General features: G+C 64.4%; 54 protein-coding genes, 1 tRNA gene and 2 pseudogenes (2 of these 57 only partly in view). 24 read left to right on the top strand and 33 right to left on the bottom strand.

Annotated features, from left to right (window positions below; translation table 11 throughout):
* Nucleotides 1–726: the 5' portion of an acyl-CoA dehydrogenase family protein gene (locus AC1DVS_RS25240; RefSeq protein ID WP_478027251.1), read on the bottom strand. 342 nt of this gene lie to the left of the window's left edge; 726 of the gene's 1068 nt are visible here — the first part of the coding sequence; the start codon lies at nucleotides 724–726; its stop codon lies off the left edge, out of view.
* Between the two features lie 137 nt (nucleotides 727–863).
* Entirely contained in the window at nucleotides 864–2081 is a 1218-nt protein-coding gene (locus tag AC1DVS_RS25235) for an acyl-CoA dehydrogenase family protein (protein WP_478027250.1), read from the bottom strand.
* A gap of 148 nt (nucleotides 2082–2229) precedes the next feature.
* Here AC1DVS_RS25235 and AC1DVS_RS25230 point away from each other — a divergent pair, with 148 nt between their 5' ends.
* Nucleotides 2230–3438 (top strand): MFS transporter, encoded by a 1209-nt coding sequence (locus AC1DVS_RS25230; protein ID WP_478027249.1) that lies wholly within the window; start codon nucleotides 2230–2232, stop codon nucleotides 3436–3438.
* Between the two features lie 2 nt (nucleotides 3439–3440).
* Here AC1DVS_RS25230 and AC1DVS_RS25225 read toward each other — a convergent pair whose 3' ends face one another.
* Nucleotides 3441–4235, bottom strand: a complete 795-nt coding sequence (locus AC1DVS_RS25225; protein ID WP_478027248.1) for an SDR family NAD(P)-dependent oxidoreductase — start codon at nucleotides 4233–4235, stop codon at nucleotides 3441–3443.
* Nucleotides 4232–4846 carry a glutathione S-transferase family protein gene (locus AC1DVS_RS25220; RefSeq protein WP_478027247.1) on the bottom strand — a complete coding sequence of 205 codons (615 nt, stop codon included), beginning with the start codon at nucleotides 4844–4846 and terminating at the stop codon, nucleotides 4232–4234. The genes AC1DVS_RS25225 and AC1DVS_RS25220 overlap by 4 nt, the downstream gene beginning before the upstream one ends.
* 68 nt (nucleotides 4847–4914) lie before the next feature.
* Between AC1DVS_RS25220 and AC1DVS_RS25215 the strand changes: the two genes are divergently transcribed.
* The 6 genes from AC1DVS_RS25215 (at nucleotide 4915) to AC1DVS_RS25190 (ending at nucleotide 10914) form a co-directional block, all read left to right on the top strand.
* Nucleotides 4915–6447 carry a class I adenylate-forming enzyme family protein gene (locus AC1DVS_RS25215; RefSeq protein WP_478027246.1) on the top strand — a complete coding sequence of 511 codons (1533 nt, stop codon included), beginning with the start codon at nucleotides 4915–4917 and terminating at the stop codon, nucleotides 6445–6447.
* Entirely contained in the window at nucleotides 6444–7220 is a 777-nt protein-coding gene (locus AC1DVS_RS25210) for a thioesterase family protein (RefSeq protein ID WP_478027245.1), read from the top strand. The genes AC1DVS_RS25215 and AC1DVS_RS25210 overlap by 4 nt, the downstream gene beginning before the upstream one ends.
* A 277-nt stretch (nucleotides 7221–7497) precedes the next feature.
* Entirely contained in the window at nucleotides 7498–7920 is a 423-nt protein-coding gene (locus tag AC1DVS_RS25205; protein ID WP_478027244.1) for an EF-hand domain-containing protein, read from the top strand.
* Between the two features lie 64 nt (nucleotides 7921–7984).
* Nucleotides 7985–8728 carry a hypothetical protein gene (locus AC1DVS_RS25200; RefSeq protein WP_478027243.1) on the top strand — a complete coding sequence of 248 codons (744 nt, stop codon included), beginning with the start codon at nucleotides 7985–7987 and terminating at the stop codon, nucleotides 8726–8728.
* 103 nt (nucleotides 8729–8831) lie between these two features.
* Complete coding sequence (locus AC1DVS_RS25195) at nucleotides 8832–9551, top strand: response regulator (RefSeq protein WP_478027242.1); 720 nt, start codon at nucleotides 8832–8834, stop codon at nucleotides 9549–9551.
* 55 nt (nucleotides 9552–9606) lie between these two features.
* A complete protein-coding gene (locus AC1DVS_RS25190; RefSeq protein ID WP_478027267.1) occupies nucleotides 9607–10914 on the top strand; it encodes a sensor histidine kinase in 1308 nt (435 codons plus the stop codon).
* On the opposite strand, the gene AC1DVS_RS25185 is transcribed toward AC1DVS_RS25190, so the two are convergent.
* Nucleotides 10895–11548, bottom strand: a complete 654-nt coding sequence (locus AC1DVS_RS25185) for a DUF2306 domain-containing protein (RefSeq protein WP_478027241.1) — start codon at nucleotides 11546–11548, stop codon at nucleotides 10895–10897. The two genes, AC1DVS_RS25190 and AC1DVS_RS25185, sit on opposite strands and share 20 nt — an antisense overlap.
* 49 nt (nucleotides 11549–11597) lie before the next feature.
* Between AC1DVS_RS25185 and AC1DVS_RS25180 the strand changes: the two genes are divergently transcribed.
* A complete protein-coding gene (locus tag AC1DVS_RS25180) occupies nucleotides 11598–12092 on the top strand; it encodes a hypothetical protein (protein ID WP_478027240.1) in 495 nt (164 codons plus the stop codon).
* Nucleotides 12093–12147: 55 nt separating this feature from the next.
* Here the strand turns inward: AC1DVS_RS25180 and AC1DVS_RS25175 are convergent, their stop codons facing one another.
* Complete coding sequence (locus tag AC1DVS_RS25175) at nucleotides 12148–12648, bottom strand: protein-tyrosine phosphatase family protein (protein WP_478027239.1); 501 nt, start codon at nucleotides 12646–12648, stop codon at nucleotides 12148–12150.
* 483 nt (nucleotides 12649–13131) lie between these two features.
* On the opposite strand from AC1DVS_RS25175, the gene AC1DVS_RS25170 reads away from it, so the two are divergent.
* The gene (locus AC1DVS_RS25170; protein WP_478027238.1) at nucleotides 13132–15003 is read left to right on the top strand and encodes an ABC-F family ATP-binding cassette domain-containing protein; all 1872 of its coding nucleotides are present in this window, start codon (nucleotides 13132–13134) and stop codon (nucleotides 15001–15003) included.
* 70 nt (nucleotides 15004–15073) lie between these two features.
* Here AC1DVS_RS25170 and AC1DVS_RS25165 read toward each other — a convergent pair whose 3' ends face one another.
* The 15 genes from AC1DVS_RS25165 to rarD all read right to left on the bottom strand — a co-directional run bounded on the left by AC1DVS_RS25165 (nucleotide 15074) and on the right by rarD (nucleotide 28086).
* Nucleotides 15074–15298, bottom strand: coding sequence for a hypothetical protein (locus AC1DVS_RS25165; RefSeq protein ID WP_478027237.1), 225 nt, complete (start codon nucleotides 15296–15298; stop codon nucleotides 15074–15076).
* 580 nt (nucleotides 15299–15878) lie between these two features.
* Entirely contained in the window at nucleotides 15879–16346 is a 468-nt protein-coding gene (locus AC1DVS_RS25160) for a hypothetical protein (protein ID WP_478027236.1), read from the bottom strand.
* 75 nt (nucleotides 16347–16421) lie between these two features.
* Nucleotides 16422–16802: a hypothetical protein gene (locus AC1DVS_RS25155; RefSeq protein ID WP_478027235.1), complete on the bottom strand. Its 381-nt coding sequence runs from the start codon at nucleotides 16800–16802 to the stop codon at nucleotides 16422–16424.
* Between the two features lie 125 nt (nucleotides 16803–16927).
* Nucleotides 16928–18175: a cytochrome P450 gene (locus AC1DVS_RS25150; RefSeq protein WP_478027234.1), complete on the bottom strand. Its 1248-nt coding sequence runs from the start codon at nucleotides 18173–18175 to the stop codon at nucleotides 16928–16930.
* Nucleotides 18176–18201: 26 nt separating this feature from the next.
* Nucleotides 18202–19836 (bottom strand): Dyp-type peroxidase, encoded by a 1635-nt coding sequence (locus AC1DVS_RS25145; protein WP_478027233.1) that lies wholly within the window; start codon nucleotides 19834–19836, stop codon nucleotides 18202–18204.
* Between the two features lie 32 nt (nucleotides 19837–19868).
* Nucleotides 19869–20918 carry a hypothetical protein gene (locus AC1DVS_RS25140; protein WP_478027232.1) on the bottom strand — a complete coding sequence of 350 codons (1050 nt, stop codon included), beginning with the start codon at nucleotides 20916–20918 and terminating at the stop codon, nucleotides 19869–19871.
* A gap of 1 nt (nucleotide 20919) precedes the next feature.
* Nucleotides 20920–21591, bottom strand: coding sequence for a hypothetical protein (locus AC1DVS_RS25135; RefSeq protein ID WP_478027231.1), 672 nt, complete (start codon nucleotides 21589–21591; stop codon nucleotides 20920–20922).
* A gap of 109 nt (nucleotides 21592–21700) precedes the next feature.
* Nucleotides 21701–21785, bottom strand: a tRNA-Leu gene (locus tag AC1DVS_RS25130).
* Between the two features lie 82 nt (nucleotides 21786–21867).
* Nucleotides 21868–22392 carry a DUF805 domain-containing protein gene (locus tag AC1DVS_RS25125; RefSeq protein ID WP_478027230.1) on the bottom strand — a complete coding sequence of 175 codons (525 nt, stop codon included), beginning with the start codon at nucleotides 22390–22392 and terminating at the stop codon, nucleotides 21868–21870.
* A 32-nt stretch (nucleotides 22393–22424) separates the two neighbouring features.
* Nucleotides 22425–22814 carry a helix-turn-helix domain-containing protein gene (locus tag AC1DVS_RS25120; protein ID WP_478027229.1) on the bottom strand — a complete coding sequence of 130 codons (390 nt, stop codon included), beginning with the start codon at nucleotides 22812–22814 and terminating at the stop codon, nucleotides 22425–22427.
* Between the two features lie 169 nt (nucleotides 22815–22983).
* A complete protein-coding gene (locus AC1DVS_RS25115; RefSeq protein ID WP_478027228.1) occupies nucleotides 22984–23130 on the bottom strand; it encodes a hypothetical protein in 147 nt (48 codons plus the stop codon).
* Nucleotides 23131–23181: 51 nt separating this feature from the next.
* Nucleotides 23182–24510, bottom strand: coding sequence for a S8 family peptidase (locus AC1DVS_RS25110; protein ID WP_478027227.1), 1329 nt, complete (start codon nucleotides 24508–24510; stop codon nucleotides 23182–23184).
* 118 nt (nucleotides 24511–24628) lie between these two features.
* A complete protein-coding gene (locus AC1DVS_RS25105) occupies nucleotides 24629–25042 on the bottom strand; it encodes a cupredoxin domain-containing protein (RefSeq protein WP_478027226.1) in 414 nt (137 codons plus the stop codon).
* Nucleotides 25043–25189: 147 nt separating this feature from the next.
* Complete coding sequence (locus AC1DVS_RS25100) at nucleotides 25190–27007, bottom strand: hypothetical protein (RefSeq protein WP_478027225.1); 1818 nt, start codon at nucleotides 27005–27007, stop codon at nucleotides 25190–25192.
* Nucleotides 27008–27168: 161 nt separating this feature from the next.
* On the bottom strand, nucleotides 27169–28086 hold the full coding sequence (gene rarD, locus AC1DVS_RS25095; protein ID WP_478027224.1) for an EamA family transporter RarD: 918 nt from the start codon (nucleotides 28084–28086) through the stop codon (nucleotides 27169–27171).
* A gap of 200 nt (nucleotides 28087–28286) precedes the next feature.
* Here rarD and AC1DVS_RS25090 point away from each other — a divergent pair, with 200 nt between their 5' ends.
* Complete coding sequence (locus tag AC1DVS_RS25090; RefSeq protein ID WP_478027223.1) at nucleotides 28287–29891, top strand: alpha-N-arabinofuranosidase; 1605 nt, start codon at nucleotides 28287–28289, stop codon at nucleotides 29889–29891.
* Nucleotides 29892–29959: 68 nt separating this feature from the next.
* Here AC1DVS_RS25090 and AC1DVS_RS25085 read toward each other — a convergent pair whose 3' ends face one another.
* From AC1DVS_RS25085 to AC1DVS_RS25050, 8 genes and pseudogenes are all read right to left on the bottom strand, one after another.
* Nucleotides 29960–30385, bottom strand: a complete 426-nt coding sequence (locus AC1DVS_RS25085) for a DUF805 domain-containing protein (RefSeq protein ID WP_478027222.1) — start codon at nucleotides 30383–30385, stop codon at nucleotides 29960–29962.
* Between the two features lie 235 nt (nucleotides 30386–30620).
* Nucleotides 30621–30791: pseudogene (locus AC1DVS_RS25080) on the bottom strand (alpha/beta hydrolase); the annotation flags it as partial.
* 77 nt (nucleotides 30792–30868) lie between these two features.
* Nucleotides 30869–31465: a DUF805 domain-containing protein gene (locus AC1DVS_RS25075; RefSeq protein ID WP_478027221.1), complete on the bottom strand. Its 597-nt coding sequence runs from the start codon at nucleotides 31463–31465 to the stop codon at nucleotides 30869–30871.
* Nucleotides 31466–31544: 79 nt separating this feature from the next.
* A complete protein-coding gene (locus AC1DVS_RS25070; protein WP_478027266.1) occupies nucleotides 31545–32495 on the bottom strand; it encodes an alpha/beta hydrolase in 951 nt (316 codons plus the stop codon).
* Nucleotides 32496–32714: 219 nt separating this feature from the next.
* Complete coding sequence (locus tag AC1DVS_RS25065; protein WP_478027265.1) at nucleotides 32715–34073, bottom strand: serine hydrolase domain-containing protein; 1359 nt, start codon at nucleotides 34071–34073, stop codon at nucleotides 32715–32717.
* 347 nt (nucleotides 34074–34420) lie between these two features.
* Entirely contained in the window at nucleotides 34421–34897 is a 477-nt protein-coding gene (locus AC1DVS_RS25060) for an Imm30 family immunity protein (RefSeq protein WP_478027220.1), read from the bottom strand.
* Between the two features lie 13 nt (nucleotides 34898–34910).
* Complete coding sequence (locus AC1DVS_RS25055) at nucleotides 34911–36485, bottom strand: tannase/feruloyl esterase family alpha/beta hydrolase (protein ID WP_478027219.1); 1575 nt, start codon at nucleotides 36483–36485, stop codon at nucleotides 34911–34913.
* A 521-nt stretch (nucleotides 36486–37006) separates the two neighbouring features.
* The gene (locus AC1DVS_RS25050) at nucleotides 37007–38515 is read right to left on the bottom strand and encodes a YifB family Mg chelatase-like AAA ATPase (protein ID WP_478027218.1); all 1509 of its coding nucleotides are present in this window, start codon (nucleotides 38513–38515) and stop codon (nucleotides 37007–37009) included.
* A 115-nt stretch (nucleotides 38516–38630) separates the two neighbouring features.
* Between AC1DVS_RS25050 and AC1DVS_RS25045 the strand changes: the two genes are divergently transcribed.
* The 11 genes and pseudogenes from AC1DVS_RS25045 to AC1DVS_RS24995 all read left to right on the top strand — a co-directional run bounded on the left by AC1DVS_RS25045 (nucleotide 38631) and on the right by AC1DVS_RS24995 (nucleotide 47128).
* The gene (locus AC1DVS_RS25045; protein ID WP_478027217.1) at nucleotides 38631–39038 is read left to right on the top strand and encodes a hypothetical protein; all 408 of its coding nucleotides are present in this window, start codon (nucleotides 38631–38633) and stop codon (nucleotides 39036–39038) included.
* An 87-nt stretch (nucleotides 39039–39125) separates the two neighbouring features.
* Nucleotides 39126–39260: a 50S ribosomal protein L34 gene (gene rpmH, locus AC1DVS_RS25040; protein ID WP_010162954.1), complete on the top strand. Its 135-nt coding sequence runs from the start codon at nucleotides 39126–39128 to the stop codon at nucleotides 39258–39260.
* Between the two features lie 14 nt (nucleotides 39261–39274).
* A pseudogene (rnpA, locus tag AC1DVS_RS25035) lies at nucleotides 39275–39583 on the top strand (ribonuclease P protein component); the annotation flags it as partial.
* A 139-nt stretch (nucleotides 39584–39722) separates the two neighbouring features.
* Nucleotides 39723–39935 carry a membrane protein insertion efficiency factor YidD gene (gene yidD, locus AC1DVS_RS25030; protein WP_478027216.1) on the top strand — a complete coding sequence of 71 codons (213 nt, stop codon included), beginning with the start codon at nucleotides 39723–39725 and terminating at the stop codon, nucleotides 39933–39935.
* A gap of 61 nt (nucleotides 39936–39996) precedes the next feature.
* Nucleotides 39997–41757 carry a membrane protein insertase YidC gene (gene yidC / locus AC1DVS_RS25025; protein ID WP_478027215.1) on the top strand — a complete coding sequence of 587 codons (1761 nt, stop codon included), beginning with the start codon at nucleotides 39997–39999 and terminating at the stop codon, nucleotides 41755–41757.
* Nucleotides 41758–41760: 3 nt separating this feature from the next.
* A complete protein-coding gene (gene yihA / locus AC1DVS_RS25020; protein ID WP_478027214.1) occupies nucleotides 41761–42402 on the top strand; it encodes a ribosome biogenesis GTP-binding protein YihA/YsxC in 642 nt (213 codons plus the stop codon).
* 2 nt (nucleotides 42403–42404) lie between these two features.
* Nucleotides 42405–42866, top strand: coding sequence for an N-acetyltransferase family protein (locus tag AC1DVS_RS25015; protein WP_478027213.1), 462 nt, complete (start codon nucleotides 42405–42407; stop codon nucleotides 42864–42866).
* Nucleotides 42867–42979: 113 nt separating this feature from the next.
* Nucleotides 42980–44194 carry an acyltransferase family protein gene (locus AC1DVS_RS25010; RefSeq protein WP_478027212.1) on the top strand — a complete coding sequence of 405 codons (1215 nt, stop codon included), beginning with the start codon at nucleotides 42980–42982 and terminating at the stop codon, nucleotides 44192–44194.
* A 33-nt stretch (nucleotides 44195–44227) separates the two neighbouring features.
* Nucleotides 44228–44893 carry a glutathione S-transferase family protein gene (locus AC1DVS_RS25005; protein WP_478027211.1) on the top strand — a complete coding sequence of 222 codons (666 nt, stop codon included), beginning with the start codon at nucleotides 44228–44230 and terminating at the stop codon, nucleotides 44891–44893.
* Between the two features lie 205 nt (nucleotides 44894–45098).
* A complete protein-coding gene (locus AC1DVS_RS25000) occupies nucleotides 45099–45410 on the top strand; it encodes a DUF485 domain-containing protein (RefSeq protein WP_478027210.1) in 312 nt (103 codons plus the stop codon).
* On the top strand, nucleotides 45407–47128 hold the full coding sequence (locus tag AC1DVS_RS24995) for a cation acetate symporter (RefSeq protein ID WP_478027209.1): 1722 nt from the start codon (nucleotides 45407–45409) through the stop codon (nucleotides 47126–47128). Before AC1DVS_RS25000 ends, AC1DVS_RS24995 begins: the two co-directional genes overlap by 4 nt.
* A gap of 27 nt (nucleotides 47129–47155) precedes the next feature.
* Here AC1DVS_RS24995 and AC1DVS_RS24990 read toward each other — a convergent pair whose 3' ends face one another.
* A complete protein-coding gene (locus AC1DVS_RS24990; RefSeq protein ID WP_478027208.1) occupies nucleotides 47156–47602 on the bottom strand; it encodes a cupin domain-containing protein in 447 nt (148 codons plus the stop codon).
* A gap of 142 nt (nucleotides 47603–47744) precedes the next feature.
* Entirely contained in the window at nucleotides 47745–48191 is a 447-nt protein-coding gene (locus AC1DVS_RS24985; RefSeq protein ID WP_478027207.1) for a cupin domain-containing protein, read from the bottom strand.
* A gap of 11 nt (nucleotides 48192–48202) precedes the next feature.
* Here AC1DVS_RS24985 and dapE point away from each other — a divergent pair, with 11 nt between their 5' ends.
* Nucleotides 48203–49354: a succinyl-diaminopimelate desuccinylase gene (gene dapE, locus AC1DVS_RS24980; RefSeq protein WP_478027206.1), complete on the top strand. Its 1152-nt coding sequence runs from the start codon at nucleotides 48203–48205 to the stop codon at nucleotides 49352–49354.
* Between the two features lie 257 nt (nucleotides 49355–49611).
* Nucleotides 49612–50757 (top strand): SET domain-containing protein, encoded by a 1146-nt coding sequence (locus AC1DVS_RS24975; protein ID WP_478027205.1) that lies wholly within the window; start codon nucleotides 49612–49614, stop codon nucleotides 50755–50757.
* A 4-nt stretch (nucleotides 50758–50761) separates the two neighbouring features.
* On the opposite strand, the gene AC1DVS_RS24970 is transcribed toward AC1DVS_RS24975, so the two are convergent.
* Complete coding sequence (locus tag AC1DVS_RS24970; RefSeq protein WP_478027204.1) at nucleotides 50762–54082, bottom strand: PAS domain-containing protein; 3321 nt, start codon at nucleotides 54080–54082, stop codon at nucleotides 50762–50764.
* 236 nt (nucleotides 54083–54318) lie between these two features.
* Here AC1DVS_RS24970 and AC1DVS_RS24965 point away from each other — a divergent pair, with 236 nt between their 5' ends.
* Nucleotides 54319–55485 (top strand): PrnB family protein, encoded by a 1167-nt coding sequence (locus AC1DVS_RS24965; protein ID WP_478027203.1) that lies wholly within the window; start codon nucleotides 54319–54321, stop codon nucleotides 55483–55485.
* A gap of 4 nt (nucleotides 55486–55489) precedes the next feature.
* Here AC1DVS_RS24965 and AC1DVS_RS24960 read toward each other — a convergent pair whose 3' ends face one another.
* A protein-coding gene (locus AC1DVS_RS24960) for a threonine synthase (protein ID WP_478027202.1) crosses the window boundary here: on the bottom strand, nucleotides 55490–56604 show its 3' portion. Its footprint extends 118 nt past the window's final position; 1115 of the gene's 1233 nt are visible here — the last part of the coding sequence; its start codon lies beyond the right edge, outside the window; its stop codon occupies nucleotides 55490–55492.

The raw sequence follows: 56604 nt of genomic DNA, 5'->3' as shown, positions 1-56604 counted from the left end.
GGTCTTGAGATAGTCGTTGGTGATCGCAAAAGCCTGCTCAGCCATGCCGAGCATTTCGGCGCAGAGCGCGGCGGTGGCGCGGTCGATCACTTTCGCGGTGAGGTCGGGTCCGCCGAGTTTCTCGGCACTGGCGCCGTCGAAACGGACCTGCGCGTGGCTGCGCGAATCCGCCATATGGCGTGGGGAACGCGAGACGCCGGCATCACCCGAGACGAGATAAAGCCCGTCCACCGCGGAAACGACAAACAGCACGGCGCTGTCGCCCTCGGCAACGAACTCCTTGGTGCCGCTCAATTTGCCGTCCGTGACGCTGGCCGCCACCTTGGCCGGATTGTGGACCGGCCCCTCATCGATCGCGAGCGTCGCCACGACCTCGCCGGCAGCGATCTTCGGCAGCCATTCGACCTTCGCCGCGTCCGATCCGCCCAGCACGATCGCGGTCGTCGCGGCGGCGGTCGCGGCGAGCGGTGAGGCTGCGAGATTGCGGCCGAGCTGCTCGAGCACCAGTCCGAGCGAGAGATAGCCGAACTCCGACCCCCCATAGATTTCCGGGATGACGATCCCGGCCCAGCCCATCTGGCCGATCTCGGCCCAGGCGGCTGGGTCATAGCCCTCGGCCGGCGCCGCATCGCGCATCTTGCGGAAGGCGCTGACGGGTGATTCATTGTCCGCCCATTCGCGCGCCATATCGCGCAGCATTGTCTGTTCGTCGTTGAGTACGGCCATTATTCAGTCCCTCAAAGTTCCCTTCGTCATGCCGGGCTTGTTCCGGCATCCACTCATCCGCCTGGCCTGCGCTGGAGCCTCCAGCATCCCGCCTCGCAACGGAGTGGACCCCGGAACAAGTCCGGGGTGACGACGTGTTATTGATGATCCAGCATTCCCAGGATGCGCTTGGCGATCACATTGTTCTGGATCTCGCTCGATCCGCCATAGATCGACACGGCTTTGCCCCAGAGCCAGGTCCGCGTCTGGGTCAGTTCGGCCTCGGTGAAGCCCTCTCCTTCCCAGCCGACGCCGTTCATCCCCATGATCTCGATCGAAAGCTCGGCCCGATCCTGGGTGATGCGCGCCCCGACATTCTTCATGATCGATGTCGCCGCCGACGGCCCCTGGTTCGACTTCGCCTCGAGTGCGGCACGGCGCAGGGTCAGGGCAAAGGCACGGCTGTCCATCTCGTGACGGACAATGCGCATCCGCAGATCGGCATCGTCCACCCGGCCCTGCTCGTCCTCGCCGCGATATTGCTTGGCGAGTGCACCCATCGAGGTGCCGCCGAACAACCGGCTGAGTGCTCCGCCGCCCGACAGATTCTGCCGCTCGTGCTGGAGCAGGCGCTTGCCGATCGTCCAGCCCTCGCCTTCGCGCCCGACTAGATTTTCCTTTGGAACCTTCACATCGGTGAAAAAGGTCTCGCAGAAGGGCGAGGCGCCCGAGATCATCTTGATCGGCTTAACCTCGACGCCGGGCGAGGTCATGTCGATCAGCAGAAAGCTGATGCCTTCATGCTTTTTCGATCTGTCGGTGCGGACCAGCGCAAAGCATTTGTCGGCCCATTGCCCACCCGAGGTCCAGGTCTTCTGGCCGTTAACCAGATAATGATCGCCCTTATCCTCAGCGAACATCTGGAGCGAGGCGAGATCCGATCCGGCCCCAGGCTCCGAATAGCCCTGGCACCAACGCACTTCGCCCCTGGCGATTGCCGGGATATGCTCCTTCTTCTGCGCCTCACTGCCATATTCCAGCAGGGTCGGGCCAAACATCATCACGCCCATACCGCCGATCGGGTTCCACGCCCCGATCCGCGCCATCTCCTCGCCGAGCACCCGTGCCTGCGCGCGATCGAGCCCGCCGCCGCCATATTGCGCGGGCCAGGTCGGCACCCCCCAGCCCTTTTCACCGAACGCCTTTTTCCAGGCCTCCTCATCGGCTGAAAGCGCAGTCGGCCCCTCGACCGTCGCCATCGGATTCTCCTTGCCCTTCAGCGATGGCGGGAAATTCTCGGCGAGCCAGGTGCGGGTGTCGCTACGGAATGCGTCGATGCTGTCGGCAGCGCGGTCGAGGTCGGCGGCGGTCGCCATATTTATCTCCAATCCGGATCGAATCTGAATTTTGGGTATGGCGAGGCGATGGCACAAATCGGTGTCCAAGCAAAGGGTGAGCAAGCAAAGGGGCGGGACAAGCGAGCCGCCAAACGATACAGGAAACACGCATCCCCGGGGGTCCGCCATGAAGTTCGAACATCGTGCCGTGCCGATTGCGCTCGCTGCCGTGCTGATCGACACGATCGGCTTCGGCATCATCATGCCGGTCTTTCCCAAGCTGATCACCACGCTCGGCCACATCGATCTCGAGCATGCGACGCGGGTCGCGGGCTGGCTGCTTGTGATCTTTTCCTTCACCCAGTTCATCGCCGGCCCGATCCTCGGCAATCTCAGCGACCGTTTCGGCCGCCGCCCGGTGCTGATCGCGTCGATGCTCTCCTTTGGCATCGACTATGGCCTGATGGCCTGGGCACCGACGCTCGCCTGGCTGTTCCTCGGCCGGGCGATCGCTGGCGCGGCGGGAGCAGTCTATGGCCCGGCCAGTTCGGTGCTGGCCGACGTGACGCCGCCCGAAAAGCGCAGCGGCGTGTTCGGCTATATCGGTGCGGCGTTCGGCATCGGCTTCGTCATTGGCCCCGCGCTGGGCGGCGCGATCGTTGGTCTCGGCCCGCGTGCACCCTTCATCGCGGCCGCGCTGCTTGCGCTCGCCAACGCCGCGGTGATGGCGTTCGCGATGCCCGAGACGCTTGCGCCGGAGAACCGCCGCCCCTTCCACCTGCGCGACGCCCATTTCATCGGCGCCTTCAAGCCGTTGTTCCAGGCCGGCAACGCAGCGCCGCTGCTGATTGCCGCCTTTCTCTGGCAGCTTGCTCACATGATTTATCCGGCGACCTGGGCTTTCTGGGCAACCGCGCGTTTCGGTTGGGGCCCTGCGGAAATCGCCTGGTCGCTGTCCTTTGTCGGGCTGGTAATGGCAGGGGTACAAGGCGGCCTCACCGGCCGGATCATCACCCGCATCGGCGAACGGCGCGCACTGGTGATTGGCCTTGGCAGCGGCGGCCTCGCCTTCTTCGCTTACGCCTTCATCACCCAGAGCTGGCAGGCTTATGCGCTGTTCCTGGTGAGCGCGATGTCGGGCCTGGTCTTCCCATCCGTCAACGGCCTCTGCTCGCGGATGGTCGATGCCTCGCGGCAAGGTGCATTGCAGGGCGGCATCGGCAGCATGAACAGCGTTGCTGCGATCCTCAGCCCATGGCTGCTGACCCAGACTCTCGCCGCCGGGGTCGATCGGGGCTTCCCCGGCGCGGCCTTTCTGCTGGCGGCGATCTTCGCCTTCACCGCCCTCGCTATCGTCGTGTGGAAGGTGCTCGACCGCGTCCCGCGCCCGATCTGAACCTATTGCTCCTTCCCCGGTCTCCTCGCGAAACCCACGTCAAGATGAGCGCCGGCATCGAGCACCATCGTCTCGCCGGTGATCACCCGGCTATCCGGATCGAGCAGCATGACGATCGGCCCGGCAACATCATCGGGACCTGCTGCCATCCCCATCGGCACGCCCGCCGCGATCCGGTCGTTGAGCTTGGCGAACCCCTCTGCTCCCAGCCTCTTCTCGAACCAGCCAGTGCCGACATAGCCGGGCGCGACCGCGTTCACCCGGATTGCCGGTGCGAGCGCCCGGGCGAGGCTTTTCGTCATCGTGATCAGCGCGCCCTTCGAGGCGGCATAGGCGACTGATGAGCCATGCCCCCAGACACCGGCGACCGAGGCGACATTGACGACCGCCCCGATGCCGCCCTCGCGCATCGCCGGCGCGCAGGCGCGGATCATCTGGAAGGGCGCGATGGTGTTGAGCCGGTAGATGTCGATGAAATCCTCGGCCTCCAGCGCATCGAGATCTTCGTGATTGGCGAACTTCGTGCGACCGGCATTGTTGACGAGGAAATCGATCCGCCCGAACGCCTCGATCGCAGCGGCGGCGAGTTTGCGGCATTCACCATCCTCGACGATATCGGCCTGCACCGCGATCGCGCCCTCGACCTCTCCGGCAAGCGCCTCCGCCTCATCGCGGCTGTTCGCATAGTTGATCACGCAGCGCACACCGCGCGCCGTCAGCCGCCGCACCACCGACGCGCCAATCCCGGTGCCGCCGCCGGTGACGATCGCGACCGCACCTTCCATCGTACCGCTCATGCCTTGGCGCTTGGCCGAGCGGAGACGCGCTCATGCCAGGCCCGCAGCCCGGTCATTTCCTCAGGGATCGGGATTCCCACGAATCCGGCAAAATCGACGATCGTCAGCAACACGATATCCGCCATCGAATAGGCTTTCCCGTCCAGGAACTCCCGGTCAGCCAGCGCCTGGTCGAACTCGCCCATCGCCGCAACGACCCGCGGCCGCTGGCTCTCGCCATATTCGGTATATTGCCGCTTCACGACTCGCGCGGTGAAGGGATGAGTGTGCACCCATACCATCCCGAGCGGCACCATCATCCGCAGCTCGGCACGGCGCTGCCACATATCGACCTCAGCAACCCCGCGTGGCCCCACTCCGAACATCGGCGGCTCCGGGTGCATCGCCTCGAACAATCGGCAGATCGACAGGCTCTCAGTGAGCACGCTGCCGTCATCGAGCACCAGCGTCGGAACCTGGCCGAGTGGGTTGACCGCCAGGAACCCCTCGCCTTTGTGCTCGCCCTTCACCATCGACAGGGTTTCGGTAGGAACGCTCAGGCCCTTCTCGGCCAGATAGATGCGCACGCGGCGCGGATTGGGCGCGGGATTATCCGCATTATAGAACAGCATTGGTTACGCCTCCCCTTTTTCGAAGATCGCGTATGGCATTTCTCGCGAGCCTGGCCTAGCGGGCGATGATGGACTCCGCCGATATGCTCGCGAGCGATTTCGCGACCCTTCCCGATCTGATCCGCGCACATGCGCGTGAACAGGGTGGCAAGGCCGCATTGATCGCCAAAGGCGGTGCAATCGATTATCAGCGGCTCGATCGGCTGATGGACCGCATCGCCGCCGCGCTCCAGCGCTACGGCGCCAGCCAGGGACAGGCAGTCGCGATCGTCGCAGCTTCATCGATCGAGTATGCGGCCGTCTTTCTCGGCGCGCTGCGGGCCGGCTGCGTCGCGGCGCCCCTCGCGCCATCGTCAACACCCGAAGCCCTTGCCGCGATGATCGCCGATTGCGGCGCGCCGATCCTATTCCTCGACGGCGATGCCGAAAAGGCTTTGGCCGGGCAGGAGATCAACGCGATTCGTATCAGGCTCGATACGGATGCGTTCGATGCCCTGCTCGATCGGGAAAATGAAAAGCCCGCCGCCGTCTCCATCGCCCCAGAGGACGGCTTCAACATCATCTATTCCTCGGGCACGACCGGCACGCCCAAGGGCATCGTCCAGAGCCACAGGATGCGCTGGGCCCATATCAACCGCAACGCCGCCGCCGGCTTTGGCGATGCGGTGACGATGATCGCGACTCCGCTCTATTCGAACACGACGCTGGTGAGCTTCCTGCCGACGCTCGGCTGGGGCGGCACGGCGGTGCTGATGAAGAAGTTCGACGCACGCGGCTTTCTCGAACTCGCCGAGTCCAGCCGCGCCACCCATGCGATGCTCGTCCCCGTCCAGTATCAGCGGATCATGGCGCTGCCCGATTTCGACAGCTTCGATCTCTCCAGCTTTCGTTTCAAGACCTGCACCAGCGCGCCTTTCTCCGCCGCGCTCAAGGCCGATATCGTCGCGCGCTGGCCGGGGCTGCTGGTCGAATATTATGGCATGACCGAGGGCGGCGGCACCTGCCTGCTCATCGCCAACCAGCATCACGACAAGCTCCACACTGTCGGTCAGCCGGTCGAGGGCCATGACATTCGCCTGATCGACGATGACGGCAATGAAGTCCCTCAGGGGGAGATGGGCGAAGTCGTCGGCCGCAGCCCGGCCATGATGACCGGCTATCACGGCCGCAGCGACGCGACGGCGGCGGCCGAATGGTTCGATGCCGAGGGGCGGCGCTATATCCGCCACGGCGATGTCGGCCGCTTCGATGCCGATGGCTTCCTCACTCTGCTCGATCGCAAGAAGGATCTGATCATCTCGGGTGGTTTCAACATCTACCCGACTGATCTCGAGGCAGTGCTGGCGCAGCATCCTGCCGTCGCCGATTGCAGCGTGATCGGCATGCCCTCGGAAGCCTGGGGCGAGACTCCGGTCGGCTTCTATGTGCCGCACACCGGAGTCGATGCGAGTGTCGCCGATATCCTCGCCTGGACCAACAAGCAGCTCGGCAAGACGCAGCGACTGGCAGCGCTCCACGCCATCGACGAACTACCGCGCAGTGCGATCGGCAAGGTGCTCAAGCGCGAACTCCGTGATCTGCTGATGGGGACCAAGCCATGACGCCGATCGCCGACATCCTCGCCGGCGCCACGCCGACTGGAAATGGTTTTCGCGCCGCGATCCCGGCAAGCTGGCTCCAGGGCCGCACCAGCTATGGCGGGCTCTCCAGCGCGCTCGCGCTCCATGCGGCGCAAGGCATCGAGCCGGATTTGCCGCCGCTCCGATCAGCGCAGATTGCGTTCATCGGCCCGCTCGCCGGCGAGGTCTTAGTCACCGCGACCAAGTTGCGCCGCGGCCGCAACGCAGCCTTCATTCAGGCCGATATCGTGTCGGATGCGGGGCTGGGCTTTCGCGCGACCTTCGTCTTCATGTCGGATCAGGTATCGCAGATCGATCTCGACGGGCGGCTGGACAGCCATCGCCGTTCGCCTGCGCCCGACACCAAAGTCTATACCGGACCCGACGAGTTCTTCACCGGCAACTTCAACTTCCTCGATCTGAAGGAAGAGGCGAAGGGCGAGGCCGAGTGGCTGCGCTGGGCGCGGTTGCGCGCCTTTGAAGGGCTCGATCCGATGGTCCACGTCCTCGGGGTCGCCGACGCCTTGCCTCCTGCCGCGTTCAAGCTACTCGACACGCGGCACGCGCCGATCAGCTCGCTCACCTGGATCGTCAACCTCCTTACCCCCACGCCGGCCACGACTGACGGCTGGTGGCTGCTCTCCGCGACATCCGATTATGCGAAAAACGGCTGTTCGAGCCAGTCGATGATGATCTGGAACGCCGACGGCCAGCCCATCGCGCAGGGCATGCAGAGCGTGGCGATCTTCGCGTGACCTTCATCCCCTCTCCTTTCAGGAGAGGGGCAAGCTGCGCAGCAGCGCGGGGAGAGGTTGAGGGCAAGACGCTCATGCCAGTCACCCTCACCCTTCCCGCCGCTTCGCGACGGGCCCCTTCCCTCTCCCGCTGGGAGAGGGAGAAAGCAGTGCTTCGAGCCAGAACCTGCGACAAATTGCGACACTTTTCCTCCACCCTGACATAGCCGCGAGACAGTTGCGGGCGAAAAGTCCTCATGCCGGGATGATCCACGGCCGACAGATATGAGGATTCAGCATGAGGAACTTGTTTCTCGCAGCGGCTTTTGCCGGTTCGATGACCGGCGCTGCGGCGCTTGCCGGCCAGGCGGCTCCGGCCGATCAGGGTGCCCCCGGTGCTCCGGCGGGCCGTGGTGCCGGCATGATGATGCGCGCGGACACCAATGGCGACGGCAAGGTCTCGCAGGCTGAATTCTCCACGCTGATGGACCAGCGCTTTACGCGCCTGGACAAGAATGGAGACGGCTTCGTCACCGCTGACGAGGTCGGCGACATGGCTGGCCGCAGACCCGGCGGCGGCGTGATGGCGGCTGATGCCGACCATGACGGCAAGGTCTCGCATGCCGAATACGCCGCGCTGGCCACCGCGCGGTTCGCAAGGTTCGACACGAACGGCGATGGCCAGATCACGTCCGACGAAATGAGCGCCCCGCGCAACTGACCTGGATACCGATTAGCCCGCCGCGATCGCCTGATGCGCGACGGACAAGACAGAGGATTGACCAATGAAGACACTGTTTTTAGCCGCAGCCCTTGCCGGCACGATGCTCGGTGGCGCGGCGATTGCCGGCCAGGACGCACCTCAGGGCCGTGGCGGCGGCATGATGATGCGCGCCGACACCAATGGCGACGGCAACATCTCTCGCGCCGAATTCACGGCCCAGGCCGAAGCGCGCTTCGCCCGGATGGACAAGAATGGCGATGGCTTCATCACCGCCGACGAAATGACCGGCAGGGGCGGTCGCGGCCCCGGCGGTGGGCTGATGTCCGCTGATACCGACCAGGATGGCAAGATCTCACGCGCCGAGTTCATGGCGCAATCCACCGAGCGCTTTGCCAAGCTCGACACGAACGGCGACGGCCAGATCTCGGGCGACGAGATGAAGGCGATGATGGAGCGCATGCGCGAAGGCGGTCGCATGGGCGGCCGCCGCGGCATGGGCGGCGAGGCTGGCGGTGCGATGATGCCGCCGCCGCCGCCAGGCGCGGAAGGCGGACCGATGGGCGGCCATCACGGTCACCATGGCGCCGGCAGGCTCGCGCGGCTCGACACCAATCAGGACGGCAAGATCAGCCGCGACGAGATGCGCGCTGACGCCGACAAGCATTTCGACAAGCTCGACACCAATGGTGACGGCTTTATCGACCAGGCCGAGATGGACGCTGCCCGTGCCAAAATGAAGGATCGCATGGGCAAGATGCGGATGGGCGGCGATGCGCCGCCTGCCCCGCCGCCTCCGGGTCAGTGACGGGATACCGGGCCGTATTCCTCCGGCCCGGCCGCCGGGCGGGTGTGCCCCCTTCGCCCGCCCGGCATTTTAAAAGCGAGCAGACATGCTAAACGCCGATCCCATGGGAGAAACGCCACATTTGCTGCTGGTCGATGACGAGCGCTCGATCCGCGAGCCGCTCGCGCAATATCTGACCAAACAGGGCTTCCGCGTAACGCAGACCGGCGATGCCGAGGCGGCACGAACTCGCCTTACTGCCTATGCGATCGATCTCGTCATCCTCGATATCATGATGCCGGGCGAGGATGGCCTGAGCCTGTGCCGCCATATCCGCGAGACAAGCGAAATCCCGGTCATCCTGCTCACCGCGCGCAGCGAGGAGACCGACCGGATCGTCGGGCTCGAAATGGGTGCCGACGATTATGTCGTGAAGCCCTTTTCGCCGCGCGAACTGGCGGCGCGGGTCAAGGTCATCCTGCGCCGCGCCGCGGCCGGCGGCGCGCGCCAGCACGCGCCCGACAGCGGCTCCTTCGCCTTTGCCGGCTGGGTGCTCAAATCGGGCGAGCGCGCCCTGGTCGATCGCGAAGGCGTCTCGGTGCCGCTCTCGACCGGCGAGTATAACCTCCTCCACGCGCTGGTGACGCGGCCGCGCCAAGTGCTGACCCGCGATCAGCTGCTCGACCTGACCCAGGGCCGTGAGGCAGCCGCCTTTGATCGCGCGATCGACAACCAGGTCAGCCGGCTGCGCCGCAAGATCGAAAACGATCCCAAGAGCCCCGAGCTGATCAAGACGGTATGGGGCGGCGGCTATACGCTCGCCGCCGAAGTCACGCGCCTGTGACGGAATCGGGGGTGTGAACCGCATCCGGCTCTGGCCGCGCAATTTTTCGGGGCAGATGGCACTGCTGATCGCGATCGCGCTGTTCGTGGCGCAGGCGATCAACTTCACCATGCTCCTCCAGGATCGCCGCGCCGCCCGCTATGAAACGGCGACTGGCCCCGCGGTGGCGCGGATCGTCGACGCGATCGAGCGCGCCAATGCCGGACATCCAATCGAACGCACTCGCGGGCGGCTGCACCAGGAGGATAGTTCTCCGGTCAACCCGGCCGGTGAGCACCGCCCTGATGTCCAGCAGGGCCTGCGCACTGAACTGGCCGAAGCCGGGCTGAAGGTCGGCCGGATCGAGACCGAGGTGCGCGAACTTCACCGCGGCGATCCCCGACTCAGGCGCTGGAACCCGGCCGCCGCCGACCGCGCGGTGCGGATGGGCGGCGAGCTCATCATCGCGGTCGAGCAGCCCGGCCATGGCTGGCTGGTGCTGAGCGCACCCTGGCCCCGCGCCGAGGCCTATCTGATCTGGCGGCTGCTCTCACAGACCCTGATCCTCTACGGCATCGTGCTGCTGCCGGTGCTGTGGATCGGACGGCGCCTGTCGCAGCCACTGCGCAGCCTCGCGGTTGCCGCGCGCAACTTCGTTCCGGGCGAGGTCGATGTGCCGGTCGAGGAACGCGGGCCGCATGATCTGCGCGACGTGATTGCAGCCTTCAACGCGCTGCGCCTGCGCGTGACGGCGATGCTCGACGAGAAGGACCGGATGCTCGGCGCGATCGGCCATGATCTGCGCACCCCGCTCGCCGCGCTGCGCGTCCGGATCGAGTCGGTCGAGGACGAGACCGACCGGGCGAAGATGGCCGACACGATCGAGGAGATGAACCGCACACTCGACGACATCCTCTCGCTCGCCCGGCTTGGCCGACCGAGCGAGCCGCTGACTGAAGTCGATCTTGCGGCGCTGGTGGACGCAGTGGTCGAGGATTTCCGTGACCTCGACAATGACGTGACGTTCGAGGAAACCGAGCGGCTGAAAATGCGGCTGCGCCCCTCGCTGATGCGCCGCGCGGTACGCAATTTGATCGAGAATGCCGTCAAATACGGCAAGTCCGCCGAAGTGCGGATCGTGGCCGACGCTCACGCGGTGTCAATCGTCGTCGCCGATCAGGGGCCCGGCATCCCGCCAGAACAGCTCGGCAACGTGTTCGAGGCCTTCACCCGGCTGGAGACTTCCCGCAACAAGGAGACCGGCGGCATCGGTCTCGGCCTGGCGCTGGCCCGCGCGATCGTGCGCAACGCCGGCGGCGACGTGACCCTCGCGAACCGCCCCGGCGGCGGCCTGGACGCAGTGATCACACTGCCGCGGACGTGATGGTGGTGGCGTGGCGCGGACCGAGCCCCGTGGCGCCGATCGTCAATCGCCGGCGCTGGCGGAACAGGATCAGCGCCGTCACGGCAAGCGGTAGCAGCCAGGCAATCCAGGCGTCCCACGCGTAGAACAGATCGAACGAACGGCCCGATCCGAATATGGCCCATAAAGCCAGGTAAATACGGAAAAAGACTGCTCCCGATGCGGTCGCGACCATCAGCAGCATGCAGGCCCGGTGCGCCGCGACCCGGCGCCGGCGGATATTGCGGATGCCGAATATCAGGAGAGCCAGCCATGTCACAGCCTGTGCGGAGAATCCCGCCGCCGACCAGATCGTAACAGGTGCCGCCCAGGCGACGGGAAACGCGGTCACGCCTGCGACCAGAACGTCGAGCGCCGCGACTCGCCCGGCCAGCCGGTGCCAGACAGGGCGACGGCGCAATGCGATAGCCAGCGGCAGGAGGATGAGCGCCAGCCCGCCGGAAATCATGTGGAGCGGGAAAATCAACGGCAGCAATTCGACCTTAACCGCGAGATTTTCAGGAAAATCATCATTGGCGAAGGCGGACAACAGCGCTTTTGCCGCAGTATATAGTACAAAAGCGGAAATCCCTGATAGGATCAGCACCCGCACCATTTGCCTGAACTGGCCGCCCGCACGCAGCGTTTCACTGGAGGAACTCACCATGGCAGCCTTATCCCAGTCGCTCCTTCGATTGTCGATACAGGGCCCACTCTGCCTCGCCCTGCTGGCCCTGACCGGCCCGGCACTGGCCGGTGGGGAGGCGGCATCGTCTCCTTATTATGGGCGCTGGACGGTATCGGAAGATCGACCGGTCTTCACAGTGCGCGGCCGCCTCTACAAGACCATCGATGTGGCACGGTGCGGCGACGATTTCTGCGGCGTGAGCGTCGGTGACAAGGGGGCCTGCGGAACTGTGCTGTTCCGCTTCCTCAGCGAACACGCGACCGGTACCGTCGAGCTTCATGGCCATGGAAAATGGGGCGACGCGCAGGAGAATCTCGTGATCTACAGCTCCGCGGATACCAAGAGCGCGAGAGTTTCCAGTCTCGAGCTTTACGTGGGCAAGGGCCATAATTTCATCGGAAGATCGGGCAGCATGCCGAAATTCCACGCGGCCTACCGCCGATTGGGCAGCGCCAGCTGTACCGCGCGCTAGAATTGCGGGGCCGAGCGCGGCGACGACCTCCGCGTTTCTCATATCTGCGATATCATCAGCCGCCAGCGACCGTCGCCTCGTAGTCCACCAGCCAGAGGCGCTGCGCGTCCGTATCCGGAACGGGCGTTCGGCGGGCTGTCTCGATCGCCGCCAGGGCATCATTGGCGGACAGCCCGTCCAGCACCAGCACTGAACCGGCGATGATCGACGAGCGGCCGATGCCAGCGCGGCAATGGATCGCCACCGCCTGACCCTTGGCGATGCGCCCAAGCAGCGTTTCCGCGAGTGTCTTCGCTTCCCGCATTGAGGCTGGAACGCCGCGATCCACGATCGGGAAGGACAGGAAATCGATGCCATGCTGCTCGCAGAGCGCGCGCTCGCGTTGCAAACCGAGGTCGCTCACCTCCTCGGTCTCGAGGAGGCTGACGACGGCGTCGACACCCGATGCCCGCCAATGTGCGACCTCGTCCTCGAGCCAGTCGGCCGCGCGCGGCCGGGCCATGAGCGCGAGCTTGCCGGGCGTCCGTTCGCTGATCCAGTAGAGTTCGGAATACATCGGACTTGATTTGGCTCCTGGCGCCCTGCTGCGACCCCGACGGACACTATCGTCCCAGGGTCGGGCGGGTATGCGAATGACAGACCGCTCCCTGTTATCGCGCCATTTCTCCCTGTTCCTCCCTGTTAATCGGGCAATAACAGGGAAGAAAAAACTTTTCGGGCCGTTTTTGCCCAATTTGTTGGACATATTCTCCTTTCTGATCAGTGGCTTGAATGCCATTCTCCCTGTTATTCGATAACAGGGAGACGTGTTGGAGATAACAGGGAGGCCTGTTGGAATTAACAGGGAGCGGCCTTCACCGAACAGGGTGGCTTGATTCAACAGCGGCGTGAAATCGGCTTTTATGCGGTTCTTCATCATCGCAGAGAACTGACATGACCGCAGATAAGTTTGAATCGAGGCAAGCGCCGCCTGACGGCAATCCGGAATCCCGATCATCGCCTCTTGGGATTTGCTGCACTGCATGATAAGCGCCCCCACATGCTGAATATCAACGGTATCACGGTGCGCCTCGGCGGGCGCACGATCCTCGACCGCGCGAGTGCGACGCTGCCGGCGCGCAGCCGTGTCGGACTGATCGGCCGCAATGGTGCCGGCAAGTCGACCCTGATGAAGGTGATGATCGGGCAGCTCGATCCCGATGACGGCGAGATCGAGATGCCGCGCAAGACGCGCATCGGTTATCTCAAGCAGGAAGCGCCGAGCGGCAACTCAACCCCGATCGAGACTGTGCTCGACGCCGATACCGAACGCGCGGCGCTGCTCGCCGAGGCTGAGACCTGCCATGATCCGGACCGGATCGGTGAGCTCCATGACCGGCTGATCGCGATCGACGCCTATACCGCCGAGGCCCGCGCCGCCCGCATCCTGGTCGGGCTCGGTTTCGACGAGGAAATGCAGGGCCGCCCCCTCGACAGCTATTCGGGCGGCTGGAAGATGCGCGTCGCGCTCGCCGCCTTGCTCTTCTCCGAGCCGGACCTGCTGCTGCTCGACGAGCCTTCGAACCATCTCGATCTCGAAGCGACCTTGTGGCTGGAGAATTTCCTCAAGGCCTATCCGGCGATGATGGTCGTGATCAGCCATGAGCGCGATCTGCTGAACAATGTCGTCGACACCATCCTCCATCTCGAGGGCGGCAAGACCACCATGTACACCGGTGGCTATGACAGTTTCGAGCGTCAGCGCGCCGAACGCGCCGCGCAGCTCGCTGCCGCCAAGGCGTCACAGGACGCCCAGCGCGCCAAGCTGCAGGACTATATCGCCCGCAACAGCGCCCGCGCCTCGACGGCGAAACAGGCCCAGTCGCGCCAGAAGATGCTGGCCAAGATGCAGCCGATCGCCGCGATGGCCGAGGATCCGAGCCTGTCCTTCGATTTCCCCTCGCCTGAGGAATTGCGCCCGCCGCTCGTCACGCTCGACCTCGCCAGTGTCGGCTATACCGAGAACAAGCCGATCCTGCAGCGGCTGAACCTGCGCCTCGATCCCGATGACCGGATCGCGCTGCTCGGCCGCAACGGCAACGGCAAGACCACCCTCGCCCGCCTGCTCGCGGCCCAGCTCGCGCCGATGGACGGCGAGATGACCGTCTCGGGCAAGATGCGGGTCGGCTATTTCACCCAGTATCAGGTCGAGGAGCTCGACACCGACGATACCCCGCTCGAGCATATGACCCGGATGATGAAGGGCAAGACGCCCGCCGCGGTCCGGGGCCAGCTCGGCCGTTTCGGTTTTTCGGGCGACAAGGCGATCACCAAGGTCGGCAAGCTGTCGGGCGGCGAGCGCGCCCGGCTGGCGCTGGCGCTGATCACACGCGATGCGCCGCATATGCTGATCCTCGACGAGCCGACCAACCATCTGGACGTCGATGCGCGCGAGGCCTTGGTCCAGGCACTCAACGCCTATGACGGCGCGGTGGTGATCGTCAGCCATGACCGCCACATGATCGAGCTCACCGCCGACCGGCTGGTGCTGGTCGATGCCGGCACGGCCAAGGAATATAATGGCAGCATGGAGGATTATATCGCCTTCGTGCTCTCCAGCGACGGCGCGGCTGGTGGCGGCAAGTCAAAGGCGAGCCGCAAGGAAGAACGCCGCGCGGCGGCGGAGGCGCGCGAGAAGAATGTCGCGATCCGCAAGCGCGCGCAGGAGGCCGAAGATCTGGTCACGACGCTCAACGCCCAGCGCAGCGCGCTCGACCGCGCGATGTTCGATCCTTCGAGCGCCGAGCCGGTGCTGCGGGCACTCGGTATGAGCGAGCTGATGAAGCGGCGCGGCGAGGTCGAGAAGAAGCTGGAAGCGGCCGAAGCGGCGTGGCTCGAGGCGAGCGAGGCGCTGGAGACGGTGGAGGCTTAGGTCTTCTCAAGCCCTCTCCCTCAGCTGAGTCATATATGGATGCATGCCCTCGGATTTAGGTGCCAATCGGTTAGCTGTGCCGCTTTGTAATGCGCATCATCGAAAGCAATCCCGCCAGAGAGATGGGGACGATCAGCCAGTCTGCATTCTTGTAGCCGAGCGCGTTGACCACTTGCTGAGCCAGGAAAAACGCAGCGAGGGTCAATGCTATTACCGCTATCAGGGCGGCCCAGCCCTTCCAATGGCAGGGCATGTAGCTCCAGAGGATCTTCTCGAACCAGATTTCACGTTCCATCTGGCCTCGCTACCACGAAAAAGGCCGGCTGGTTAGGTGGGCGAGCGCCGATCCGGTGCTGCGGGCGCTGGGGATGAGCGACTTGATGAAGCGGCGTGGCGAGGTCGAGAAGAAGCTGGAAGCGACCGAGGCGGCGTGGCTCGAGGCGAGCGAGGCGCTGGAGACGGTGGAGGCTTACCTGCTTAGGTAGGCGAGGGCGGCGCTTACGCACTCAACGCCAAACCAAGCAGGACGGTATGATAACCCAGCCCATATTGTTCGATCGGCTCGCTCGGGCCCTTCGCGCCTGAGCGTTCAACTTTTTGAGGGCAAGCCGCCGGGCATGTTCGCATCTCTGGATATTCGGGTAAACCCTACCCGATGCTTCCCCGGCAAGCTTGTACGTAGTCGGCTTTTCTCCTGACGCGGCGGCCAAAGCCAATGTCAGCGCTAAAATAGAAGCAGTCATTCCAGCTTCTCCAGCAGCTCTTGGGTTACCGTTTCTCAGTCAAAGGACGTACTTTAACACATCATCTTCGCCTGTCATCGCAATTTCACAACTTTACCTCAAGGTAAGTACTCCTGTGATCGATCAACAGTATCATGATGCGAGCGCTAGTACAAGCCGAAGAGGAACTTCACGAGCTTCGTGCTTCAGCTCGAGCATGATATCGGCATCATCCAACTTCCATAGCGCAAGCGTTATACAATCCCTGTCATGCGGAAATTCATCTTGCGCTGTGTATTCGTCATAGGAACCAAGCAGCGCAGAAACTTGAGACAGCGCATTTCTGAACTTGACGTTAAATTTTCCTAGCAGCCTAGCATAATCTTCATCAGACATGGATTCGGTGTCGAACACAACTTCAAGCGTCGCTTCAGCAAATATCAGTACGTCATCATCTCCAAAATATAAGCTGTATCTCTGCTGCTCCCTATCCTGGAATGTACGCCTTTTTCCAATATTTTGCGTAAGCCTCAAGCCTTGACCCGAAAGTTCAACCAGCGCCTCGTCTGGTTTCCACCGAGTTGAGATTCGCGTCAGCGTCTGGACGATCTGCTCGATCATGAACTACTCCAAGATATTTATTCACGACAGGCACACCGTCCACTTTCTGCGCCGTTGAACAGCAGAACGTGGTGGTTAGCCGCTGTCCAGCGGCAGCCGCCAACTCTCTGGCAAATGTTCGAAATAGCCCCAAGATACCCAAGAGCCATTGCTCCCGCTTGGTCTGGTCGCCAATCTCCACTCAGGCGGATCAGGGAAGCCGTGCCAAGCCCCCTGCATCAACAGCATGTCTTCGCCGTCATGTGCGGCATAAAACTCGACGTCAGCGCCGATAAGCTTCTCACTTTCGACACCGAGCACTGAGGGACCAGCCTCTCGTATTGAAGTCCAATTCACCGGCTTGGCCGCCCTGCCACGAAATCCGGCAAGTTGAGCATCAGCAGCTACGTCGGAAGTATCCCATGGGTCGGCCTCCCAAATATTCGACGCGAAATTCATGCGCTCCGCTTGCGACATCGATGCCTCCCAAGCTGCACACTGGATGCCCATGCAAACGTCTGCAAAGGGGCGACAGCAGGATGTCTGTTCCCTGATCCCACGCTTATACAGGTCCCCTCTCCTGAAGGGGAGGGGCGCACGGATTACCCGTCGAACTCCACCGTCAGGTTCATCGCAAAGATCCCCTCGAGCCGCAGCTTGCCCTCAGGCCCTGAGGCGCGGCGCAGGCCCGGCCGCTTGAGCACTGCCTTGCAGATCGCGGGGGTCATTTGCTGGTTTATGTACAGTCCGAAGCATTGGTGCAGGCCCCAGCCGAAATTCATATAGGTGAAATCGGGCCGATCGAGCCGGAATTTCTTCGGCGTAGGCACTCGCCGCCCGTCGAACATCGCCGACCGCGTCGCCGCCATCACCCGCGTGCCCGCAGGAATGATCCGCGACCGCATGGTGCCGCCGGCGATCTCGTAATCGGCCGAGCAATCGCGGAACAGGCCGGGGGTCAGCGGATAATAGCGTAGAGCCTCGAACACATAGCGCGAGACCAGATCGTCATCGTCGGCCCGCGCCGCGGCCTGAGCACCGGCCAGTTCGGTCGGGCGGTCGAGCAGCACGTCGAACAATTGCGGGATGATCATCGGCGGTTGCGGCAGCCCGCCGACGATGAAGCCGATCATGTTGTTGCGGATGCCGTCGTCATCCATCCCCGGTGTGCCGATATCCTGCAGCTCCAGGCAGCGCTCGAGCACATCGTCATGCTTGCCGCGTTCGCCCTTGCGATCGGCGATGCATTTCTCGACCCGCGCGCGCATCGCGGCGGCGACGGGGCGCACCTTCGCCTCCAATACGGGATCGTTACTCATGTCAGCGAACATGAACTGGAACAGCAGCCGCGCATCGTCCGAGAAGGCAGTTATGTCGTCAGCGGGCGTGCCGAAATAGCCACCGAAGAAGCGCGTCGTCAGGTCCTGGGTCAGCTCCATCGCCAGATCGACCCGGCCGGCGGGCGCCGCCTTTGCCATCGCTGCCTCGGCCATCGCCTCCACTTCGGGGCGGATGCGGGTCAGCGCCTCGCCGCGCGGCGCCGCGAGGCGCATCGAGCTGCGGTCGCGGGTGGCGTCCGCCGTATCGCGCATGCCGAGAAAGATATTGCCGCCGTCCATCAGCAGGTTGAGCTTGGGCGCGTAGATCACGTCGAACACATTGGGATGCGTGAGCACCTCGGCGACATCGTCGAACCGGGTGATGAGCGCGAAGCGCTTGCCTTTGAAGTTCACGACCAGGATGGGGACGGTATTCCGCGCGATGCGGAATATCAGCTCCATATGCCCCATCAACCATCCGCCGATCCCGGCCATGATCCGATCGGCAAAGCTCTTCGGCTGCGTGCTCATAGGCGCCTTTCAATCAGATTGGTCGGTCAGGTTGGGTCGACCGTCCCCATGGCGAGCATCCGGATCGCGCTCAGGCTGGGCAGGAAGAAATATTCGCCGCCGCGCGTCGTGACGAACTCGGGGAGCTCGGCCGCGATGAAGGTCGTGCCGTTGCTGGCGGCACCCGCGGCGATGACATGCTTCTTCGATTGCGCCCGATTGCCGATCAGCGGGCAGGTATCGTTGCCCGCCTCGAAATCGAGTCCATAGCTCATCCATTGCTGCTGGATGAACTCGAACTGGCGGAAGATGCTGGTGCAGATCGCCATGAAGATCACGCCGACCTCGCCGCCATCCTCCTGATAGGGCAGGCCGCGCCGCATGATGCGGCGGCGGTTGGTCAGCGTGGTCGATCCGACCGTATCGCTCAGCAACGGATCAAGCATGTCGCGCGGATTGGCGCGGCGGATATGCGCGCCGAACGGGCATTTGCCGCCGTCGAGATCCTCGCCGTAACGAAAGCCGGTCAGCAGCTTGCTGTAGTCGGCCAGCCGCTGCGCCTCTTTGCTGTCGCGCGGCTTGCGCAGTGCGATCTCCAGGCAATCGGCATAATCATGCATGATCTTCTGGTGATCGGCCCAGGTCGGCGCCGCGATCAGCGGCACGCCCGAACTCCACCGCCCGACCATCTTGGCACGGACCGTCTCGTTGGCCGCGACATCGTCGGTCTCGCCGGTCACCTGTTTCCACAAGCCGGCCTGGCGCTTCATCTCGGCCTCGAACGCCGGCACGTCCTCGCGGAGCTTGCGATAGACCATGAAGGTGCCGTTGCGCACAAAGCCGGCCGGCTGAGTCGCGACCGGGAACTCCTGGCCCTCATCGACCTGGCCGAGAATGAACTCGCCGGTTTCCAGCGCTGACCAGCTCGTATCCTCATTATAAACGCCGCGCGCGATCTTGCCGCCGCCGATCGCCGCCAGCGCTTCCGCCTTGGCGTCGAACTGGCCGCGGAACACCGGATCGCTGATGCCGTCAGTGAAGCCGAAATGCTCCTTGGGCGTAGCGACCATTTCGCCATTCGGCCCAAGCGGGGCCATCAGCGCGCAGCTGTCCTGCCATTTGCTCTTGCCGTCCTTGCCGTGCCCGTCGAGCAGCGAAACGCCGCCTTTCGATGCCTTGGTCAGCCCTTCGAGCCAGGTCATCCATTCATCGAGGATCGGCAAAGGCTTGCCGGCCGCATCGGCACCGAAGCTGAGCGACACCCAGAGATGCACCTCGCGGTCGCGCTGCTTGCGCTCGTCGCGCCAGATCGGGTCCCAATGTTCGGGCGCGCTGCCTTCGACATCGCCGAGAATCTCCGACCGGCAATGCATGCCGTCGATGAACTCGTCGGGCAGCTGACGCAGCGTCGAGGTCGGCAGGTTGAGCGCCCGCATGCCGAGAAAGGAGAGGCCGAGGTTGAGCGTTATCTGCGGCTTGATGACGACGCCGGTGCCCTCGTCCCTGTCCCAGGGCTGGGCCGTCGTCACGCGCGGGCGCAGGCCCTGGATGAAGGCGCGGCCAGCCTCTGGCCGAAGGATATTGTAGAACAGGTGCCGCGTGTACGGGAAACCGAACCGGCCATAGGGACGGTGGATATTGCCCTGGATATCGGCGAGGTCGAGGTGGATTCCCCCGGTCATTTCCCCGGTCGTTTGCCCCGTCATTTCCCCCGTCATTTCGAAGTCTCCAGCGCGGGTGCATGGCATTCGCCGGCGGCCTGGGTCGGCCCGGTCAGGTCGTCAGGCCGCGCAGCCTTGAGAAAGGCGCCGAACCGCGCATGCAGCTCGGCCGGAGTTGCGCCCTGCGTGTCGATCGCCAGCTTCGTCAAATGCTGCTGCAGGAACAGCGATTTCAGGATCGAGGGCAGATCGCTGTTGGGCGCGGTCGGGAAGGGTTTCAGCCCCTTCTTCATGAAATAGCGATAGGCAATCCACGCCGCGAGCGCGACGACCAGCAGCAGGATGAGCAGGGGAAAGCCGAAATGGAGGACGATCCACGAGGCCCATTGCTGAACGCGGCCATGGCGCCCGAACCCGCTCAGCACGATATCGAGCAGCAGCGCGATCACCCAGGCGCCGGCGGCCCAGCCCACCAGCTTCACCGCCAGCTTGGCGAGGCTGAACTTGCTCACCGTCTTGGGCGGCGCGGGTGGTGCCTTGAGTTCGTCATGCGCCCAGTAATCGTTGAACGGCATGGTCGTCTCGACCTGGCAGCGCCGGATATAATCGTGAAAGCCATCAGCCGAGGTGATGCCCTCAAAACCGACACAGTGCCCGAAGATGATCGCAAGGTCAGGCTGCATCGTCGCCCAGAGCGCGTCGGTATAGGCGCGCACCGCAGCATCGCCATCGACATGCTGCGCATCGAGATCGGCGGCGAACACCAGATAGGGATGGGCGAACCGGTCCACCGGCTGCGGCACCAGCGGATCCACGCCATTGATCACGCTGACGATCGTATCGCCTGAGTCGCGGCCGTTATACGCCGGCCCGTCAATGATGACGAAGCGCGCGAGGTGGTTGATCGTGTTGCGTGAAAAGGGCGAGGGCCACGCATCCTCGGGCGATGCCGCGGTCTGCTTGCCGATCGGCATCAGCGCCAGCTTCTGCGCGAGCTGCGCGCGGTGCGAGCGCGAGCGGCCCGGGATCGCGTCCTGGATGAAATCGGTGCGGACCGGTGCCAGCACGGTCAGAAAATAATGGCCGCCATCGAGATTGGGCATGTCAGCTCCCCTTCTTCGCGGCGAGCGCGTTGATGAAGTCGCGTCGCGCGGCGTCGGCCGTTTGCGTCGCGACCGAAGCGATCGGCGCATAACCCGGCGAGGCGAGCGAATTGGCGAGGGTGGCCATGGTCGTGCGCCACGCCGCGGCGAATGCAGCGACATCGCCGCCGGCATGGACCTTGGCGAGCGCGAGCACTGCCTCGCGCACCCTGAGCGCGGCCTTGATATCGCGCTGCGCCGCGCCTGGCGTGGCGTTGTAATAGTAGCTCGTATGGATCTGGTTGGTGCCGATATAGGCCTTGAAGCTCGAGATCGGGATCGAGTGCGGATATTTGGTGCTGGCATACCAGAACAGGTCGAGCCCGCCCGGAATGCCGTCGGCAAAGGCATCGATATACTGATCCCAGGTGCCGTTGAAGTTCGACAGGAACAGCATGTAATCATTGTTGAGGTGGGGCATGCCCTGCGGCGCGCCGGGGGTCGGATCGGGCCATTGCTTGCGGCGGATGATCACCCAGCGCGCGAAGTGGATGAGCTTGAGCCCGAGCAGCCCCGAAAGCTGCTGCGGCATCGCCCGCGCCACCATGAAGATCAGAACCTGCAGCCAGGTGCGTGACGGCCGCATCGGCGTCAGCACATTCATGCCATAGGCTTTGCCCGCGATATTCGACATTGCCCCTAAACCCCCAAGCCCGGAACCAACAGGGTGCCGCCGAGGCGGCTGACGCGCAAGGGGGATTAGAACCAGAGCGGCGGTGGTGGGTGATTGCTCTTGAGAAAAATGGTGCKGGCGGTCGGAATCGAACCGACACTCCTTGCGGAACCGGATTTTGAGTCCGGCGCGTCTACCAGTTCCACCACGCCCGCACGACGATCGGGTGCCTAGCCAATCCGTTCGCGCCCGGCAAGTCGCCTTGCCGGACGCGATCGGATTATTCGTCGGCCTGGTCTATTCGAAAGTCCGGGCCAGTTCCTCAGGGGTGTCGCTCATCGGATCGTCACCATAGTCGTTCGGCCCGGGCGTGCCGGCGGTGCAAAACCAGACGAGCAGCACGATGGCGCCGATAAGGGGTATGAACGCCAACAGGAGCCACCAGCCACTCCGATTGGTATCGTGCAGCCGCCGCACGCTGACTGCGATGCCTGGAACGAGGGTGGCAAGCGAGAACAGGTTTGCAAGCAGGCCTCGATTGATGAGCGCGCCATAGACAGCACCGCTCGAACCGGTTTCCGACGTCAGTGCGGCCTGTCCGCCCAGCCCCAGAATCGAGTCCAGGATGCCCAACACGAACCCGACAATGACGATGAAGAGCGTGTACATCCAATATTCTTTGCGGCGCGAGCGGCCGCTGAACTGTGCGTACCGCTTCAGCGGCAGAAGCATCCATTCCATCTCTACTCTCCCCTTTTCGCGCACGTCGCGCATGTTGCGCATCATGCGCGAACAGAACCTGATACCAAAACGACGGAACATCAATCCTGTGCCGCCTGTACCCGCGGCGCCCGCTACCGATGCTCGCGAATCCTCGGCTCGCGGGCGCGCGATCCACGCCGCGGCGGAGCGCTGACGGGCGGCGGCGGCCGCTCTTCGGCGATCCGCTCCCGGACGGCGTCGGCGACCCAGCACTCGGAGACACCCACATGCCGCGCGAACGTCTTGGCGAAACCGATCGCGTACAGGGGCGCGCGGAAGCTGGCGAATTCGGACGCCTCGATCGCGGCGAGAAAGCGCTCGGAGATGCGGGTCGCTGTGGCGATGTCGCGCAGCGTATAGCCGCCAGCCTCGCGTGCCCGACGTAACACGACGCCGGCATCGCCGATGCCCTCCGACGTCGCGATGATGCAGGATTCAGATGTTTCCGCCAGCCCCGGTTCGGCGGCAACGAGCAAAACCATGCGCGATCTCCCCACCCGGGATAGAATGTTGCGCGCCCGTATCGATTTGCGCAACTGAAAAATGAGTCGCAGCGGCAGGAAAGGAGCCATTCCTGTTGGAATTCCTCGAAGAATCCCGTGATGGGCGCTTAACTGGGTGAGCGATTGCAATCGCAGCCCGAGATCCGGGCTATTGCGCCTTTGAGCGTTCGTCCGCGCTGCCCTGGGATGAGGACGGGCGTCTGCCCCCGCGATCGAACAGGAGCAGGAAGGCGGTCAGCAGGATACGCCCGGCGCCGATCGCGATATAGAACCAGAGCTTGAGCGGCCGCCGCATCGCGCCTCCGTACAGCAAATCCGACGCCGTGCCTCGGTTTTTCTCACGCGCTCAGCGATGTCCGGCGACGAGCGCGCAGTTGCAATCGCACCGCGAGGAAGGGCCAAGCAATGTGGCGCAGGCGTCGATCGCACCGCCACCGGCCCGGCTCGAAACAAGGGCGGCGCGACCATCCGCCTTCCGCTTCTCCCGCAGCAGCGCGACCAGGCCGCTGACATGCGCCGCCGCATAGGAGCCGCCATTGACGAGATACCAGTGCCCGCCCGGTTGAGTCGTCATCACGTCGCGGCCCGGCGCGGTGTAGACGCCGGCGGCATTTGTCGCCTCGTCCGATACTGCGATCACGCCGGGCCAGGAGGCCGGGAAGCCGCCGCCGGCGACCGCGCGATCGAATGCGCCCACCACCACCTCGCCGCGGCCAAGCGCGATCTGGATCAGCCGGCCGAGCAGACGGTCCTGCGGGCCACTGAGGCTCATATTGATCACCTGGGCATTATGCTCGATCGCGAAATGCAGGGCCTTGGCGAGGCTCAGGCTGTCGCAGACCGTCACCGCCGTCGCCGGCGGCTGAGGCGCGAGCTGCCAGCAGGCCCGGAGCGCCATCAGGCGTGTGCGCGGCGCGACCCCGACGATGCCGACGCCGTTATCGGCCTTGGCGGCGATCACACCGGCCACGCCGGTGCCGTGCAGCTCGGCACCGGCGGGCCCGCCCGTGGCGAAATCGGCGCTGAGGCTGATCTGGCCGGCAAGGTCCGGGTGACTGGCTTCGATCCGGCTGTCGATCACCGCGACGGTGACGCCCTTGCCGGTGAAGAGCTGGTGGAGTTCGGCGAGCCGCCATTGCCGGGCGGCAGGCTGCACGGCGAACAGCGGATCGCCACTCCCCTGCACCGCCGGCGCGGAGCCCTGCGTGCGGTAGACATGCATCGGCTCGGCCCAATCCACATCCGGGTCTTTCGAGACCAGAGCTGCGACCGCCTCGGTCGAGCGGCCGTCCGGCACCGCCATCACATAGCAATCGAGCCCGAGCAGCGGCATCGGCCAGTCAGTGACCAGGGCCAGACCGTGATCATGCGCGATCCGCGCCGCCAGGCGGCGACGTGCCCCATGCGCCGGATCGTCGTCATAGCCGCCACCGCCATAACCGCGACCCAGCCGGTAGCGCGGCGGCGGCAGGCGCAGCAGCACGAGGATCTGCTGCCGGCTCGACGCGACCGGATCGGCGCGCTGGGCATGGAGCGGCGCCGGAAGCAGCATTGCCAGCCCGAAGAGGCACAAGGCGGCGAGCGCGCCGAACACCGTGGCGCGGACAGCAAACCAGCGCCGGTGCTCCGGCATATCGTCCTGTCTGCCGCCAAGACGGCGGATGATTCGGCTCATTTCCCGGTCCTAGCACCAGTCGGCGGTCATCGCCGAGCAAGACCGGTATTGAACCCGAACCCCCGGCCCCGCTCCCGATCCCCTTCGTGCAGTCTGTGCTGTGACCGGGCGAAAAGGTTCACTGCACGGTGATCGTGCCGGTCATCCCGAAACTGCTGTGCAGGAAGTGCGAGCAATGGACCTTGAAGCTGCCGGCGCGGTTCGGGACCAGCCGTATATCGACCGAGCCGCCGCCCTCGACATCGACGCCGCCATTGGTGATCTTGGCGCGATCCTCCGGCGCAATCATGCTGCCCGCGAAGAATTCCCTGGCGACGAAATCATGCCCGCTCGAGGAGGTGTTGACGAAATGGATCCGATACGCCGCCCCGCGCTGCAACGCTTCGCTGGAGGGCGTGAACTTGAAGCTGCTCAGCTCGATCGTGATCGACTTTGCCTGGCCCCAGTCGGGCGTCTGGGTGGCACCAGGAGCGGCGCCGGGCACCGCGACGAACAAAGTCGCCATCAGGAATGGAATTATCGCGCGACGCACCTGCTTCTCCCTTGAACGCACTGGCTGTCGCCTCAGGGCGAACAGCGCGAGCGGATGGTCGGGAACTTCCCTTCACCATCCATGCGTTCGTTCCGCAACGGCGCGGTCCGGTTCATTCACCGCAGCCCGAAGGAGCCGGTGTGAGGCTCAGCTGAACAGCGCAGTCACCGCATCGCTGTTCTGAAACATCGTCCAGGCGGTCAGATTGGCCAGTAAATTGACCTGGGTCGGCGAAAGCTCGGTCTTCAGCGTGCTGTAATGCGGGAATTTGTGGAAGGTCATCTCGGCATCGAGACTGAGCTTTACCCGCTCAGCGGTGATCTCGTTCCGCCAGTTCTGCGCCATGCCGAGATACATCCACAACATTGTCACCGACCGACCGGCGGGGATGCCGAACCAGTCGTTCGCGACGGTGACGAGCGGCTGGGTGAAAACCGGGGCATTGCTCTCATCGCCGCCGCTACTCTGCCACAGGCCGTCGAGCAGTGCGGTGAAATCATCGCTCGAAAAGACTTGGTTCATGCGGAGCAGGTCGTTCGTGTCGCTGCTGCTGAACGGCGCATAGCTCAATGTCTTGTCGCTATACCCCTGGAAGCCGAACAATGCCGCGACCTCGGGATCGACAATGACAGTGCCGTTCTTGTCCTGCGACATCGGCGTCGAGGTATTCAGAAAGGCGATGATGCTGGTCACTTCGGGATAGAGCAGCATCGAGGTGACGCCGGTATTGTCGAGCGAACCGCCATCGGCGAATTTCTCGCTCGCGGTGGCGCCTGACGGCGGTGTCGCGGGCGACCAGTAATTATAGGTTGGGACAAGGCCGGTGAGCACGGCGAGGCTACCCAGCCTGCCCTTCAGCGCATCGACGCCGCCGGTCTCGGCAGCGACGGCAAGGCCTTCGAGCGAGGCGGCCACCTCGGCTGCGTCATGGCCCGCGGTGGCGAGCTTCGCCGCGGCTGAATCCTTGTAGAGGCGCAGCGCCGCGGCGAAGCGCTCGGGCGAGCGCGCCCAGTCCTTGACCTGGCTTTCTATCGCGGCCGCAAAGGCGGCGCTGCTGGTGCCCAGTATGTCCATCAGCGACCATTGCAGGCTTTGCGAGATCGTCGCCGTGGCACCCGACAGCGACGTGAAGGTCGAGTTGAACGCGAAAGAGGCGACTGCGCCGCCGCCGACCGGCTGGTTGTTGGCATCGACGGCGCCCTGCGGTGTCGGAAGTATGCCGGTCAGCACCGGGGTGCACTGAACCGGGGCGAGCAGCCGCACAGCTTTGCTGTCGGGGCCACCGTCAGGAAGCGTGACGAACATGCTGCAGACGCTGAGCAGATAAGGGCGGTTCTGGCCGGACACCTGAGCGACCAGATAGGCCGGAACGCCAGCCAGCGCCTGGTTCGGGCCGGTGACATCGGCCTGCAATGTCGTCGCATCGAGCGAGAAGAGCGTCGGTGGCGCGTAATTGCCGGGTGTTGCCGGAAACAGGCCGTAGGGCGCGAGGAAATGAATGCCCATCAGCGTCTGCCACAGCATGTGCGACGGCACGTTCTTGTGATGGAGATAGATCGCGTGAACCGCGAGATCCGCGATCGAGAAGCCGCTCGAAATCTGGCCCCCGATCCAACCCGCCGGCGACGCCTTGATGATCGTGTCGGTCAGCGCGGCCGGATCGGTATAGCTGCCGAGAAACTCCTCGTCGGTGAAGGCCGAAGGCAGATAGGTGAAGGGAATGCCGATCCAGCCGCCCCCCGACACGGTCGACATCGCCGTCACCTGGTCGAGCAGGCTGGTCGAGCCGGAGGTCATCTGCTCCAGCGCCTGGAGCTGGCCCATCGCCGCCGACATGGCCCGAGAACCGCCGCCGCTGAAGCACATGCCGACGCCGCTGGTGGAGATGCTCGAAGGCAAAGTGGCGGTAGTCGCGTCACCCAGGATGATGGGCGTGACGAGAGAAGCCGATGATGGATCGGACATGGACGTGGCTCCATGAAACAGAATGACAATCCAGCGGCGCCGCACCCAGCCCCGGACCGGCAAAAGATGTCGCCGGCCCCTGGGCGAGTCAATTCAGCGGATGGGGAACAACAACCAATCCGGCCTGAACTGCGATGGATCGCCTCTCACTCTCCCAGCCGTCAGACCCGCTCAAGCGCCTCCTCGCTGCGCACCGCCCGCGCCGCGCGAAGTCCGTCAGCCGCATAGATTGCGAGCCCGATCCAGATCAGTGCGAAGCTCAGCATGGTCGTCGAGTGCAGCGGCTCGCCGAACAGCAGAACCGCCTCGGCGAACTGGAGCGTCGGGGCGATATATTGCAGCAGGCCGAGCGCCGTATAGGGCATGCGGCGCGCCGCGGCCGCGAACATCAGAAGCGGGATGGCAGTGATCGCCCCGGCCAGCACCAGCAGCGCGTCAAGGCCGCGCTCATGACCGAACGCCGCGTCGCCCTGCGCGCTCGCCAGCCCCAGCACGGCGATGGCGAAGGGCGCGAGCAGGATCGTCTCGACGAACAGCCCGCCCAGCGCGTCGATCGCCGCGATCTTGCGGAGCAGGCCATAGGTGCCGAAGCTGAGTGCGAGCACGAGCGAGATCCAGATCGCGCTGCCGCCCGACCCTGCCATGATCCCGACGCCCAGGCCGGCAAGCGCCACCGCGGCCCATTGCACCCGCCGCACTTTTTCGCGGAGCACCGCCACGCCGAGCGCGACATTGACCAGCGGGTTGATGAAATAGCCAAGGCTCGCCTCAAGCACATGGCCGTGCTGCACCGCCCAGATATAGACCAGCCAGTTGACCGCGATCAGGAATGCACTCGCCATCAGCAGCAGCACCGTCCGCCCCCGCGCCGCAGCCCGGATCGCAGGGCCGCGCTTGAACAGCAGCACGACCACGGCAAGCAGCAGCACCGACCACAGAATGCGGTGCGCGAGCACCTGCGCGGCCGGCACCATCCCGAGCAGCTTGAAGTACAGCGGCAGCAGGCCCCAGATGACATAGGCGCCCACGCCGAGGAGGATGCCGCCGCTCGGGCGCTGTGCGGTGGATTGCTCTGTCATGGCGCGCCATGTCGGCGGCGACGCCCGCCGCCGCAAGCACGAAAAAATCTCAGCCCCTCCAAAACCATCTTCGCGCGGCGTGATGCGGGCTCGCGCCTCCATGGTCTTTCAGGCGTTGTGTCCGGCTATTTGTCTGAGTATATCGCGCCGGAAAGCTGATGCGCCTGCATATCGGCAAGAAACGAAAAGAGGGTTCGATAATGGCTGGATCGCAATCGGTAATCACAGGCGCGCGGGCGCTCGCGGCACTCGCCCTCTTCGCCGCCCCGGTAGCGATGGCCCAGACGGCACCCACCACCACCGTCACCATCCAGGCGAACCAGCCCGGCGCGACCATCAGTCGCGACATTTTCGGCCAGTTCGCTGAGCATCTCGGGACCGGCATCTATGGCGGCATCTGGGTGGGCCGGGATTCGGCCATCCCCAATGTGCGCGGCATCAGAAGCGACGTGGTCGCGGCGCTGCGAGCGCTCAAGGTCCCCAATGTGCGCTGGCCCGGCGGCTGCTTCGCCGACGAATATCACTGGCGCAAGGGCATCGGCCCCGCGGCGGCGCGCACCTCAACGCTCAACTCCAGCTGGGGCGGCGTGATCGAGCCGAACAGCTTCGGCACTGAGGAATATATGGATTTCATCGGCCAGATCGGCGCCGAGGCCTTTGTCTCGGTGAATGTGGGGTCGGGCTCGCCCGAGGAAGCCGCCGACTGGCTCGAATATATGACCGCCGACAAGCCCACCACGCTGGCGAAGCTGCGCGCGGCGAACGGCCATCCGGCGCCATACAAGATCAAATATCTGGGCCTCGGCAACGAGAATTGGGGCTGTGGCGGCGCGATGTCGACCGACCATTATGTCGAGGAGATGAAGAGCTTCGCCCATTACAGCCGCAACCTCGATCCCGCGCAGACCGGCCCCAATGCGATGAAGCGGGTCGCGGTCGGCTGGGACGGCGGCGACAGCGACTATACCGAAGGGGTCATGAAGGCCTGGAAGAGCAAGGTGTGGAGCTGGGATATCGAGGGCGTCTCGCTCCATACCTACACCATCCCGGGCGGCTGGGATTCCAAAAAGCCTTCAACCGGCTTTGGCGAGGATGATTATGCCCTGACGATGCTGAAGACGCTCGAGATGGAGCCGCAGATCTCGAAGCAGTCCGCGATCATGGACAAATATGATCCCGAGAAGAAACTGGCGCTGGTGGTCGACGAATGGGGCGCCTGGCTCGCCCCCACACCGGGCTCGAACCCCGGCTTCCTCCAGCAGCAGAACTCGCTGCGCGACGCGATCCTCGCCTCGCTCAACCTCAATATCTTCATGCGGCATGCCGACCGGGTGCGCGTGACCAACATCGCCCAGATGATCAACGTTTTGCAGGCGATGATCCTGACCGACGGCCCGAAGATGGTGCTGACCCCGACCTATCACGTCTACCATATGTACGTGCCGTTCCAGGACGCGACCCTGGTGCCGGTCAGCTTCACCGCGGGGACTTATCGCAAGGGCGAGATCACCCTGCCCCGCGTCGATGCGGTTGCCGCCCGCGATGCCTCGGGCAAGCTCTGGCTGGCGTTGACCAACATTGATCCGAACCAGCCAGCTGATATTGCGGTTGCCATCGGCGGCACCCGGATCACATCCGCTTCTGGCCAGGTACTGACCGCCGCGAAGGTCGATGCAGTCAACCGCTTCGACGCGACTGACGCTGTGACTCCAAAGCCGGTAAAAGCCACCGCCCGGGACGGCCGACTGACGATCACCCTGCCGGCCAAGTCAGTGACCGTGGTCGCGCTGGAGGTTGGGAAATAGGGACTCCTGGCTAGTTCCTCCCCGGCACGGGGAGGAACCAGGAAGTCAGCCTATGCGCAACCCGGCCCTCAGCCGAACACCTCGCCCAGCCGTTCGACGCCCTCCGGATCCAGTGGGTCGGCCCCGAAGCGATTGTCGCCTTTCGTGCCGGGCAGGCACATGAAGACGATGATGACCAGGCCGCCGACATAAGGAATGAAGCCGAGCAGCACGAACCAGCCGCTCAGATCCTGATCGTGAAAGCGGCGCACCTGGACTGCGATCGAGGGGACGATGATCGCCAGCCACAGGATTGTAGCGACACCAATCAATATCATCATGGCGACAGGGAAATCGCCATCCGTTCCCCGGCTCGACATGGCGACAGCGACGATGCAGGTCACGACCGCGACCATCACGATCGTGATCCCCAGATTGAACATCCAATATTCGAGCCGGCGCGAGCGCCCGCTGAAATCGGCATATCGTTTTAGCGGCAGCAGCATCCAGTCCATGGAATTCCCCCGGTAAATCGCTGGCGCTCCCGATCGCCGGCACTGCGCCATCGTGCGCAACAATCAATCGAAGATCAAGATGATGCGAACCGACGTGCCGGCCGGGCCTGTCGTTCCACTTGGCCGGTGCGCTCTCAGGCCCGTCGCCAGGAGCAAAAAGGGGTCAGAGTCATTTTCGCCACGCCGCGTTGAAGCTCGACACCTGACCGACGCCGGCCCCTTTTCCCCGCGCCCCTTAAGCCGCCGGCTTCAGCAGATCATGCATCGCCATCCAGCGGACGAACTCCTCGAACCAGCCGGTACTGGTCGTCGTCTTCGGATACATGCCGAAGCCATGCCCACCCTGCTCGAAAAGATGGAATTCGACCGGACGCTTCGCGGCGCGCCAGCTGTCGATCAGCCCATAGAGATAAAGGGACACTATACTTAATTCAGTCGGCCGTGCAGCCAATTTTATATAGCGTCCCGAAAACTTTCCCGTCCTCAGCCGAACACCCTGCCGAGCCGTTCGACGCCCTCCGGGTCCAGCGGGTCCGGCCCATAGCGATTCTCGCCTTTCGTGCCGGGCAGACACATGAAGACGATGATGACAATGCTGCCGACATAAGGAATGAAGCCGAGCAGTACGAACCAGCCGCTCAGATCCTGATCATGAAAGCGGCGCACCTGGACTGCCAACGAGGGGATGACGATCGCCAGCCAGCCGATCGCGAAGAGACCAAAGAAAATTCTCATGGCGACGGGGAAGCCACCGTCCTCGGCCCGCATCATCGAGGCGACGGCCAAAATGAAAAATATGGCCGCCACCAGGGCCATCAACATGGCCAAATGGAACATCCAATATTCGGTCCGGCGTGAGCGGCCGTTGAAATCGGCATATCGCTTCAGCGGCAGCAGCATCCAGTGCATCGCATTCCCCCCGATTGATCGCGAGCGCCCCTCGACCGCAAGCAATGCGCAATCGTGCGCAACAATCGATCGAAGATCAAGATGACGCGAATAGACGTGCCGGCTGAGCCTTATGGTTCCATTTGGCCGACGCGCGTCGCAGCCCGCTGCCGGGCGCAAAAGGATCAGCAAAAAGGGGTCAGAGTCATTTTCACCGCGCCGCGTTGAAGCACGACACCTGACCGACGCCGGCCCCTTTTCCCCGCGCCCCTTAAGCCGCCGGCTTCAGCAGATCATGCATCGCCATCCAGCGGACGAACTCCTCGAACCAGCCAGTGCTGGTCGTCGTCTTCGGATACATGCCGAAGCCGTGCCCGCCCTGCTCGAAAAGATGGAACTCGACCGGACGCTTCGCGGCGCGCCAGCTGTCGATCAGCCCATAGCCGGCATTGCCGAACAGCGGATCGTCAGCGGCCAGCGCGACGAACAGCGGCGGCGCGTTCGGCGGCACCGTCACCGGCGCGAGCGAGCCATAGATGATCCCGATAAAGGCCGGGTTCGCATCCTGCCCGTTGAGAGTAGTCGCCATGGTGAGCCCGGCGCCGGCTGAGAAGCCGACCATGCCGATCCGGTTCGGGTTCACATGCCATTCCGCCGCGCGGCTACGGATGAGCGCAAACGCGGCCCGCGCATCGGCAAGCGGAGCGGCAATGCCCGCCCCGCCAGGGGGCCGCGGTGGCCCGCCCTTGCCTGAGAACATCGCGCGCATCGACTCCACATACCCATCAAGGTCCTGCGGCGTCTGGTTGAGGCGATATTTGATGACGAAAGCGGCCACGCCCTTCGCGGCCAGCGCACGCGCCACATCCCAGCCTTCATTCTCCATCGAGAGCGACGTGAAGCCACCGCCCGGCGCGACGATCACTGCCGTCCCATTGGCCTTGGCCGGATCGGGCAGGAAGGGCGTCAGCGTCGCGACCGTCACGTTGCGGGCGAATTTGCTGCCATATTGGCTGTGCCAGGATTCCGTCGCGGTCGCGCCCGGCAGCGGGCCGGTTCCCAGCTCGATCGCGCCCGGCTGGGCCGGGATCGCAATCGGGGTCGCCTTGTCTTTCTGCGCCTGGGCCGGTGTTGCTGACACGCAGGCGATCGCAAGCCCCGCCGCCGCCAGATAGGTCCCGCCGCGCACCGCAAGGCGCGCCTTCTCGATATAGCTGTGCATCCGCCTCATCATTTTTCCTCCCTAAGTTTGTTTCGTTATATAGCATCTTATATAGGATCGGTTTTGTCTGACAAGAATGGGCATTGCAAAGCCGCGCTCATGGGTGTCCGGCCTTGCGGATCGCTTCCCTTCAGCTCGAAACAAGCCGCGCCGATGCGCTTTCTGGTAGGAGTAATCGGACGCACCAATTAGCTGCGATCGACTCTGCGCCGCAGGTGTTCAACCAGCACGCCCGGCATGGATTTCATTGCCACCGGACTTGAAAGTGAAGCTGGAAGCTGAGCCTGCGCTATCGAATTGAAAGCGCAACTCGTCTTCGTTCACGCGCGAATAGAAAAGGTCTTCGCCGCCCACGAAGAACTCATCAATCCCGTCACCCCAGGTTTGCAGAAGAAGCCGCTGGCCAAGCGCGGCCACGACAAATCGCTTGTCTCCGGCGAGATAGGTCCCGTCAAACATGGTAGATTTCGCGGCTGGCTTGAGGATGGGGATCGAGCGGGCCGGTGCAGGAGCGGCCGGCGTCGCGGCGGGAAGCGGTCGGCCGGTCAGGAGATGCAGGCCCAGCGGATCAACGCTGTCGTCGGGATGGTTGTTTGACAGGACGACCACACCGATTTTCGCCAAAGGATCAAAGCCGATAAAGGACATGAATCCTGACTTGCTGCCGTTAAAGCCGAAAGTCGTCTGGCCGTCAGCGCGTCGAACCATGAGCCCGAGACCCTGGTTAGGACCAACGGGTGGGCGAGGCTGCGCGAGTTGCAGGTCGGCGGCGGCACGCAATGGTGTTTCCGCGCCGCTGAAGTAGATCGACAGGAAGGTCAGCAGGTCGTTCGCGCTGGACCGAAGCGACCCGGAGGCCGGCATCGCCCGCATTTCCCACGTTTCCACCGGCCGCAGATAACGGTCGTGTCCAGTTGCAAGGCGTCGCCGACCGGCAGCGGCCACGGTGACTGATGTGCTGGAAAGCCGGGCCGGCGCCAGGATGCGCTCCCGCAACAGTGCCTCATAGTCTTTGCCGTTCCGCCGGGCCAGCAAGCGGCCCAGCAGGGCGACGCCGAGATTGGAATATTCGAACGCTGCTCCCGGGGCACGCGGCGGGTCATAGGCGGCGAGAAATGCGTAGAGGTTAGCGACGGTATAGGCCGATATCGGGTCCGGCGAAGCACGCAGGTCGAGATTTGTCGGCATCGCCGGAAGCCCCGACAGATGTGTGGCGAGATCCCGCAACGTGATAGGCCGTCCCCGCTCACGCAGGCGCACGCCCCGGGGCATGAGGTCGGACGCAGGTTGATCGAGGGCCACTTGACCGCGAATTGCTGCATCTGCCAGTAACAGGCAGGTGAACACCTTCGTGACCGATCCGATCTGAAACAAGGTGTCGCCATCCAGGGCCCGGTCAGTCCCGCTTCTGCCGTAGGTGACTATCCGTCGCCCCTCCGGTTCGATGATCCCGACGGCTATCCCTACGCCCCTTCTCTGCCGGTCTATCCGGTCGACGAGAAGCGCTCTGATCCGCTCATTCGAAGGCGGGCGCCACGGTACCAGCGTACCCGCTTGTCCAAAAACCCTCACGGGCATCGCGGACAGGATTGCTCCCGAAAGCAACGTGCCGACTATCTGGCGCCGAGCAAGCATCGGATGCCTCCCTTCAGACTACCCTCGCGGAGCAAATTCCCGCACTCTGCCGTGCTGTGTCGGCTGCACAGGTTAAGTGTATTGTTCTATTAATACACTGATGGGGCGAGGTCAATGCGAACCCACATGCGCGTGACGTCCGCAGGGCTGAAGAGTCGTTGATTGAGTCCACTCGCCATAGGCATCCTCGTGACGGGAGCACTGTCACCCTTTTCTCTGTTTCATTTCAGGGGTGCACTACAGACCGGAAGGCGCTGTCAATTGAGTGGACTGTCACCGGAACCCCGAAATCACCCCGCAGCTAGCGTGATCGGTACCGTCTTGCTCAAAAATTCCGGGCTGACCTCGTTGATGCGCTCGCACATGACGCGAACCGATTCCTTGATTGGCGCGGGGGCGTCGCGAAGCTGACGCACCAACTCATGTCGGCTCGCATCACTGTTCATCACCCGCATGAGAACGATAGATGCCCAACGCGGCGACGACACTGAGAGCGTTGGGAAGACCGACAGCAATGCCGACACGTACGATCCGTACGGGGGCCCATCTAACGATTCCGCCGCATGGATGATGGAGAACATACCCTCATCATATTCCGCCTTGTCGGACAGCAATGCGAGCAAGCCCTCGGCTGAACTCGCCCCTCCTTCCGTCAGCAATACGTCAACATGCTTGTCGATGAGGGAAGGGCGTGCGCCTCCCGTCTCGATCTCGCGACGGAGGGCTTGAAGTTCGCTATCGTACACCGTCAGGAATTTTGCTGACATGCGCCATCTCTCGCTATCTTTGAACTTCAGTATTGCCACAAGCAAAGCTCGCCGCGCTCTTCTCATCCCCGCCCTTATAAACCGCATACCCCGGATAAGGACAAAGCGGCCGCTCAGCCGGATCCGGCGCGCGCCGCCCGGCGGTGATCGCCTCGGGCGCCTTGCCATTCTCCACCCAGTCGACCAGCGGCGTGAGCATGTCGAACTGGTCGAAGCTGTTTCCGCCCCCGCAATGGAGCATGCCCGGCACCATGTAGAAGCGGCTGGCATCGGTGAACGCAGCACCATTCTCCTTGGCCGCCCGCTGATAATAGTCCCAGGTCGCGAAGGCCGAGAACCAGAAGTCGGAGGCGCCGTGGTAGAAGATCATCTTCCCACCGCGCCCGAGATAGGTGCTGAGGTTGGTCCAGTAATTGGTGTCGGTCAGGCGCTGCTCGGCATTGTCGCGCAGCGCATGGATCCGCGCGTCGAGGTCGATGCTGGTCGCCTGTGTCGGCGGACCGAACGGGCCGGGGTTGCCGGTCGGCAGATAGCCGATCGGCGTCGAGACGATGCCCGTGTCATAGGGCACCGGCGCATAGATCGCGTAGCCCGCCTTGTCGTGCGGCCCCTTGAAGCCCTCGATCATCGCATCGACCTGGCCCGCGCTCAGGCAGCCATCCTGCTTGCCGCGCTTGCACTGCAGCCGCTTGGGATCGAACCGGCATTGTGAGACTGCCTCGATCATCCCGTCCTTCAGCCCGTCGATCGCGTCGCACTGGGCAAGCAGGCCATCGAGGATGGTCTTGCGATCCGCCGCCGAGATGAGCTGGGTCAGGACCGGCTTGCCGTCCTTGCCCTTGGGCGCGGCCTGATTGAACAGCACGGTCGTATATTCGAGTGCGAGGTTGGAATCGCCGGTGCGCATCGCCGGCGCGCCGACGATGATGCCGTCGAACAATTCGGGATAGCGCTGCGAGGCGAGCATCCCCTCGCGCCCGCCGGTCGAGCAGCCCGTCATATAGCTGTGCGCAACGGGCTTGCCATAATAGCTGCCCGCGATCGCCTTGCCGAGCAACGTCACCGTGCGCACTGAAGCTTCAGCGAAGTCGAGCGCAGCGCGCTGATCGGTCATGAAGCTGCTGTCGAACACAGCGCCTTTGTGCCCGCTGTCATGCGACAGCACCGCAAAGCCCCGCGCCAGCGCGGGCGTGGCTCCGGCCGCTGTCGGGCCGGTCGGCGCGGCGACACTGCCGTTCAACCCGCCCCCGCCCATCAGCAGGAAGCGGCCGTTCCAGTCGTCCGGCAAGGCGAGCGCGAAACTGATGCCGTAATGCTTTCCGCCGACCCCGGTGCGCTCGTTGACGATGCCCTCGACCTTGCAATAAGGGGGCAGGAGCATCGATCGCGGCGACGGCCCGGACCCTCCGGGCATCATGAGGCCGGTGGTGATGTGGCTGGCGGCGGTGATCTTCACGTCGCTGCCGAAGGCCTGATGCGCGAGGGCGACACAGGCCGGTGCTTCCGCAGCCTGGGCATGAGCGGCAAGCGGCAGCGCGGCGGCGCCCGCCAGGAAAGCAAGCGCGACGCTCCTCGATATGATCTTCATGCTTCCCTCTCCCTGTTCTCATTCCCGACGATGATTGCCGCCACGTCGGATATTTCCACCCGCAATGAACATCTTCGCGCGCTATGGTCCATAAGATTCAGGCGGTCTGCCTTGCCCCGTGCCGCCGCCGAACGTCCCGTCGGTCGATTCAAACTTATTTGCGACCATGTCAGCACTCCGATGATGACGAACCGCATAAAATCCGATTTCACGCTGCTGTTGAATCAAGCCGCTCTGTTCCGCGGGTGGCGCTCCCTGTTAATTCCAACACGCCTCCCTGTTATGTCCAACAGCTCTCCCTGTTATCGAGTAACAGGGAGAATGGCACTCAAACTACTGAGTGCAAAGGAGAATATCTCCAACAAATTGGCCAAAAACGGCCCAAAAAGTTTTTTCTTCCCTGTTCTTTCCCTGTTCCGGGCCGATAACAGGGAGAAACCGCCATTTTTCGAGATCTCGCCGAAATCCTTCGACATTCGACCTCGTGTCTGGCGGTCCGAAGAGTCACGCGACCTCGCCCTTCAATTGCGCGGCGCCTGCCTCCGATAGCTCAGCGCCTCGGCGATATGGATACGCCCCACCCCTTCGCTCCCCGCCAGGTCAGCGATCGTCCGCGCGACGCGCAGGATGCGCGTATAGCCGCGCGCCGAGAGCCGCATCGCCTCGGATGCCTGAGCAAGCAGCTTGCGGCCTGGCTCGTCAGGCGTCGCAACTGCCTCGAGCAGCACGCCGTCAACCTCGGCATTGGTACGGATCGGATGATCGGCATAGCGCTCAGCCTGCAGCCGCCGCGCATCCGCGACACGGGCTGCCACCTCGGCCGATCCTTCGGCGGGCGGCGGCAGGACGAGATCGGCCGCACTCACCGCCTGGACCTCGACATGCAAATCGATGCGGTCGAGCAACGGCCCGGAGACCTTGGTCTGGTAATCAGCCGCACAGCGCGGCGCCCGCGAACAGGCAAGCGAAGCATCGCCCAGATGCCCGCAGCGGCATGGATTCATCGCCGCGACGAGCTGCACGCGGGCCGGAAAAGTGACATGCGCATTGGCCCGCGCCACGCTGACCGTGCCGGTCTCCAGCGGCTGGCGCAGCGAATCGAGCACCGCGCGCTGGAACTCGGGCAGCTCGTCGAGGAACAGCACGCCGAGATGGGCAAGGCTCACCTCGCCCGGCTTCACCTTCAGCCCACCGCCGACGAGCGCCGCCATCGAGGCCGAATGATGCGGCGCGCGATAGGGCCGCGTGCGGGTCAGCCGCCCGCCGTTCAGCGTGCCCGCAACACTCGCGACCATCGACACCTCGAGCGCCTCCGCGGCGTCGAGCGGCGGGAGGATGCCCGGGAGGCACGATGCCATCAGCGATTTGCCGGCACCGGGCGGCCCGATCATCAACAGATTATGCCCGCCCGCCGCCGCGATCTCGAGCGCGCGCTTGGCGGTTTCCTGCCCCTTTACCTGAGCGAGATCGGGCCCGAACGCCACTTCGTCAGCCTCGCCAGGCTGCGGCGGCGAGAGCAGGCCATGGCCCTTGAAATGGTTGATCAGCGACAGGATGTCGGGCGCTGCGATCACCTGGATCGATCCCGCCCAGGCCGCTTCCGATCCCTGCGGCGCCGGGCACACCAGCCCCTTGCCGATCTCCGACGCATGGAGCGCGGCAAGCAGCACGCCGGGCGAGGGTGCGATCCGCGCATCGAGGCCGAGCTCGCCCACGACTACATAATCCGCCAGAGTCTCGGCATCGACCACGCCCATCGCCCCGAGCAGGGCGAGCGCGATCGGGAGGTCGAAATGCGATCCCTCCTTGGGCAGATCGGCCGGCGACATGTTCACCACGATCCGTTTGGGCGGCAGCGACAGGCCCATCGCCGCGATCGCGCCGCGCACCCGCTCCCGGCTTTCCGCCACCGCCTTGTCGCCGAGCCCGACGACATGAAAGGCCGGCAGGCCCGGGATGAGCTGCACCTGCACCTCGACCGCACGCGCCTCGAGCCCGAGATACGCCACTGTCGATACACTCGAGACCATTCATACCCCCCGGCTTACGCCAGCGACATTACAGCCTTTTCTGCGGAACGAAACAGCAACCCCAACCATTGCTGTCTTGCCAAACCAATACACTGCTCCCACATCGGAGAAGATCATGCGCACCAGCCGCCATCCCGCCCTGCGCTTCACCCTGTTCTGGACAGGCGTGTTGCTGGTCATCCTCACGCCCTTCGTCGGTGCGATTCCCGGGCCGGGCGGCGTGTTCGTGTTCGCCGGCGGCCTCGCCTTGATGCTGCAGAATTCCCATTGGGCGAAGCGACGCTTCGTCCACACAAAACGGCGCTGGCCGCGGTTCGGCCATTACGCGGACATGGGCCTCCGCCGCGCGAGCGCACGCCGCCGCCGCGAGCGGGACAAGCAGGAATTGCCCTCCGCCGGCGAGGCGGACACGGCAATGCTGGTCGCGGACCCGACAAGCCCCACCCTGTGGGCAAGTGTAGTGGTCCGTCGCGTCATGTGGTGGCGGCGCGCACCCAGGTCTGGCGAAGTGCGGGAACGTTGACTCACCCGGCACCTTTGCCTAAGGGCACCCGCTACGAGGCCGTCCACGTGGCGGCCCTTTTCTATTCAGACGACCAGGGAATGAACGATGAAGCGGACCTTTCAGCCGAGCAATCTGGTGCGCGCGCGCCGGCACGGTTTCCGGTCGCGGATGGCGACTCCGGGCGGCCGCAACGTGATTCGCGCTCGCCGCAATCGCGGCCGCAAGAAGCTGTCGGCGTAACCACGCTTACTGCACGCCGCGATTTCCTCGCGGCGAATGCGGGAAAGCGGGCGCCGATGCCGGGCTTCGTCCTGCTCGTGCGCAGCCGCGAGGATGGCGATCCCCTGATGCGGATCGGCTATACCGTCACCAAGAAGATCGGCAACGCAGTCGTGCGCAACCGGATGAAGCGCCGGTTGCGTGCTCTCGCGCGTGAGTTGCTCCCCGAATCGGGTGTGCGCGGCGCCGATCATGTGCTGATCGGACGAAACGGCGGCGTCGAGCGCGATTTCGCGCAGCTCCGCGCTGAACTCCGCAAAGCGCTGGCAAAGGTCGCGCGGTGACTTTCCCCATTTCCGTCATGCCGGACTTGTTCCGGCATCCACTCATCCGCAAGGGCGAGGACCGACAATCAATCGGTGGATTCGCCTCCCGGTGGACCCCGGCACAAGTCCGGGGTGACGAAAAAGAAGGGGCAGCACGATGCTGACCCGCCTCCTCATCGCCCTGGTTCGCTTCTGGCAGGTCGGCCCTTCCGCCGTCCTGCCGCCAAGCTGCCGCTACGATCCCACCTGTTCCGTCTATGCAATCACTGCGCTTCGCCGCTATGGCGCGCTGCGGGGCGGGTGGCTGGCGGCAAAGCGGATCGCGCGGTGCCATCCCTGGGGCGGGTTCGGCGTGGACCCGGTCCCCTGAGACGATACGCGTCGAAAATGACACCTGACACGACACCCAAGCACGGACGGGAACGCCTCGCGTGAAAGACGACCAAAAGAATTTTATCATGTTCGCGGTGTTCGCAGCTCTGATGCTGTTCGGCTGGCCGATCCTGACGTCCAAATTCTTCCCGGCGGCCAACCCTCCGGTCACCAGGGTGGCAGGCGGCAAGACCCAGGTCCTCCCGGCCCCGACCGGCTCTCCCGCGACACCCGCGGCGGGCACCAGTGGTGCCGTACGCGATCGCAAGATCGTCCTCGCCGAATCGCCGCGCGTCCGCATCCAGACGCCGGCGCTGAGCGGCTCGATCAGCCTCAAGGGCGCGCGCATCGATGATCTGGTGCTCAGCACCTACAATGAAACCATCGACAAGAATTCGCCGCCGATCACCCTGCTTTCGCCAGCCGGCACCGCGAAGAGCTATTTCGCCGGCTTCGGCTGGGCCGGAGACAATGTTGCCGCGCCGGACAAGAACACGCTTTGGACCGCGGACAAGCCTGTGCTGACGCCTGGCTCCCCGGTCACCCTGAGCTGGCAGAACCCGCAAGGTCTGGTCTTCCAGATCATCGTCGCGGTCGATGAGCATTATATGTTCTCGGTCACGCAGCGGGTCGGCAATCGCGGCACCGCACCCGTCTCGATCCATTCCTACGGCTTCGTCTCGCGGCTCGGTGGCACCAAGGATGCCGATACCTGGACCAACCATGTGGGCCCGATCGGCGTGTTCGGCGACGGCGCGACCTATGACATCGGCTACCCCAATCTCGCCGGCAAGGAAGCCAGCTTCTTCGGCAAATTGTTCGGCAGCAGCGCCAAGCCCGGCGCGAATTATTTCGATGCGACCGGCGGCTGGCTCGGCTTCAGCGACAAATATTGGCTGACCGCGCTGATCCCGGATCAGAAGACGGCGGTCCATTCCGGCTTCCCGGCCGCCAATGGCGATGCCTATCAGGCCGATTACACGACCAAACCGACCTCGCTCGCGCCCGGCGCCGTCGCCACCCAGACGTCGCGCTTCTTCGCCGGCGCCAAGGAAGTGCGGCTGACCGACCATTATCAGGACGATCTCCACATCGCCAATTTCGACAAGGCGATCGACTGGGGCTGGTTCCGGATCCTCGAGAAGCCGATCTTCTATTATCTCGACTGGCTGTTCCGCATGGTCGGCAATTTCGGCGTCGCGATCATCCTGCTCACGCTGACGATCCGCGGGCTGCTCTTCCCGATCGCGCAGCGCCAGTTCGCCTCGATGGCGAACATGCGGGCGATCCAGCCCAAGATGAAGGCGCTCCAGGAAAAATATAAGGACGACAAGCAGCGCCAGCAGCAGGAGGTGATGGCGCTCTACAAGGCCGAGAAGGTCAATCCGCTCGCCGGCTGCCTGCCGACCTTCCTGCAGATCCCGATCATGTATTCGCTCTACAAGGTGTTGCTGCTGACGATCGAGATGCGGCACCAGGGCTTCGTGCTGTGGATCAAGGATCTCTCGGCACCCGATCCGCTCACGCCGCTCAACCTGTTCGGCATCCTGCCCTTCACCCCGCCGACCATGATCGCGATCGGCGTGATCCCGATCCTGCTCGGCATCTCGATGTACTTCCAGTTCAAGCTCAACCCGGCGCCGATGGACGAAGCGCAGAAGCAGGTCTTTGCGATCATGCCCTGGGTGCTGATGTTCGTGATGGCACCGTTCGCCGTCGGGCTTCAGGTCTACTGGATCACCTCCAACTGCCTGACCATCCTCCAGCAGCGCCTGCTCTATGCGCGGCATCCGGGGATGAAGGTGGCGGCGGCGAAATAGCGCGTGGCTGATCCCTTCACCCCCGAGGCGCTCGAGGCCGCGCGGAAGACCTTCGCCGGCCCGGTCGCCTTCCTGAAATCCGCGCCGACGCTTGAGTTCCTGCCCGGCGCCGAGGTGCCCGAGGTTGCGTTTGCGGGCCGGTCGAATGTCGGCAAGTCGTCGCTGCTCAACGCGCTGACCGGCCGCAACGCGCTCGCCCGCACCTCGAATACGCCGGGGCGGACTCAGGAGTTGAACTTCTTCGATGTCGGCGCGCCGCTCACCTTCCGGCTGGTCGACATGCCCGGCTATGGCTTCGCCAAGGCGCCCAAGGATGTCGTCAAGAAGTGGCGGTTCCTGGTCAACGACTTCCTGCGCGGCCGCGACGTGCTGAAGCGTGCGCTGGTGCTGATCGACGCCCGCCACGGCATCAAGGAAGTCGATCGCGAGATCCTCGAGATGCTCGACAAGGCAGCCGTCAGCTACCGTCTGGTGCTGACCAAGGCCGACAAGATCAAGCCGACCGAGCTCGAAACCGTGCTCGAAGCGGTCGCGACCGAAGCGCGCAAGCGCCCGGCCGCGCACCCGGATATCCTCTCGACCTCAGCCGAAACCGGGCTCGGCATTCCCGAACTGCGCGCGGCGGTGATCGAGGCGATCGGCTGACCATGGCCGCAGACCTCACGATCCGTCCGGTCGCTCGCGAGGACTATGAGCAATGGCTGCCCCTCTGGGACGGCTATAACGCATTTTACGACCGCGTCGGAGACACAGCCCTCGCGCCCGAGATCACCCGCACGACCTGGGCCCGTTTCTTCGACGACAACGAGCCCGTACATGCTCTGGTTGCCGAGGCCGATGGCGCCTTGCTAGGGCTAACCCATTATCTCTTCCATCGCAGCACCACCCTGATCCAACCGGTCTGCTACCTGCAGGACCTGTTCACGACCGAGGCATCGCGCGGCCGCGGCGTCGGCAGGGCTCTCATCGAGGGTGTATATGAGCGCGCCCGCGCAGCAGACTCTCCCCGCGTCTATTGGATGACGCAGGACACCAACCAGGTCGCGATGGCGCTCTATGACAAGGTGGCCGAGCGACCGGGCTTCGTCATCTACCGCAAGCCGCTCTGAGGCGCCCGAGCGGGTGCTCGGGCGCGCTCGCTTAGCCCAGCGATAGCGATACCATGTGAAGTCGAGCCGTGGCCGATTGTGGTCGGGTCGCAGCCCGCCTATTCCGGCGGCGTATGAATTCCCCGATCAGCACCAGCGGCGCGGACCGTTCTCGAGACAATCGGGCGCCAGGCGCCTCACCCCAGCGCCTCGCCGCGCTCGACGTGTTTCGCGGGCTCGCGGTCGCCGGCATGATCATCGTCAACGACCCCGGCTCCTGGCAACATGTCTGGTGGCCGCTCGATCATGCGCCGTGGCATGGCTGGACGCCGACCGACATTGTCTTTCCCGCCTTCCTCTTCGCGGTGGGAACCGCTCTCGGCCTCTCCTTTCCGCGCCGGCTCGACCCCGGCGATCGTCGTCTGCTCTGGGGCAAAATCGGCCGGCGGGTGCTGACGCTGATCGCGCTCGGGCTCGCTTTCACGCTGATCAGCCATCACAGCCTCGATGCGCTCCGCCTGCCGGGCGTGCTGCAGCGGATCGGCCTGTGCTACGGCCTCGCCGCCGCGCTGATGCTGCTGACCGCGCGATGCGAGCCGGACGGGCTGTGGCAGCTGAATCTGCCCGTCATCGCCGGCACCGCCTTGCTGATCCTCGTGGCATATTGGGCTGCGATGGCCCTGATTCCGGTGCCGGGGTTCGGTGCCGGCGTGCTGACGCCCGAGGGCAACCTTGCCGGCTATGTCGATCGTGCGGTGCTGACGACGCGGCATATGTGGAGCGGCGGCACTGATGCCCGCGGCAATATCGTCTATGATCCGGAGGGGCTGCTTTCGACCTTCCCGGCGCTCGTGAATATACTGTGCGGTGTGTTCGTCGCAGTCGCCTGGCGCCGGCGGCCCGAGCGCGCCGCGGGGTGGATCGCAATCGGCGGGGTTGCGCTGCTCGCGGCAGGGCTGCTGCTCGATCCGCTGTTTCCGCTCAACAAGCGCCTCTGGACGAGCAGCTTCGCGCTCGCGACCTCAGGCGTGTCGGCGATCCTGTTTGCCCTGTGCATGGCGGCAACGCATCGCGCTTCGATCGACCGGTGGCTCGCGCCGTTTCGCGTGTTCGGCATGAACGCGATCCTTGCCTATAGCCTGTCGGTGCTCCTCGCGATTGCCGGCGTGCAGCGGATCGTGCCCGCCGACCATGGCAATATCTCGCCGATGGGATGGACCTATCTGCATATGGTCGATCTGGTGTCGGATCCGTGGCTTGCGTCGTTCCTGTGTTCGCTGGCGCTGCTGGCCCTGGTTTTCGCGGCGATCTTTCCGCTGCATCGACGGGGAATCCATCTCCGGCTCTAGCCCCGGCGAATAGGTGCCGCTATCCCGGCGCCCATGAAACTGATCATCGGCAACAAGGCCTATTCCTCCTGGTCGCTGCGCGGCTGGCTCGCCTGCAAGCAGTCCGGGCTGCTGTTCGAGGAAGTCGTCGTCCCGCTCTATGACGCGGATTGGGACAAGCGCCGCGAAGGCGACGAGTTCGCGCCTTCCTCCGGCAAGGTGCCTATCCTGTGGGACGGCGAGGCCGTGGTATGGGACAGCCTCGCCATCATCGAATATCTGACCGAGAAGACCGAAAGGTCGAAGTTCTGGCCCGAGGACGAGGCCGCCCGCGCGATGGCGCGCTCCATGTCGGCCGAGATGCATTCGAGCTTCACCGCGCTACGCCGCAAGCACAGCATGAACATCCGCCAGGTCTTCCCGCCCAAGCAGCCCGATGACGATGTGCTGGCTGATCTCACCCGGATCATGGAGCTCTGGGCACAGGCCCGCGCGCGGTTCGGCGGGACCGGCAAGTTCCTCTTCGGCGAGTTCGGCGCGGCCGATATCATGTATGCGCCGGTGGTCACCCGCATTGTCACCTACGGCCTCCCGGTTGCCCGTTTCGCCGTCGGCTATATGGACGCGGTGCTGCAGCACCCCTTCATGCAGGACTGGATCGCCGGCGCGCAGGAAGAGGAATGGGTGATCGAACAATTCGAGGCGCCGGCTTCAATCTAGACTGCCGTCAGCGCGCCTCACTGCAGCCTTCCCAACTGGGCCCAGCACCGGGTTGAACATGCCCGCATGTTCAAGGATCGTCCGGGGGACGATCCGACCCGACACTCTCCGCCGGGGGGATGCAGAAGAGCGAAACGTCGCTTGCATCGCGCGCCCGATATAGCATGGTAGCGATACCGCCAGCGAGCGGCAGGGGGAGAGTGCAATGGCCGATTCGGAACGTCTGGCGCGCATCGCGGCAGACCCGCGCTATCTGGCGCTGACGCGCCAGCGCGGCCGGTTCACCTGGACGCTCACCTGCGTCATGCTGGCCGCCTATTTCGGCTTCATCCTGCTCATCGCGTTCGACAAAACTGCACTTGCCGCGCCGATCGGCGCGGGCGTTACCTCGATCGGCATTCCGGTCGGGCTCGGCGTGATCCTGCTCGCGATCGCGCTGACCGGCCTGTATGTTCGCCGCGCCAATCGCGATTATGATGCGCTGGTGCAAAGCCTGGTCGAGAGCAAAGGCGAATGAGCCGTACCGCCCGCGCCGCCGCGCCCATTGTCGCTATCGCTTCCGCCGCCCTGCTGATCGCCACCCCGGCCCTCGCCGATGGCGTCGCCGGGCAGACGGTGCGGCAACCGACCAACTGGACCGCGATCGTGATGTTCGCAGCGTTCGCGATCCTGACGCTTGGCATTACCCGCTGGGCGGCACGCCGGACGAAGACCGCCTCCGATTTCTACACCGCCGGCGGCGGCATCACGGGTTTCCAGAACGGACTCGCCATTGCTGGCGATTATATGTCGGCGGCATCGTTCCTCGGCATTTCGGCGCAGATCTTCGCGGACGGGTATGACGGGCTGATTTATTCGATCGGCTTCCTAGTCGGCTGGCCGATCATCCTGTTCCTGATGGCCGAGCGGCTGCGCAATCTCGGCCGCTACACCTTTGCCGATGTCGCCTCGTTCCGCTTCGCGCAGACGCCGGTCAGGACCTTCGCAGCGCTGAGCACGCTCGTCGTCGTGCTGTTCTACCTCATCGCGCAGATGGTCGGCGCGGGGCAGTTGATCAAATTGCTGTTCGGGCTGGACTATGCCTATGCCGTGATCATCGTCGGCGTGCTGATGATGCTCTACGTCCTGTTCGGCGGGATGACCGCGACGACCTGGGTGCAGATCATCAAGGCCGTGCTGCTGCTCGGCTGCGCGAGCTTCATGGCGTTCATGGTGCTGGCGAAGTTCGGCTTCTCACCCGAGGCGCTGTTCGCTCGCGCGGTGCAGGTGAAGACCAATCTTGCGGTGGCGACGGGCCTCTCCGCGCCCGACGCGGCGGAGCGTGGCCGGTCTATCATGGGGCCGGGCAATTTCATCAAGGACCCGATCTCGGCGATCTCGTTCGGCATGGCGCTGATGTTCGGCACCGCCGGCTTGCCGCATATATTGATGCGCTTCTTTACGGTGCCCAACGCCAAGGCGGCACGCAGCTCGGTGCTGTGGGCGACGGGATGGATCGGTTATTTCTACCTGCTGACCTTCATCATCGGCTTCGGCGCGATCGTGCTGGTGGCGACCGATGCAAGCTATCTCGACGGCGCCGGGGTGTTGCGCGGCGGGGCCAATATGGCGGCGATCCACCTTGCGCAGGCGATCGGGGGCAATGTCTTCCTCGGCTTTGTGTCCGCCGTGGCATTCGCGACGATCCTGGCGGTGGTGGCGGGGCTGACCCTGTCGGGCGCCTCGGCGGTGAGCCATGACCTTTACGCGACGGTGTTCCGCAAGGGCGAGGCGGATTCAGCCGCCGAGCTGCGCGTGTCGCGGCGCACGGTGCTGGTGCTGGCGGTGATTGCGATCCTGCTCGGCATCCTGTTCGAGAAGCAGAATGTCGCCTTCATGGTGAGCCTGGCGTTCGCGCTGGCGGCGTCGGGCAATTTCCCGGTGCTGCTGCTCTCGCTGCTGTGGAAGGGCTGCACGACGCGGGGCGTGGTGGTGGGCGGGTCGGTCGGGCTGATCACGGCACTTGTGCTGACGATCCTGTCGCCGGCGATCTGGGTCGCGATCCTGCATCACGACGCGGCGATCTTCCCGTATTCGTCGCCAGCGATCTTCACGGTGCCGCTGGCCTTTTTCACGATCTGGCTGGTGTCGGTGCTGGACACGTCGCCGCGTGCGGCGGTGGATCGGGGTGCGTATCTCGAGCAGCGGGTGCGGTCCGAGACGGGGATCGGGGCCGAGGGGGCATCGGAGCACTAAGCTTGATCCTCCCCGTGCCGGGGAGGATCATAAGCTACTCCCGTCTTTCCGCCGAAATCCCTCCGCACCGAACACATGCAGGTCGATGTCGGGATAATGGCAGTCGCTGTCGCCCTCGCGACCCACAGCGATGAAGACGCAGTCCCTATCGCTACGGTTCTGCAGGACGTGCCCATTAGCCTCCCCTTTCGGAAAGGACGCGCAATCGCCCGGGAGCATCACATGCTCGCCGGCATCGTCGACCAGTACCGCCTCGCCGGACAGTATCACGACGAACTCGTCCTCACCTTCATGCCAATGGCGCTGCGACGACCAGGCGCCGGGCTTCAACGTCACATGGCTCACGCCAAAGTCGCTCAGCCCGCTCGCCGGGCCGAGGAAACGGCACCAGCGGCCCTGAACCGCCGTGGCATATTCAGGCGGATAGCCCGTCGCGTTGGTCTGTGGGATCGTATCAAGGTCTAGCTTGGGCAATGCCGCCTCCCATGGATGCTGAAACCAGAATGCCGGATATCGTCCAGCTCGCCGAGGCGCTGGTCGCCGCCGAAAGCGTAACGCCCCCGCGCGGCGCAGTGTTCAACCTGGGCGCCGGCTTCAACCCAGTTCCTCACCGGGATCAGAAGTTACTCCCATCCTTGCGCCGAAAGCCCTCATTTCCGAACAGATGCATGTCGATATCGGGGTAATGGCAATCGCTGTCAGCCTTGCGCCCGACCGCGATGAAGACGCAGTCCGCATCGCTCAGGTTCTGCAGCACATGGCCATTGGCCTCGCCCTTGGGAAATGACGCGCAATCGCCGGGAAGCATCGGATGCTCGCCGGCATCGTCGACCAGCACCGCCTCGCCGGACAGCATCACGACGAACTCGTCCTCATCCTCATGCCAGTGGCGCTGCGACGACCAGGCGCCTGGCTTCAGCGTCACATGGCTCACGCCAAATTCGCTCAAGCCGCTCGCCGGGCCGAGGCGGCGGTACCAGCGGCCCTCAACCGCCCTGGCATATTCGGGCGGATAACCCGTCGCATTGGTCTGTGGGATTGTATCAAGGTCAAGCTTGGGCAATGTCGCCTCCCATGGATGCTGAAACCAGAATGCCCGATGTCATCGAGCTCACCAAGGCGCTGATCGCCGCCGAAAGCGTAACGCCCGCGCGCGGCGCGGTGTTCAATGTGCTTGAAGCGGCGCTGATCCCGCTCGGCTTCAGGGTCGAACGCTTCATCGAAGGCGAAGCACCGGACGGCCCCGTCGAGAACCTCCTCGCGGTGCGTGGCGCCGCTGGAGAGCAGGGGGCCCCGCACTTCGCTTTTGCCGGCCACCTCGACGTCGTCCCGCCCGGCGCGGGCTGGACGAGCGGCGCCTTCACGCCCGAGATCCGCGGCGGCCTGCTCCACGGACGCGGCGCAGTCGACATGAAAGGCGCGATCGCGGCGTTTGTCGCGGCCGCCGCTCGCACGCCCTCCAGCGGCACGATCAGCCTGATCATCACCGGCGACGAGGAGGGCCCCGCAACCTTCGGCACCCGCGCGCTGATCGAGCAGATGGCAGAGCGCGGCCTGAAACCCGATTTCTGCCTCGTCGGCGAGCCGACCTCGGCGCAGCGGCTCGGCGACATGATCAAGATCGGCCGGCGCGGTTCGGTCAATATCTGGATCGATGTGCCCGGCCGCCAGGGCCATGTCGCCTATCCGCACCTCGCCGATAACCCGATCCCGAAGCTCGTCGCGATCCTCGCCGAGATCGATGCGATCACCCTCGACACCGGCACTGACTGGTTCCAGCCCTCGAACATCGAGGCAACCGACATCACCGTCGGCAACCCGGCGACCAACGTCATCCCGGCGCACGCCTCGGCGCGGCTCAGCATCCGCTACAATGATCTCCACACCGGCGACGCGCTCGCCGCGCGGATCGAGGCGGTGGTGCATCGCCACGCCCCCGACGCGACAATGACCGCCCGCGTTTCCGGCGACGCCTTCGTGACCGCGCCAGGCGCCTTCTCGACACTGATAAGCGACGCGATCGAGGCGCGGCTCGGGATCAGGCCCGAGCTTTCCACCACGGGCGGAACGTCGGACGCGCGCTTCCTGTCGAAGCTATGCCCGGTGGTCGAGTTCGGCCTGATCAACGCAACGATGCACAAGCTCGACGAGGCGGTCGCGGTGGACGACCTTGCGGCGCTGGTCGATATCTATGCGGATATCATTGCACGGGTAGCATTCCCCTAAACTTCCCCTCTCCCAGCGGGAGAGGGAGGGGCCCATGCGTAGCATGGGAGGGTGAGGGCGACCGCGAGGATGACAATTCACCCTCACCCTTCCGTCGCTCCGCTCCTCCCTCCCTCTCCCGCTGGGAGAGGGAAAAGTCACCAGCCAAGTGATTCAGATGACTCCGGATTCCTCACGACTCGCGGTGACTCCTCGCTTTCTGTAGACGAGAGTCCTCACCACGAGTACATGTCCGTTAACCATAATGGTAAGCGGACATGCCCATCGACCTCTGGCTCATTGTCGCGATCGTCTGCAGCCTGGGGGGGTATGCCGTCTATCTGACGGGTCTTCGTCGTCAGCTTGTCCAGCCTAATCGCGCCTCCTGGCTGATCTGGAGCGCCGCGACCGCCGTCGAGGCGGGCACCTATGCGGCGGTCAATCCGCATGTCGTACAAAGCTGGGTCCTGGCGCTGTCTGCGACAGCATGTGCGATGGTGACCGCCACTATCTGGCGCCGCTCGGACTGGAGCGCCCCCAGCCGTGGCGAGTTGACCTGCATGACCGCCTGCCTCGCTGCGCTGGCGCTCTGGATCAGCTCGGGCAACGCTTTCTGGGCGCATATGCTGGTCGTCGCGGCGGTGCCAATCAGCTTCTGGCCGACCTGGGAAAGCGTCTGGCAGGATCGGACGCGCGAACGATCGCCCGCCTGGGGCCTGTGGGCGATCGGCGATCTCGCGACCTTGCTCGTCGCTCGGCACAGCGGCGATCAGCAGGTCGGCGAATATGCCTATCTCCTCGTCGAATTGCTCTGCCATGCCAGCATCTGGTTCATGATCGGGCTCGCGACGATCAATCCGCTGCGCTCGCTCGGCTTTCGCAACGGGCGCTTTTACGTGCTCGATGCCTATGCACCCGCGGCCAATCTGTTCTCGGTCGGCGAGACTCATCTCGGCAAGGCAGTCTATGCGGCGCAAGGCTTTGCCGAGGGCGAAGACATTATCCGCTTCACCGGCCGCCGCTTCCGCGCCGATCGCGTGCCCAGCCTGATGCGCGGCGCGAGCGATCGTTTCCTCCAGGTGACGTCCGAACATTATATGGGTCCATCAGGGCGAATCGATGATCTGATCAACCATAGCTGCTCGCCGAACGCAGGCCTGCGGTTCGCGGCGAACGGGGTGTTCCTCGTGGCGATCCGCCCGATCGCGCCGGGCGAGGAGATCGCCTGGGACTATTCGACCACGCTCAAGGAATCGAACTGGCACATGATCTGCCAGTGCCGCAGCCCCGATTGTCGCAAGGTGATCGGCAATTTCGAGACGCTGGCGCCTGAACGCCAGGAATGGTTCCGCGCGCGGAACCTGGTCGCACCCTTTCTGCGCCGGCGCGACGATGTGGCGGCGGCGCGCGACCGGGCGGCGTAATCGCCTAGGCGAGGCGCCCGATCATCTCCCTGATCCGCCCGCCAAGCGCCTCCATGGAAAAGGGTTTCGTCACCAGTTCCATGCCCGGTTCGAGCGGTCCATCCCCCACCACAGCATTCTCGGCGAAACCGGTGATGAACAGCACCGGCAGCTCAGGCCGCGCAGCGCGCGCGGCATCCGCCACCTGCCGGCCATTCATCCCGCCGGGCAGGCCGACATCGGTAATCAGCAGATCGATCCGCGTGTTCGAATGCAGGAAGGCCAGGGCCTCGGGGCCGTCACCGGCCTCCATCGCTACATAGCCGAGATCGTCGAGGACCTCCGTCACCAGCATCCGCACCGCCGGCTCGTCATCGACGACAAGCACTGCCTCACCCCTGTCGCTACGCGGCACCTCGCCCCGCCGGCCGGCCTGGCCACTATCTTCGACCGGGCCATCATGCCGTGGGAGGTAGAGAAACATCGTCGTGCCTTCCCCTTCCACCGATTCGATCCGCACCTGCCCGCCCGACTGCCGCGCGAACCCATAGATCATCGACAGCCCCAGCCCGGTGCCCTGCCCCATCGGCTTGGTGGTGAAGAAGGGGTCGAAGGCGCGCGCGATCACCTCAGGCGTCATGCCGGTGCCGGTGTCGCTGACGCTGAGTGACAGATACTCCCCAGGCGTCAGATCGCGCTCGTGCGCGCCGCGTGCATCGAGCGAGATATTGGCGGTGCGGATCGTCAGATGACCTCCGCCGGGCATCGCGTCGCGCGCGTTGATGCACAGGTTGAGCAGCGCGTTTTCCAGCTGGTTGGGATCGACCAGCGTCGGCCACAGCGCCGCCTCCCTGATCACCTCGACCACCACACCGGGGCCGACAGTGCCACGGACGAGCTCCTCGATATCGGCAACCAGCCGGTTGACGTCGACCGGTTTGGGATCGAGTGGCTGCCGCCTCGAAAAGGCAAGCAGCCGGTGCGTGAGCGCCGCGGCACGCCCCGAGGCGGTCTGCGCCGTGGCGATATAGCGCGGCAGATCCGCAATCCGGCCCTGTTTCAGCCGCATCTGCATCATCTCCATCGCGCCGGAAATCGCGGTCAGCAGATTGTTGAAATCATGCGCCAGGCCGCCGGTGAGCTGCCCGACCGCCTCCATCTTCTGCGCCTGACGGAGCCGGTCTTCGAGCTCGCGCTGCCGCGTCACATCGATGCCGACACCGATCACCTTTTCCCGATTCCCGGCCGCATCGAGCAGCACGTGAATCCGCGACATGATCCAGCGAATCGTGCCGTCGGGATGCACGATGCGATACTCGATCTGGTCATCCCCCTGGCGCTCGCGCACCTGCGCAATCGCCTGCTGGAGACGGCCGAGATCGTCGGGATGGGTGCGTGCGATGACTTCGGCCAGCGTCGCGCCCTGTCCGACGCGCTCGGCCTCGAAGCCATAGACGCCGGCAAAACCAACATCGCTGAAGAAGCGGTCGAGCGCGATGTCGTAGGTCCACACCCCAACCCCATCCATCGCTTCGAGCACCAGCCGCGTGCGCTCCTCGGCCGCAAGCAGGGCGGCCTGTTGCCGCCGCTCCTCAGTCACATCGCGCGCGGTGACGTAGATTCGGTCCTCGGCGCGCGTCGCCTGCCATGACAGGATACGATAGTCGCCGCTGCTGGTGCGATACCGGTTCTCGAACCCCGAACTGTCCTTCCCCCGAATGACCTGTATGATCTCGCGGCGCGTGGGTTCCAGATCGTCAGGGTGGTGCAGCCATTCAGAGGTGCGGCCGATAATCTGGTCCTGCGGCCAGCCGAGCATTTTCGTCCAGGCCGGGTTCACGCTGGTCCAGACGCCGTTCAGATCAAGCACGCCGAGCAGGTCGCGACTGACCTCCCAGATCCGGTCGCGCTCGGCGGTGCGGTCAGCCACCTCGCCGGCCAGGCTTTCGTTGACCGCCTTCAGGCTGGCAGCCGCCCTGACCCGGGCAGCAGCATCCCAGGAGAGCTGGGCGATCTCCTCGACGAGACTGACCTCCTCGGGCGTCCAGATGCGGGGCTCGCCGTGGCTGAGATAGAAGCCCGCTTCCCAGCGCCCGCCGCGAAGGAATGGCACGCTCACCCCGGCCTTGGTCTCAGTTGCGTCCAGCGCAGAATCCAGCGGGCGGACAGTGTCGTCCGGCGCCCCGAAGACGAGTGTCCGGCCTGACCGAATCACGTCCCCCAGCCCCTCGCCGAAGCTCAGTGTGGGCACCGAACCGGTCAGGGGCGGCAGGACGCCATCGACCCAGCAAGCGCCATATTCGAGGATGCGATCGTCGATCACCTTGAAGAACCCGGCGCGGTGGACACCGAGGCGGCGCCCGACCGCTTCAGCCGCGATCTGCATCACATCATCCGGATCCTGCTGGGCGCGCAGCTTTTCGACCAGATTGAGGATGAACTCGCGCTCCTCCTTGGCATGCCGAAGCTCAGCCTCGTTGCGCTTCGCTGCGGTGATGTCGAGGCTGACGCCGGAAAAGCGCTCCGGGCGGCCGTCCTCGCCATTGCGGCACCTGCCCCGCATCGACAGCCAACGTTCAGTGCCGTCGGGAAAGACGAGGCGATATTCATGCGAAATCGGGCGTCCATTCGCCAGCCCGGCCAGAACTATCGCACTGAGCGGCTCATAGTCGTCGGGATGAATATGCTGGAGATAGGTGGACGCCGGCGCACCTTCGTCAGCGAACCTGGGATCGACACCATAGAGGCGCGCCATCCTGTCATCGCCGACCACCACATCATTGATCAGGTCCCATTCCCACGTACCGACATCGCCGGACGCGTCGAGCGCCATCTGCAGCCGCTCCTCGCTCGCCCGGAGCGTCCGTTCCGCCTCAGCCCGGATGGTGGTGTCATTCCCCTGGCTCAGGACACCAAGGGTTTTCCCTGTCTCGTCGCAGATCGGAGAGAGGTTGTAGGTCCACCAGCTGTCGACGACCTCGCCATCCCGCATCATCGGCAAATGCTCGTCCGTCGCAGAAAGCCCCTTGCCGGTTCGCAACACCGCCTCGAGTTGAGGGCCGATGACCTCCCAACTGTCATACCCCGCTTCCGCGCCCGTCCGGCCCAGCGCGCCGGGGTGCCGTTCCGGAAAGGTCACCGCCCAGGCGTCATTGTAGATCACATGGAGGCCTGGCCCCCAATAGACGGCGCTGGGGAATGTCGAGTGAAGGCAGAGATTGACTGCAATCTTGAGCGACACCGGCCATTGCTCGGCAGGGCCAAGCGGATGCTCCGACCAATCGAGCGCAGCAATCCGCTCGCCCATCTCGCCGCCATTATCAAGGAAGCCGAGGGGGGACGTCATCGGATCACCGGCGCGCGCATTGGATGCGATAGGCCATTTGCGATCGATACTCGTGCAACAGTAAACATCAGGTTGGGCGATTGCCCCGTCGCCTCGCCATGAGCCTGCGCATCGCCGCCCCCGCTGTCAACATTGCGGCGACCGCCGCTTTTGTTGGCACGGAACTGGCGCCGACCTCGCAGCTCGGCTAATAAAGTTTCATCAGATACCGGTTTTCTCCGAAGGACGCTTCTTCCATGACCCTGCACGGCCTGGCGCATTACGGGCTTTCGGGCGAACGCGGCTATCTGTCGCAGGCCGAGATCGACGAGATCACGCTGCCCGCGGATTTTGCCGAGGTCGAGAGCGCCGCTGCCCGGCTGTCCGGGCTCGTCACCACGGGCCGCATCCGCCATTGGCTGAAGGACCTGCCGATACCGGACATGGACCAGTTCCTCGGCACCGCCAGCGACGCGCAGATCAGCCTCGCGATGGTGCGCTATGCCTTTCTGGTCCAGGCCCATGTCTGGGGCGAACCGACGCCGCCAAGGGCACTTGCGGCGAACCTTGCGGTGCCCTTCGTCGCGCTGGCCGATCGGATCGGCGTTCCGCCGGTGATGAACTATGCCGATTATATCCTCGACAATTGGTGCCGGCTCGATCCGACAGGCCCGATTGCGATCGGCAATGTCATGCAGGTGCAGCGGTTCGCGGGCGGGCTCGACGAGGAATGGTTCGTCCAGATCCACGTCGCGATCGAAGCGACTGCGGGCCGGGCGCTTGAACTGGCGGTCGAGCTCGTCCGGGCAAGCGACGCCGGTGACGCGGCCGCGGTCGAGGCGATGCTGATCGAGATGGAAAGCGTGTGGGAGACGATCATCGCGATCTTCGATCGCATGGTCGAGAAGTGCGACCCCTATATTTATTACAACCGCATCCGGCTCTACATCAACGGCTGGAAGAACAACGCGGCCATGCCCGAAGGGCTGATCTACGAAGGCGTCGCGAAGTTCGAAGGCAAGCCCCAGGAATTTCGCGGCCCGACCGGATCGCAAAGCTCGATCGTGCCGACGATGGACGCCCTGTTCCAGGTCTCGCACGAGAATGACGAGTTGCGAGACCTGCTGGTCGAACTCCACCATTATCGCCCGCGCCGGCACCGCGCATTCATCGAGGATCTGCAGGCGGCGAGCCATTTGCGCGACTTCGCCGTGGAGCAGGGGCCGGGCTTGAAGCAAGCATTCAACGCCTGTGTCGAGCAGGTCGCCCGCTTCCGCACCCGGCACCTCGAATATGCAGCCAACTATATCAACAAACAGGCGTCGTCCGGCATCGGCAACGATCCCGATATCGGCACCGGCGGCACGCCCTTCATGAAATATCTGAAGAAGCACCGCGACGCGAACCGCGCGCAGACCATCTGACCCGTTAAAGCGCCCCCAGATCGATCTCGGCGAACCGGTCGAGCACCTTCGGCGCCTCGGGCATCGGATATTTCAGCCCGGTCGCGCAGTTGAACAGCACCACGCGCTCGTCCTCATCGACCAGCCTGTTGCGCAGCGCCTCGCGGTAAGCCGCCAGCGTCGCCCCGCCTTCAGGGCACAGCAACAATCCGTCACGCCGGGCGCAGTCATCGACTGCTCTGAGGATCGCAGGATCACCGACTGCGACCGCCTGCCCGCCGCTCGCCCGAACCGCGCGCAGGATCAGGAAATCGCCGACCGCTTTCGGCACGCGAATCCCGGCGGCGACCGTAGCCGCATCCTCCCAGCGCTCGGCATGCTCTTCGCCCGCCTCGAACGCGCGGACGATCGGTGCGCACCCCGACGCCTGCACCGCAAACATCCGCGGCCGCTCAGGCCCGATCCAGCCCAGCGCTTCGAGCTCGTCGAACGCCTTCCACATGCCGATCAGCCCGGTACCACCGCCGGTCGGGTAGAAGATCGCGTCGGGCAATTTCCAGCCGAACTGGGCGGCGAGCTCCAGCCCCATCGTCTTCTTGCCCTCGATCCGATAGGGCTCCTTCAGCGTCGAGAAATCGAACCAGCGCCCCTCGGCGGCGCCCCGGCCGACGATCGCCCCACAATCGTCGATCAACCCGTTGACGCGATAGACCCGCCCGCCCTGCACCGCGATCTCGCGGACATTGATCTCAGGCGTATCGTCGGGGCAAAGGATGATCGTCTCGATCCCGACCCGGCTGGCATAGGCAGCGAGCGCCGCGCCGGCATTGCCGTTGGTCGGCATTGCGATTTTGGTGACACCAAGCGCCTTGGCCATCGCCACCGCCATGACCAGGCCCCGCGCCTTGAACGAACCGGTCGGCAGCCGTCCCTCGTCCTTCACCAGCACATGGGAGCTGCCTCCCGATTTCGGGATCGGCACCAGCGGCGTCTCGATCTCGCCGAGGCTGACGATATCGGCGGTGTCGCGCACCGGTAGCAGCTCGCGCCAGCGCCACAGATCAGTCTCGCGCTTGCTCAGCGCCTCTCTCGACAGCGCGGCGCGGACCCCATCGAGATCGTACCGCACCAGCAGCGGCC

Source organism: Sphingomonas sp. P3_C5 (assembly GCF_056402635.1).
Note: the sequence above shows the minus strand (reverse complement) of the source record. Positions and strands in the feature narration are given on the sequence as shown.

Bases quoted from the DNA above. Each gene is read 5' to 3' on its own strand.
- AC1DVS_RS25230 (WP_478027249.1), top strand. From the start codon at position 2,230: ATGAAGTTCGAACATCGTGCCGTGCCGATTGCGCTCGCTGCCGTGCTG.
- AC1DVS_RS25015 (WP_478027213.1), top strand. From the start codon at position 42,405: ATGGCCGCAGACCTCACGATCCGTCCGGTCGCTCGCGAGGACTATGAG.
- AC1DVS_RS25200 (WP_478027243.1), top strand. From the start codon at position 7,985: ATGAAGACACTGTTTTTAGCCGCAGCCCTTGCCGGCACGATGCTCGGT.
- AC1DVS_RS25180 (WP_478027240.1), top strand. From the start codon at position 11,598: ATGGCAGCCTTATCCCAGTCGCTCCTTCGATTGTCGATACAGGGCCCA.
- AC1DVS_RS25070 (WP_478027266.1), bottom strand. From the start codon at position 32,495: ATGCACAGCTATATCGAGAAGGCGCGCCTTGCGGTGCGCGGCGGGACC.
- AC1DVS_RS25090 (WP_478027223.1), top strand. From the start codon at position 28,287: ATGGCTGGATCGCAATCGGTAATCACAGGCGCGCGGGCGCTCGCGGCA.
- AC1DVS_RS25085 (WP_478027222.1), bottom strand. From the start codon at position 30,385: ATGGACTGGATGCTGCTGCCGCTAAAACGATATGCCGATTTCAGCGGG.
- AC1DVS_RS25135 (WP_478027231.1), bottom strand. From the start codon at position 21,591: ATGTCGAATATCGCGGGCAAAGCCTATGGCATGAATGTGCTGACGCCG.
- AC1DVS_RS24975 (WP_478027205.1), top strand. From the start codon at position 49,612: ATGCCCATCGACCTCTGGCTCATTGTCGCGATCGTCTGCAGCCTGGGG.
- AC1DVS_RS25165 (WP_478027237.1), bottom strand. From the start codon at position 15,298: ATGGAACGTGAAATCTGGTTCGAGAAGATCCTCTGGAGCTACATGCCC.
- AC1DVS_RS25005 (WP_478027211.1), top strand. From the start codon at position 44,228: ATGAAACTGATCATCGGCAACAAGGCCTATTCCTCCTGGTCGCTGCGC.
- AC1DVS_RS25160 (WP_478027236.1), bottom strand. From the start codon at position 16,346: ATGATCGAGCAGATCGTCCAGACGCTGACGCGAATCTCAACTCGGTGG.
- AC1DVS_RS25000 (WP_478027210.1), top strand. From the start codon at position 45,099: ATGGCCGATTCGGAACGTCTGGCGCGCATCGCGGCAGACCCGCGCTAT.
- AC1DVS_RS25065 (WP_478027265.1), bottom strand. From the start codon at position 34,073: ATGCCCGTGAGGGTTTTTGGACAAGCGGGTACGCTGGTACCGTGGCGC.
- AC1DVS_RS25215 (WP_478027246.1), top strand. From the start codon at position 4,915: ATGGACTCCGCCGATATGCTCGCGAGCGATTTCGCGACCCTTCCCGAT.
- AC1DVS_RS25115 (WP_478027228.1), bottom strand. From the start codon at position 23,130: ATGCGGCGGCCGCTCAAGCTCTGGTTCTATATCGCGATCGGCGCCGGG.
- AC1DVS_RS25145 (WP_478027233.1), bottom strand. From the start codon at position 19,836: ATGACCGGGGGAATCCACCTCGACCTCGCCGATATCCAGGGCAATATC.
- AC1DVS_RS25140 (WP_478027232.1), bottom strand. From the start codon at position 20,918: ATGCCCAATCTCGATGGCGGCCATTATTTTCTGACCGTGCTGGCACCG.
- dapE (WP_478027206.1), top strand. From the start codon at position 48,203: ATGGATGCTGAAACCAGAATGCCCGATGTCATCGAGCTCACCAAGGCG.
- AC1DVS_RS25150 (WP_478027234.1), bottom strand. From the start codon at position 18,175: ATGAGCACGCAGCCGAAGAGCTTTGCCGATCGGATCATGGCCGGGATC.
- AC1DVS_RS25045 (WP_478027217.1), top strand. From the start codon at position 38,631: ATGCGCACCAGCCGCCATCCCGCCCTGCGCTTCACCCTGTTCTGGACA.
- AC1DVS_RS25055 (WP_478027219.1), bottom strand. From the start codon at position 36,485: ATGAAGATCATATCGAGGAGCGTCGCGCTTGCTTTCCTGGCGGGCGCC.
- AC1DVS_RS24995 (WP_478027209.1), top strand. From the start codon at position 45,407: ATGAGCCGTACCGCCCGCGCCGCCGCGCCCATTGTCGCTATCGCTTCC.
- rarD (WP_478027224.1), bottom strand. From the start codon at position 28,086: ATGACAGAGCAATCCACCGCACAGCGCCCGAGCGGCGGCATCCTCCTC.
- AC1DVS_RS25195 (WP_478027242.1), top strand. From the start codon at position 8,832: ATGGGAGAAACGCCACATTTGCTGCTGGTCGATGACGAGCGCTCGATC.
- AC1DVS_RS25175 (WP_478027239.1), bottom strand. From the start codon at position 12,648: ATGTATTCCGAACTCTACTGGATCAGCGAACGGACGCCCGGCAAGCTC.
- AC1DVS_RS24965 (WP_478027203.1), top strand. From the start codon at position 54,319: ATGACCCTGCACGGCCTGGCGCATTACGGGCTTTCGGGCGAACGCGGC.
- AC1DVS_RS25060 (WP_478027220.1), bottom strand. From the start codon at position 34,897: ATGTCAGCAAAATTCCTGACGGTGTACGATAGCGAACTTCAAGCCCTC.
- AC1DVS_RS25190 (WP_478027267.1), top strand. From the start codon at position 9,607: ATGGCACTGCTGATCGCGATCGCGCTGTTCGTGGCGCAGGCGATCAAC.
- AC1DVS_RS25155 (WP_478027235.1), bottom strand. From the start codon at position 16,802: ATGTCGCAAGCGGAGCGCATGAATTTCGCGTCGAATATTTGGGAGGCC.
- AC1DVS_RS25120 (WP_478027229.1), bottom strand. From the start codon at position 22,814: ATGGTTTTGCTCGTTGCCGCCGAACCGGGGCTGGCGGAAACATCTGAA.
- AC1DVS_RS25100 (WP_478027225.1), bottom strand. From the start codon at position 27,007: ATGTCCGATCCATCATCGGCTTCTCTCGTCACGCCCATCATCCTGGGT.
- AC1DVS_RS25210 (WP_478027245.1), top strand. From the start codon at position 6,444: ATGACGCCGATCGCCGACATCCTCGCCGGCGCCACGCCGACTGGAAAT.
- AC1DVS_RS25225 (WP_478027248.1), bottom strand. From the start codon at position 4,235: ATGAGCGGTACGATGGAAGGTGCGGTCGCGATCGTCACCGGCGGCGGC.
- AC1DVS_RS24970 (WP_478027204.1), bottom strand. From the start codon at position 54,082: ATGACGTCCCCCCTCGGCTTCCTTGATAATGGCGGCGAGATGGGCGAG.
- AC1DVS_RS25110 (WP_478027227.1), bottom strand. From the start codon at position 24,510: ATGAGCCGAATCATCCGCCGTCTTGGCGGCAGACAGGACGATATGCCG.
- AC1DVS_RS25170 (WP_478027238.1), top strand. From the start codon at position 13,132: ATGCTGAATATCAACGGTATCACGGTGCGCCTCGGCGGGCGCACGATC.
- rpmH (WP_010162954.1), top strand. From the start codon at position 39,126: ATGAAGCGGACCTTTCAGCCGAGCAATCTGGTGCGCGCGCGCCGGCAC.
- AC1DVS_RS25125 (WP_478027230.1), bottom strand. From the start codon at position 22,392: ATGTTCCGTCGTTTTGGTATCAGGTTCTGTTCGCGCATGATGCGCAAC.
- AC1DVS_RS25235 (WP_478027250.1), bottom strand. From the start codon at position 2,081: ATGGCGACCGCCGCCGACCTCGACCGCGCTGCCGACAGCATCGACGCA.
- AC1DVS_RS25010 (WP_478027212.1), top strand. From the start codon at position 42,980: ATGAATTCCCCGATCAGCACCAGCGGCGCGGACCGTTCTCGAGACAAT.
- AC1DVS_RS25185 (WP_478027241.1), bottom strand. From the start codon at position 11,548: ATGGTGCGGGTGCTGATCCTATCAGGGATTTCCGCTTTTGTACTATAT.
- AC1DVS_RS25220 (WP_478027247.1), bottom strand. From the start codon at position 4,846: ATGCTGTTCTATAATGCGGATAATCCCGCGCCCAATCCGCGCCGCGTG.
- AC1DVS_RS25050 (WP_478027218.1), bottom strand. From the start codon at position 38,515: ATGGTCTCGAGTGTATCGACAGTGGCGTATCTCGGGCTCGAGGCGCGT.
- yidD (WP_478027216.1), top strand. From the start codon at position 39,723: ATGCTGACCCGCCTCCTCATCGCCCTGGTTCGCTTCTGGCAGGTCGGC.
- AC1DVS_RS25205 (WP_478027244.1), top strand. From the start codon at position 7,498: ATGAGGAACTTGTTTCTCGCAGCGGCTTTTGCCGGTTCGATGACCGGC.